The sequence below is a fragment of the Arthrobacter sp. P1_H7 genome, assembly GCF_056405215.1.
The window spans coordinates 1-48,481 of sequence record NZ_JBFUCO010000020.1 but is presented as its reverse complement, the minus strand read 5'-3'; the positions used below and the strand labels follow the sequence as shown (position 1 = coordinate 48,481).

The following is a 48,481-nucleotide window of genomic DNA, read 5'->3' as shown; positions in this document are numbered from 1 at the left end:
TCCGGCTGATCTTGTGGATCGTCGGGGCCCGGCCGGAAGTGGAACCAGCCGAGGAATTCCCCGGTCGTCTTCTCGAGCGCGGCCCAGAACCCGTAGCCGGGAAAGCGCTGATAGTAGTCGAGGAATGCCGGGAGGAAGTCGCCTTCTATTTCGCCCCGGGAGGTGGGGATTCCGCCGGTGATGTACCGCATCACGCGCGGATCGCTGTCCAGTTCCACGAGTAGTCCGGCATCGTCGGGAGTGAACTGCCGGAGTAGAAGTCGTTCGGTCTCCAGGAAGGTGCGCATGCAGACATTCTCGCACCGGGGGAAGACCCGTCACACCGATTTACGGGTGAATTGCCGTCGCTGGACGAGCGTCTGGAACTGCGGTTGCGGCTGCATCTTCGACACCAAGGAGTCCCTGGACTGAAGTGGCCGGCGTCGCCCTGCAATACCAGGCTTCAGGCACTGTTCCCGGGAGTGTAGTAATTGTGCACGTCGTGGAAGGTCAGCTTGGGAGGCCCCGCGAAACCGGCCTGCACGCTGAGGGGCATGATCTTTTCCTGAGCGAAGGCATCGAACTGCTCTCGGCTCTCCGAAGGCGATATGCCGGAGTGTACTTACATCGACGTGGCCTGCGGCATCATCAGCGTTCACGCTAGGCGTTGGCCGACGGCCAGGTGGAGACGCAAATGCAGGTCTCGCGTGGGCGGTCACGGGCTGCGCGGGGTCGCTGCGTCAGCATCTCGTTGGCACCGGCGTCCGGTTACTGCCTATCGCTCCAGGCCACGTGTATACGCCGTTGTGGGAGGAAGCGCCCGACGCGGCCATGGTGCCGGAATCGGTGGCCGGGGCTATGCTGTGGGCCCTGGCGCAACAGGCCGGGGTCGATGTCTCCGAGGTTGTGATCCGGGCGACCGGGCAGGTTTCTTGGTCGATCAGGAGGGGTTCTGCGTTGCGCCGCCTGGGCGGGGGAGCGGGTGCAGGGCACGGTGACGTCGCTGGGCTCTGGTGCGCTGCAACCATCCGTCCGTTTCACGGCTGTTGGGTGAAAGGATGTGGGAATGAGCGCTTTCGAGATCCGGCGACTGGTTGTCGGCGACCTTGCTGCGGCACAGTTCATGTTCACACTGATGGCGGAGGTCTTCGGCGAGGGCAGCGAGCCGCTCGGTGATGACTATGTCGACAGGCTCCTTGGTGAGGACTCTTTCTGGGCCCTGGGAGCGTTCGCCGGGCCCGATATAGTGGGTGGCCTCACGGCACACCGACTGCCGATGACCCGATGTATGGCGTCGGAGCTGTTCATTTACGATCTGGCCGTACATCCGGACCACCGGAGGCAAGGCGTCGGCACCCGGCTCGTGCGGGAGTTGCAACGCGCCGCGGCACAGATGGGCATTAATGAGGTCTTCGTAGCGGCCGACAACGAAGACGAGCACGCTCTCGACTTCTATCGTGCTGAGGGAGCAGCCGGCTCTCCGGTCACCATTTTCAGTTTCAGCACCCGTTAGGGCCGTATCCCTTTGAACCGGAGACGGTGTTGCCGAGGACTCCGGGGCGACCAAAGTGGGGTGTGTACATTGGCCACGCTTCGGGCTTCGGGCTTCGGATCGGGTCGTACTCGTGTCGGATCGGGCAGGATTCCGCTTCTTTCCGCGGAGGGCCAGTGTTTGCGCGGGAGGGAATGCAGTTCGAGTCCCACCTCGGGCACAGCATTCCCCCTCGTCAGAGGGGGGGTTCGCTTTAACGTGTGTACATTCTCTGTGGTCAGGTCCCTCTGACACTGGCCGCCACGCACGGCACCAATTGCAGCCGACCTGGCAGCAGGTCCTGTCCGCCGGCTTTAGCTGTTCACTGTCCGCGGACTCCCGCGTTCTCTGGCATGGGTGCGTCGGGCGTCACTGGAGCGCGGACTGCGGCGGTGATCAGGGTGGACATGACTTCGACGGCGTCATCGTCGGAGAGCCCGTTGTCATGGCAAAGTGATCGCCAAGTCCAGAAGGAAACCGCGTGGCTGAGCGTGGCGTTAAACCGGGAATTCCTGTTCGGCTCGGGGAACGGCTCGACAAGAATGCTCCGGAAGTGGGCGTTCGAGGATTCGAGGGCCGTGCGGCGTGCTTGGGGGAGCGCATGCCAGTCCGCATAAATTCGGGTGAGCATGGCCTCGCCGCCGCGGTAGAACCGGTACAGATCGGATAGGCCAACGGTCAGGCGTTCCAGTGGGTCGGTGTGCCGGGACCATTCCTCGGGGTCCGGCAGTTGCTGCTGCGAGAGCCAGTGTGAGGAGCAGGCGGAGAATAGTGCCTCCTCGTCAGGAAAGTGGCGGTAGACCGTCAGCCTGGTGACACCAGCCTTTTCGGCGATGCCCGCGATCGTGGTGCGGGCCGGCCCGATGGAACCGTGCAGGGTCACGGCCGCATCGACGATGCGCTGGTGAGTGCCGCTTATCTTTTCTGTCCGCTTGCTCATTTCGTAGCGGCGGCTCTTGGACGAACGGTGGTGTTCACTCAATGTATTGACTCGGTTCCTTCCTGGGCGGACAATTTCGGTAAACACCATTGTATATTGAAATTGGAGGGGTGGTCTGTTATGGACCTTGAAAGGGCTCCGCGGTTGACAGTTGTGCTGCCGGGCCACGGACGGGAGGGCAGTCTCGGAACAATCGGCGTTGTCTTCAAGCTTTTCGGCGAACACACCAATGAACAGCTCTCGATTGTGGAGCACCCGTTCCCTGTCGGGGCTCTGGTCCCCCCGCACACTCATACGAGGGAGGACGAGTACTCGATCGTCCTTGAAGGCGAGATAGGGTTCCGGTCCGGCGATCGTGAGGCGGTGCTCGGAGCCGGGGGCTACATCACGAAACCGCGGGGGGAGCTCCACACGATGTGGAATGCCGGCAAAGTGCCCGCCCGGATGATTGAGATCATCAGCCCGGCCGGGTTTGAGCATTTCTTCTGGGGACTGGCCGATCACTTTGAAGCCGGTCCGCCGGATCCCGAGGTCATTGGCAAAATGGCCGCCGAATACGGGCTTCAGTTCGGTGAGCCGCCCTGGCTGCCGGACATCATCGCCCGGTACGGGCTCACACCTCCGATGGGCTGACACGGGCCCAGGCGCAGAGGCCCGCCCTTCTGTTTCAAGGCGTCCGTGGTTTGCCATTGAGAGCTTCAGTTTAGGCCTGGGTAACCACAGCGGCTCAAGGAACTGGTTGACGACGACCGGGGATAGCCGTTTTGCTATCCCTCCCGTTTCTCCCGTTGGAACGCCCTCACTGCTTCGCTCACTGTCGGGTAGAAATGGTCGGGAGAGAATCGGGAGCCCATGCCGTACTGCAACAATCTGTCTTTGACCGGGTCCTTGAGCTCGGCGAATACCAGGTCCACACCGTGCCGGTCCAGCCATTCGTCAAGCTGCACCAACTCGTCCAGTGCAGTCGTGTCGATTCCCGTGACTGGTTCGGCCGCGAGCACCACGCGTTCAGTGCCGTCCCCCGCCTGGTCCAGTTCGTTGCGCACGAACGATCCCAGCAAGGCTCCGTTGCCGAAGAACAGCGGTGCATCGAAGCGCAGGATCAACAGGCCGGGGATGCGTTCCCCATCCGGATGACGGCTCACGTCGTGGTACCCGGGAATCCCTGGCACGTCCACCAGCTCAGCACGGTAGGGGTCCCAGGCCTGCCGTAGGAAGTCCAGGATCGCCAAACCGATGGCAACGGCGATGCCCGGGAGGACGCCCAGTATGGTGACCCCCAAGAATGTCGCGAGCATTACCAACGATTCACTGTGGCTCATGCCGATGAGCCGTCGCACACCGGCCGGGTCGGCTATGGCGGCGGCTGCGGCGATGACAATGGCGGCAAGGGTTGTGGCCGGCAGGAACTCGGTGACGCCGGGCGCCACGAGCATGAAGCCGAGCACCAGGACGGCGCCTGCCGCCCCCGTGAGCTGGGATTTCGCCCCGGACTCGACTGCCACCGGCGTACGGGACGTGCTGGCCGACACCGGGAAGCCGCCCAGTAGCCCGGTGGCAGCGTTCGCCGCACCCAAGGCTGCCATTTCATGGTTGCCGGATACCCTGCCGTCCTCTGCGGCCGCCAGGGATTGGGACAGAGTTCCGGTATCAACGAAGACGATGAGGGCGATCGCGGCGGCGGCGGGCAACAGTGTCAGGACATCGGCCCAGCCAATTCCGCCCAGCGCCGGTGCAGGGAGCCCCTGCGGGAGGGCACCTGTGACCTTCAAACGCTCTTGGAGACCCAGCAGGGCCACGGCGATGCAGGACACAACCACCGCAATGAGTACGCCCGGAACCCTCCATTTCAGCCGGCGGGGAACCCAGATGAGCGCCAGTGAGACCAAGCCGAGCAGCAGTGCCGTCAAATTGGTCTCGCCGGCAAGCACCTTCGGCGCTGCGGCGATGAGTTTTTCCCAGGCTGTACTGCCTTCTACGGAGATCCCCAGGAGGGTGGGAAGCTGGGACACGGCCACCAGCAAGGCGATGCCGTTGAGATAGCCGAGCCGGATGGGCTTCGACAGCAGTCCAGTGACGATGCCCAATCTCAGCACTGAGCCGAGCAGCAAGATGCCGCCAATCAGTATGGCCAGGAGTCCAGCCAGGGCCACGGATTTCTGCTCGTTATCCGCGGCCAAGGGAACCAAGGCTGCAACGATCATCGGGGCGAGCGAGGAATCCGGCCCCAGCACCAGCACACGCGATGGCCCGACTGCTGCGTAGACAAGCAGGGGCACTACCGTCGCGTACAGGCCGGTCACCGGTGGAAGGCCGGCGGCCTGGGCGTACGCCATGCCCGCGGGGACCAAGATTGCGAAGAGCGCGGCGCCGGCCACCAGGTCGTGGCGCAGCCACTCGATCCTGTAGCCACGCAAGGCTGGCGGGACCGCCCAGAATGGAATCTTTCCGGATCGGCGCATCTTCCGATCATGTCCCATCATGCCCCTGCTCGCCATCCATAATCGGGCGAACTCAGCCTTGCGCGGGACCAGGACTCGATGATCGGATCGTTGCACCCCAGCCATCGACGGTCTGCGTCGGCACGGCAAGGGCTCCCCACACTCCCGGTCGTTCCCTGGCAATTGTTGTCAGGAACGCCCCTGAGGCAAACTAATGATTTTGTCTCAGGAAGGGAACAACAGGCGCGCGACGACGCTCATCGCGTACCAGCCCACGACCCCAAGGGCGCCCAAAATAACAATGGAAACTACCCAAAACCGGACGGAGCGTTTCGACCTCGCGTTTTCATACACAACAACCACCCCACGTTCAATCGGGAAACGTCGGAACGCATCCTGCCAGGGGCACCTTGCAAAAAGCTTGAATCGACACGGGGCCGATGGTCACTCGCTAGTTGATTGATGCAGAGCTGACGGGACTGACGAAACGGAGCCTCCACGACAACATCTCTTAATGTGGGTTCACGGCATGATGTACCAGCAAATCCTCGCCAAACTCGGCAAAGTTCCCCGCGGGGAACGAGGAAGAGAGAGGTGCCTCTGACCGAGGCCGGGATCTATGCCGCTGCCCTTCGGCTCATTGACGCGGACGGGGTCGAGGCGCTCACTATGCGCAAACTCGCGACTGCGCTCGATGCGAACCCGATGTCGCTGTACCACCACGTGCTGAACAAGGACGCCGTGCTGCGCGGTGTGGCCAGAATGGTCGGCACCCAGTTCCGCACCGTGGCGCGGGAGGGCGCTCCCTGGCAGGAGCGCATCCGCCTGCTCGCCACGGATTTCCGGACCCTGGCGCACCGCCACCCCAAGCTCATGGGCTACTCGTTCAGCCACCAGGCGGACTTCATCCAGCCCGAAGACCCGTTCTTGGTTGCGCTCACCGCGATCCTGGACGCCGCAGGGGTGCCGCGCTCGGAGCTCCCGCAGTTCACCGCTCTCGGGGGCGTCGTCATCACAGGAGTCGTCACCGCCGAACTCAATGGCGCGCTCCGCCGGTGGTCGAGCCTCAAACTCCCCACTGTCGGCGAAGACGGGCTCACCGTTCCAGGCCGTGACGTCCGCGTCTTCCGCCTGACGCTGGACACAATCATCATGGGCCTGGAAAGCCGACTCGCCGCCGACGGTGACTTCCAGGGCGCCGACCATTGATTGTGCAGTCCTATAGCGTTGCAGCCTCAGAGCGCCCGTGGTCAGGTGGCTCCCGGGCCAGAGGAGGAAAGAAGAAGCGATGAACACTCCGTTGCACCTGCGCTGGGACGAATCAGGCCGGCAGGAGCTCCTCGCCAGGGCTGAAGCGTTGCTCCAGCGGCGCGGACGGTGCCTGCTTGGAATAGCCGGGGCGCCTGGTGCCGGAAAATCCACCATCTCTGAATGGCTGCTGGAGCATCTGCTCACCAACCATCCCCGGCAGGTCGCCCTGGTCCCTATGGACGGATATCACCTGGCGCAGTCGCTGCTCGAGTCCCGCGGGCTGGAGCACCGCAAGGGCGCTCCGGACACTTTCGACGGCGTCGGCTACGTCGCGTTGCTCCGCCAGCTGCGCTCGGAGACTTCGCGGGAGATCTTCGCGCCGGTCTTCCGCCGCGAAGTCAACGACGCGATCGCCGGGGCCATCGCCGTCCCGCCGGAAATACGCCTGGTCATCACCGAGGGCAACTACCTGCTCTTTGACGAGGCCCCATGGAACGAGGTCGCATCTCTCCTGGATGAAACCTGGTTCGTGGAACTCGACCAGGACGAACGCCTGCGCCGGCTCACCGCCCGGCACCTGAAGTTCGACAACGACGCCGCCATCGCCGAATGGCGTGCAACCGGCAATGACGAACGCAACGCCCGCCTGGTAGCAGCAGGAAACCAGCGGAGCACACTCGTCATCGACCACACACCCGCGACCCTCTCGGCACCCGGCCTCGAATAGCCGGAAACCGCGCCCCGGCTTCACGGCGGCCGGGTTTCCAGCATTCTCGTGGCCTGCAGCGGTTCCGCGCCACCCGGCCGCTCGTGGAACTGCAGGTGCAGGAGATCGACTCCCACCGCGGGCGCGACGCGCTCGAGCGAAGGGAATTGGACGTTGCCATCATCCGTCGGACCGTAACGGGCCGGCGCCTGAAGTCGGTGCCGCTACGGCGGGACCATTTTGTGGTCGCCATGCCCGAAGACCACAGGTTGGCGGGCGGTGAAGGGCCGGTCAGCCTCGCCGAGTTACGGGACGAGTCATGGGTGTGGCTGCGAAGGCCCGTCTCCCCGGACTACCATGACGAACTCGTGGCAGCCTGCCGGCAGGCAGGTTTCAGCCCCGAGGCCCAGCACTACGCCAACTCCATCAACTCCCAACTGGCCATGGTCAAATGCGGGCTGGGAGTAACACTCGCACCCGAGTCCTCTGTCAGACAGCAGCCCCAGGACCTCGTCTGGCGGGAGCTGCGCAGGCGCGTCGACCTGGTGGAGCTCTCCGTCGTGGTCCGCTCGGGAGACCACGAACCTCTCGTCGAACACTTCATCGCCTGCTCCGCCCCTGAAGGGGACCGCGACGGGGCCGAGACACCCATCAAAAAATTGGTGCCGCCGGCCTTCAGCAAGGATGGAATGCGTGGGTGTGATCCGACAAAAGGGACAATCGGTAGCCGGCTTCGGACTCTCGGAACTGAACGGCACAATGACGGCCCGGCGTGCCGCCGTTCCTGTTTATTCCAGTCACGCCGGTCACCATTGATCAGGCCAGTATCTGTATCGTCTTTTCCCGCAGCGCCAGTGCGGGCGGATGGTCTCGCAGTGGGGGACCCGGCTGGCCGGTGGCAGATTCAGCTGGAGGAGGCAGGCCGGCCGGGGCGGGCCAAGTCGGTCTGGATCTTGCGGATGATCGAGGCGACGATTCCGGACGTCAGAAGTCCTGGCCCCAGCGGACCGGCGGAATTCCCGCCCAGCGGTGGCAGGCGCCGGAGCGCGGACCGGGCTTCGGCGCTCATGTGCTCGAGTTGCCAGTGGACCTCGTCGTCGATCGTCTGGGGCCGATCGGGCGCCGCCAGTCCGGCCGCTTTCGCGGCATACGCGGCTGCTCCCAAAGCGTGCGCTCCCATGTGGGCGACGGCGGCGGCTTGCGCGGCAGACCGGGCGGCAGCCACCGCGGCAGGGCGATTGACCTCGCGTGCGGCACGGCCAGCCACAAACCGTCGGCGGATCTCTTCGGCGGCACTTAGCTCACCGCGAGCGAAAGCCCGGGCTCGGGCGATGGCGTCGAGGGGGCGATCATCTGCCGGCGCCTCTGCCTCAAATAAGGCCACGACCCGCTCGGCGCAGTCTGCGGCCCAAGCCGCGACGATACGGCGCTCGGCCTCCCTTAGCGTCTGCGGAGAAGCCATACCAGTACCGTACACACGGCTCACAGTCCGATCGGCTTACGGGCAGCGCGATGCACGCGAATCTCGATCTCGATACTTGGGCATGTCTGGACTCTCGGCCGGAACCCTGGACATGATTTGCGTGCGCCGGACCCTCCTCTAACGCAATGCGGCCTGTTCCGGCCCACGTGCGGGGACTTGGGTGGTTGCATGAACAGCCGAATATGGGCCTTTGGGCGACTGAATCCAGCAAGCGGGGAGGCTGCGCTGGAGGTCTCTACCGGGCGGGTCGCAACATGGTTTCCGATCGGATTGCGACAGAATCGGAATCGGGTTCATCGGGTGTTCAGCCTGTGGACCCACTGACGGTAGCGGAAACTCCCAGGCTGGCCATAGTCGACTTGAATCGATCGACCGCCACGACGAAAGCGGGTCATTGTGGGCATCTTCAGGAAGAAGTCTCCCGAATCGGAAACGCCTGATTCGCACCTCACGTTCTTCACGGTTTCAGGCGCCAACAATTTCCGAACGATCACGCGCGAAGTTTTCGCCGAGTTGGGACTCGAAGTCCATGTTCAGCCTGGTCACGCTGTCGATGACTCCGGGCGTGAATTCGGATTTTGGAATGTGGCCGCCGCTTGTGCTGACCAGCCGCAATCCGTGTGGCGGGACCTGATACGCGAACATCTTCAGCGCGTTCTGGTGGGCTTCGACGGACCCGATCCGTTCGACATCCTTGACCCTGCTGACGTAGCGAGGCAGACTTTCGCACGCCTTTATGATGAAGCGAGCATGCCAGGGATCGACGGCTACCCGCACAGGGAGTTCGCGCCGGGCATCGTCGAGATGATCGCGCTCGACCTCCCCGACACAGTTTCGGTTTTCAGTCACAACAACGCAAACAAGTTCGGCGGGTTCGAAGCCCTCAGAACCCAGGGGATTGCGAACCTTCGCGGGCTGGAAATCGAAGAACTCGAAACCCTCCCTGCACCGGGAGGGGGCTCGTTCACAGTTCTACTAGGTGAATCTGTTTACACCGCGAGCCGGGCTCTCCTTCTTCCCGACTTGGCCTCAGAACTTATGGGCAAGCGCGTCCGAGAAGAGTTCGGCTGGCTCATGAGCGTCCCGAATCGACACCAAGTCGTTTGGCACATCATCGAAGACGCCACCGTCATTCCAGCGGTTAACGGAATGGCCCGATTCGCCGCCATGGGATACAGCGATTCACCTACACCGGTGAGTCCGCACGTCTTTTGGTGGAACGGGACGAGCTACGAGCAACTTACCGAGGTATCCGACGATGGTGGCCTGGCGATACGAGTAAGTCCAGCATTCCAGGCCGTCCTGGAATCGATAACTGCGGACAGATAGAGACTTCCTCGAGGAGTCCGATACGGCACGCGAGAAAACGGTTGTGGCTCCGTCTCGCGATGGGAAGAATAATACTCTCCATGACCAGCAGTGAGATCGGTAAGAGGGAAGCCCAAAAGATGGCCATGCGCACTGGCGCACCTGTCGACGTCGCCCCTACTCTGCCGGAAGCCATGACCGGCAGGGCAAGCCCCGCGAAAGCGGCGGTCGGCGACAAGCCGGTCTTCGCATATATCGCCAGCCTGCCACAGCCGCAGCGCGGTATCGCCGAAATGGTCGACGCTTTGGCGGCAAAGACGCTGCCCGGCCTCCGGCGCTCAGTGAAGTGGGGCATGTCGTACTACGGTGTCGGCGATGGGTGGTGCTTCAGTTGCGGCGGTTTTGCTGGCCACGTCAAGCTCATGTTTGTTAATGGCGCGGCGCTCGAGCCTGTACCGCCGGTGACACCGGTGGGGATGGGTAAGTCGACGCGGGGTGTGGAGCTCGAATCCATGGACGACGTCGACGAACGCCAGATCGCGGCGTGGATGAAGCAGGTCGCGTCCGTGCCGGGTGTCGGGGGCAAGAAGCGTTGAACCGGGGGCTTACTCCGGGGCCGCGCAATGCGAACCGCGCACAGCCTCACCTTTTAGTCGCTTGGTAATGTCCCACGCACAAGTCCCTCCCACTGTTGCGCACCGTGACCGCTTTCGCGCGTCCTTTGAACAGTCTTGGCCCTGCGTCCTGCCAGCCAGATGGCCACGGCATTCGTGGCCACGATCAGGCCAACGCCAAGCCACTCGTGGAGGACGAGAACCTGGCCCAGTACCAAGATTCCGGAGAGCGCGGCGAGGATGGGGTTGATGCTCATAAAGACGCCGAAGAAGCCGGCCGGTACGCGCCGAAGTGCGAGGAGATCGGCGGCGTAGGGCACAACGGAGCAAAGAACGCCGGCAGTGACGGCGTATAGAACCGCCTGACCGGTAAATACACCGTGAGCAAAGAGGAAGGCCGCCACGGGCAGGTAGAAAACCAGTGAAACCAGCGACCCCGCGGCAGGGGCTTGCAGGCCGGGCAGCCGCTGCCCGGCAACCCTGTTCAGGAGGATGTATGCCGCCCAGCACGCGGCGGCGGCCATGGCGATGGCAACGCCGGCTAAGTCGCTGCTCGGCCCGGGCATGACGAGAATGAATACTCCCAACCCAGCGGTGAGCCCACACGCCAGATCCCACCTGCTCCTCGATGACAGCAGTGCAACCGCCAGGGGACCGAGGAATTCCAAGGTGACGGCAAGGCCGAGCCCGATCCTTTCGATTGCCAGGTAAAGGCAGATATTCATTAGCGCCGTGGCCGCTCCCAGCAGAAGTACGGGCCACCACTGTCGTCGGGTAAACCGATGAAGGGGAGGCCGGGCAACCGGAAGGAGCACCGCGGCAGCCACAAGCTGCCGCACTGCCACAACGCCCGCCGGCCCGATCAACGGAAAGGCGTGCGCGCCGATCCCGGCGCCGAACTGATTGCTGACCCCGCTTCCCGTCATGGTCAGCACACCACGAAGAACCGACGCCCCGTTCTGGTCGACGCCGGAGACGCCTGCCCGGTCTGCACCCTGCGCTGAATTAGCTTCCATAGGGCTAAGTTTCCGAGCAAAACCTTCGGCGAAAAAATGTGTTCAACGAGCGTTCTATACGATGAGCGTATGAATGTTGAACTGCGGTACCTCCGGGCACTGGTGGCCGTGATCGACGCCCAGACCTTCACCGACGCCGCCATCGCTCTCGGAACGTCCCAGGCCGCTGTGTCCCGGTCCGTCGCAACGCTGGAACGGACACTGGGTTTACGGATTCTGCAAAGAACTACCCGCAACATCACCCCCACGGCAGCAGGGGAACGGATCATCGAGCACGCGCGGCGGGTCCTGGACGAGGTCGCGCTCCTGGAACGGGAAGCCCGTGGCCACAGCAGAGAGCTCAGGGTGAGTTACGCATGGTCCGCGCTCGGCGGCCGGACCGCGGCCCTGCAACGCAAATGGGAAGAGACCCACCCCGACGTCCGCCTCGTATGGGTACAGACAAACGCCGCCGCGGGCGGGCTGGCGGACGGATCCGCCGACGTCGCTGTTGTCAGGCGCCCGCTCAGTGACCACCGCTTCGCTTCCATGCCGATCGGAACGGAAGCACGCTACGCGGCCATGGCAACAGCGGATCCTCTGGCCCGGAGGCGCTTCCTGCGCATGGCGGACTTCGCCGGCCACACGCTCGCGGTCGACCACCGCACCGGAACCACCACCCAAGAACTCTGGCCCGAAACCGCCAGGCCGACATCAGTCCGGCTCGTGCAGGGGGTCGACGAATGGCTCATGCTCATCTCCACAGGACAAGCCATCGGCATGTCCTCAGAGGCCACCGCTGCACAGAATCCACGACCCGGCATCGCGTACCGGCCCGTCCGCGATGCCCCGCCAATCTCCGTGTTCCTTGCCTTCCGGCGCGACGATCCCTCAGCCCTCGTCGCAGACTTTGCCCGCCAGGCCCAGGAGGTTTTCTTATCCTGAGGACCCGGCTCAAACGGTGCCGAGTCCGCAGTGATTCAGCGTGGACCAAAGGCCGAGACTTTGAATTGTTCCGCCAAAATAGGTGGCGGGCCCCAAATTCGTGCCAGTGGTGCCGCTCATCAAGCTGAGAACGATCGAGGTATTCGGCCGACCAACCGAGGACCTAGTGGCGCAACTTCGAGCGAAGGCACAGCTCCTTGGCTCCGGAACCGTCATAGTCCGTGACGTTCACGCCGGCTTCGCCCGGTTCACCCGCGGCTAGCCTTCTCTGCCGTACCGGTTCCTGACCGGAACGGAGATCGACTGGCGCCGCTGGGCAGCTCGCCGTCGGTGCGGAGGATGCCGTCATCGGGCCGGGCGACTCACTGTCTCAACTCCTGCGCGGCCCGTTCCGCAAGGACGGCGATGGCCAGGGAGAAGCGGCCAGGTAGCGGCGAAAGTGCCAGACGAAGCCAGATGGCGTCCGCGTATGCATCGAATCGGCCCGGACTGACGTGCAGTTCCTCGGCGGCGGCCAGCACCTGGGTATGAGCCGTCAGATAGCGTGCGGGCGTCATGCGGTTACGTCGTAGATGAAGCTCCAGATGGACATCCAGACCGGCCAGATCCCGCGCGGCCTCGGCCCGGGCCGTACTGTCGAAGTCCAGCAATCCGGGCGGGATGTCGCCGTCGGGAATGATGATTTGCTTGTCGTAAAGGTCTCCGTGGGCCCATACGATCGGATCCGGTGCCGTCCGGAGCAGGTTCGTGGCCACTCGTTCCGCGGCGGCGCGCAAGGCCTCGCGCTGAGACGACAGCTCCGGGACGTTTTCATTGTGCCGCAACCAGTCGTCCACCCGTCGCCACATCTTTGTGACTTCCCACTCTGGTGGGCGGAGCGGAAGGCTATCAAGGACGCTTTGTGCTGCGGGACCAAAGGTGCCGTTGAGTTCCGCGACCCAGGCGCGCGACCATTTCTCCCACGCCCTGGCGAACGCTTCATCGCAGGCGGCGCCCTGCTCCCGGCCCAGCTCGTTCAGAGTCGGTCCCGCGATGGCGCTGAAAACGAGGACGTCCTCCCGGGAGCTCTGACGGAGCATTCTGGGTGTTGTGAAGTTGCCGTCCAGGAGGACGTCCATTTGTGCGCAGCGCTCGGCCGGTACGACGGCGCCGCCAGGGCCGAAGATCTTTATGTAGCAGCCATCCGCCCGGACGACCGCCTGGCGGGAGGGCCAATATGAAATCAATTCCCCCTTCTGTGCTTCCTCCCGCAGGGCGGGCAGTCCCGGATCGTCCAACGGGAGAAGCTCGAACTGCCCCTGACGCAGGTGGGCCCCCCGGACGCCGGGCCGTCCCGGTGCCAGGACTTCCAGGACAAATTCTCCCGGCGTCTCGTCTGGCCACGCCCGCTGAACCATCCAGGAGGTGCCGGTGTCGTCGTCGGCAGTCGTCGGAACGGGGGAGGGCCAGTCCATGGAATCAATTCCAGGATCCGGCGGAGGCGCCATGCTCCGTCCATCCATGCCCCCTCCTCCCCATGCGCAGGCGCTTCCGGCACAAGCCGGTTCGTGCGTCCAGCATGAACTACAACAATGAGGCGTGGATGAAACGTTCATGAGGAAAATTTCATCAATGCTTTTTCCCGTCCACTCGGCGTCCCATAAGACAGTCCTTGGACTCTTGCGGTGATTGCGACACTTAGCGGATGGGTTCCGCTGTTATGTGGGTGATCGACGACGGCGGGCAGGGGCCTTCTGCCGCGGCGCGAAGGCGTCGGGGTCGCCGTCCTCCCCGAACCTGCCGTCATCGGGCAATCCGCAGGACTACCTGACCGGGCCGAGCGCAGCCACTTCGTTCGTGCCCTCGAAGGGGCGCTGTCCGACTGGAGCGAGGTCGAGCTGGCGGATTTTGCCCGCTCGCTCAAACGGTTCAACGAAAGTATTGAAAAGGCCGGCGCTCTTTCCTGGCCGCGAGCCGATCTGGCGCAGGACTAGGCCCAAAGCGTCCTGCCGGACAAGATGCTCATGTACTCCAAGACGGGTGCGCCTCCGCAGGACGTGGTTGGACACGCTGAAGGCATTCGACCATTTCTTGGGCGGCAGGATCACAGTGAGAATGATGCAACGAGGCGGGCGAGTGGCGGAGGCGCATGTCCTGCCGGCAGCGCGTTGACCAGCAGTGGCGCGTAGCGGACCTTGTTGCCGCTGCGTCCTCCGAAGAACCGGCGTAACTGCGCCGGTATTGGCCGCTCCCGTAGGGACGGCTGGCGCTGGAGGAGCCGGAACGACGCGAGCTCGCCTTGAGCAGCGATGACTTTGAGCACCGCATCGATTCCCAGGCAGCGGATGAGTTCGTCCTCCAGATCGGCGTGACAGACATGGAACCCAAGCTCGGCCAGCGAACCGGACCCGATCCCTGCCCGGCCGAGCGCGCGTGCGATGACATGAGATTCCCCTGCATCACACAGGCCCAACAGCCGGTGGCCCGCGCCATTCGGTCCGTAGCGGTCGAGGAAGTGGACGATGCTGGTCGCGCCGCCCATCGGTACGACCGACACCCGCAAGGCTGCCAGGTCGTAGCCAAGGCGAAGGGCCAGCGTCTCTACCGCCAGCCGGTCACTCTCACCCTCGACCAACACCGTCGTCGCCTGCATAAAACTAGTATGTCGAACGCCCAGCCGCGGCGGCTCGTGTCATCGAGCGGTGCCGCTCGGGTACCATTCCCCGGGACTGTCAGTTCTGCGTTCGCTGGCGGTACTGCCGCGGGGTTTCGCCGGCGTCGTTGAGGAAGTGACGGTTGAAGTTGGACAAATTGGAGAAACCCACTTCGTAGCAGATTTCGGAGATGGGTTTGTCGCTCAGCTCCAGCAGCCGGCGGGCGTGGGCCAGGCGAAGTTTGCGCACCAGATCACTGAAGTTCTGGCCGGTGGCGCGTTTGAAATACTTCGAAAATGTCGGTTCCGACATGCCCACCAGCGCCGCCGCTTCGGACATCTTGACACTGCCGGCGTGGTTGCTGAAAACGTACTCCAGGACGATATCGACGACGGCCGCAGCCTGGCCGTCAAGTTGCGGCCTGAACCATTCTTCAGCAAGGTAGCGCCGCTCCACTTCTGGCGCACGGGCCAGTGTCGCCAACAGCTCAAAGAGATGCTGAAGCCGCGCCAATCCGGTGGAGGTGCCCATTGCCTCGATGCACGCGGCTGCCGTCTCGGCTGAGCGGCCAAGGAATTCGATTCCCCGGGCGGACTGTTCCAACAATGGCCTGACCTCGGCCATCTCCGGGACAATGGATGCGGCCTGCTCGACCCACTTCCCGTCGAACTGGATGATGGCGTCCCGGTTCTCCAGTATTTCGCCGGCTTCAAGGTCGCTGACCCAGTCGTGGGGGAGCCCGGACCCGACGAGGGAGACGTGGCCGGCTTCGAACGTGCCAATGTGGTCTCCGACGATGAACTTTCCGGTGCCCTTCCGGATGAGGTGGATCTCATACTCTGGGTGGTAATTCCACCGTGCCACGGGGCTCGGGTAGTCGTGCTGGTGCCACCGAACCGAATGGTGCGGGTCCTCCGGGATGACCTCCCGGTTGGCCCGCATGCCCAGCAGCCTCTCAGCCAACCGTGCGGCGGCACTGTCAGGGAGGTCTGCTCCGTTGGCGGGATCCGCCGTGCTCATCGTGGTTCTCCCTGCGTTGGGGTTATGAAATCTGGACAGCGCTTTGGTTGCCTTCTCCCAGAGTAGCGCCCACCCTGGGAGCACTCAGGAAAATTAGTATCAGAATTCAGCAACCACGGCGCTAGTTGTGCCCTATCCCACAGGCCTAATCTTGAGGGACATCGACGAGGTATCCGGCTTCCAGCCCCTTCGTCCCGCTCTCGGCCCCGCACCCCCGACGCAGCAGTCGGAGCAGGGCAGCATCGCACCCCCTGAAGAACAAAGGAGTCCTAAATGCGCGCAAAAACACGCGCCGCCGCGTTGGCCGCAGGCGCCCTGTGCGTGGCACTCAGCACCTCGGCCTGCGCGGGCGCCGGCGGCGGCAACTCCGCAGGAGACCCGAACAGCATCAACGTCCTGATGGTCAACAACCCCCAGATGGAGGACCTGCAGCGGCTCACCGCGGAGAACTTCACCAAGGAAACCGGCATCAGGGTCAACTACACCGTCCTGCCGGAAAACGACGTCCGGGCCAAGATCAGCCAGGAGTTCTCGAGCCAGGCCGGCCAGTACGACATAGCGTCGCTGTCCAACTACGAGATCCCGTTCTATTCCGCCAACGGCTGGCTTGCGCCTCTGGACAACGTTGCCCAGGACGCAGCGTTCAACCAGGCGGACATCCTGCCGGCCTACACGGCGTCGCTGACCGGCAAGGACGGCAGGCTCTACGGCGAGCCTTTTTACGGCGAATCCTCCTTCCTGATGTACCGGAAAGACATTCTGGCCGCCAAGGGACTTTCGATGCCGGAGAATCCGACGTGGGACGAAGTCGCGGCAGTGGCGGCCAAGGTCGACGGCGCCGCCCCCGGTATGAAGGGCATCTGCCTGCGCGGCCAGCCCGGCTGGGGCCAGGTTTTCGCGCCGCTGACCACGGTGGTGAACACCTTCGGCGGAACATGGTTCGACAAGGACTGGAACGCGAAGGTCGACTCTCCGGAGTTCACCGCGGCTGTTGATTTCTACACCAAGCTGGTGCGCGACCATGGTGAAGCGGGGGCCGCCCAGGCAGGGTTCACTGAATGCCTGAACAACATGAGCCAGAGCAAGGTCGCCATGTGGTACGACGCCACCTCCGCGGCCGGCGCCCTGGAAGCCGAGGCCTCTCCTGTGAAGGGAAAGATCGGTTACGCGCAGGCTCCGGTGAAGGAAACCAAGTCCTCGGGCTGGCTGTGGACCTGGTCCTGGGCTATGCAGGCGGCCTCCAAGAAACAGGACGCTGCCGCCAAATTTATCGCCTGGGCCAGCTCGAAGAAGTATGAGGAACTGGTCGCCGCCAAGCTCGGCTGGTCCAAGGTCCCGTCCGGCAAGCGCATCTCCACTTACGAGAACACCGAGTTCCAGCAGGCCGCACCGTTCTTCAAGGCCGAACGCTTTGCCATTGAGAACGCCGATCCGACCAACCCCGGTGTCCAGCCGCGGCCGGCGGTCGGCATCCAGTTTGTCGGTATTCCCGAGTTCGCCGCCCTGGGCACCAGGGTGTCCCAGGGGGTGAGCTCCGCCATCGCCGGCCAGGGCTCGGTCGCCGACGCGGTGGCCAAGGGCCAGGAAGCCGCACAAAAAGTCGGCGACAAGTACAAGTAACCCCAACCCAACCGCAGGAGAACATTATGACTACCGCAACGGCGCGCGTCTCCCGGCACGGGAGCAGCACAGCCAAACCTTCCAAGAACACCAGGGCGCGGGAAGGCGCAGTGGCCTGGGCACGGCGGGCACCGCTGCTGCCGGCCCTGATCTTCCTCATCGTCGTCACCCAGCTTCCGTTCGTGGTGACCCTGATCATCTCGTTCATGAACTGGAACAGCCTGAGCCCGGACACGACCGGATTCGCCGGGTTCGAGAACTACATCCAGGTGGTCACCGACCCCTACATGCTCCAGGCAATCCTCACCACCATCGTCGAGACCGTCTCGGTGGTCCTGGTCAGCCTGGTCCTCGGACTCGGGTTGGCCCTGCTCCTGGACAAGAAGTTCATCGGCCGCGGACTGGCCCGGACCCTGCTGATCGCACCCTTCCTCATCGTTCCGGTCGCCGCGGCGCTCATCTGGAAGCACGCCATCCTCAACCCCGTCTACGGCCTGATCAACGGCTCCCTCACCTGGATCTGGTCGCTCTTCGGCTCCGACAACCCGCCGCAGCCGGACCTGCTGTCTTCGGCGCCCCTGATGGCCATCATCGTCTCGCTGGTCTGGCAGTGGACCCCGTTCATGATGCTCATCCTGCTCGCCGGCCTGCAGTCCCGTCCGATGGACACCGTCGAAGCTGCCCAGATGGACGGCGCCACTCCCTGGGCAATTTTCCGCCACCTGACCCTGCCGCACCTGCGCCAGTACCTGGAACTCGGCGGACTGCTCGGGGCCATCTACATCGTGCAGAACTTCGACGCCACCTTCGTCATCACCTCCGGCGGCCTGGGCACGGCCAACCTGCCCTACGCCATCTACGAGACGTTCTACTACGCCAACGAATACGGCCTGGCCTCAGCGGCCGGCGTCGTGGTGGTCATCGGCACCATCATCGTGGCGACCTTCGCACTCCGCACCGTATTCTCGCTCTTCAAGAAGGAGGCAGCACGATGAGCACCCTCACCCCCGCCGGGCCCAGGTCATCAGTCCCCACCGCGTCCACCCCGACCACGGGATCACGACGCCGGGGCAAGTCACGCATGGACCCCACCCGCAACAACACCGCCGCCGGCATCGCCGCCTGGCTGCTGGCCCTGCTGTTCGCGGTGCCGGTCCTGTGGATGATCCTGACTTCGTTCCACTCCGAAATCGACGCCGCCACGAACCCGCCGTCCATCGCCGCCGACCTTAACCTGGATGCCTACAAGGAGTTCTTCGGCGCAACTTCCGGCGTCAGCCCCTGGCCGTCGCTGATCAACTCCGCCACCGCCTCGATCTTCTCCACCGCCCTGGTCCTGCTGCTGGCCATCCCCGCCGCGTACGCCCTGTCGATCCGGCCGGTGAAAAAGTGGACCGACGTTCTGTTCTTCTTCCTCTCTACGAAGATGATGCCCGTGGTCGCCGCAGTCCTGCCGCTCTACCTGTTCGCCAAAACCGCTGGCGCGCTGGACAACATCTGGTTCCTGGTCCTGATGTACACCTCGATGAACCTGCCCATCGCCGTGTGGATGATGCGGTCGTTCCTTGCCGAAGTACCGGTCGAAATGCTCGAGGCTGCCCAGATCGACGGCGCCACCTTGCTGCTCACGCTCCGCAAGGTCATCGCACCCGTGGCGATGCCCGGCATCGCCGCGACCGCCCTGATCTGCTTCATCTTCAGCTGGAACGAACTCCTCCTGGCCCGGGTCCTCACCGGCGTCGTGGCCGGCACCGCACCGGTGTTCCTCACCGGCTTCGTTTCAGGCCAGGGCCTGTTCATTGCCAAGGTCTGCGCCGCCGCCGTCGTGATCTCCCTGCCAGTGCTGTTCGCCGGTTTCGCAGCCCAGGACAAACTCGTCCAAGGCCTCTCCCTGGGCGCCGTGAAATAGCGCCCTCTCCCTGGGCGCCGTGAAATAGCGCCGTGAAATAGCCCGCCACCGCCTCTTCAAACCGCAAAGGATTCCTCCGATGACCACATCAACCGCCCAGTCCCGCACCCCCGGGCATCCCGAAGTACCGGCCACCATGCGCGCCGCCGTCCTCAAACGCCAGGGCGCCATGGCCCTGGAGGCCCTGCCCGTCCCGCAGCTGGACGCGGACCAGGTCCTCGTCCAAGTCGCCGCCGTCGGCGTGTGCGGCAGTGACGTCCACTACTACGAACACGGCCGGATCGGCGACTACGTCGTGGACCACCCGCTGATCCTCGGCCACGAACTCTCCGGACGTATCGCCGCCGTCGGCAGCGACGTCGACCCCGCCCGCATCGGCCAGCGGGTCGCCGTCGAGCCCCAGCGGCCATGCCGCACATGCAAGCAGTGCAAAGCCGGACGCTACAATCTCTGCCCCGACATCGAGTTCTACGCCACGCCGCCGATCGACGGCGCCTTCACCGAATACGTGAGAATCCAGAGTGACTTTGCCTTCGACATCCCGGACAGCGTCAGCGACGAGGCGGCAGCCCTCATTGAACCGCTCTCCGTCGGCCTCTGGGCCTGCGAACGCGCCCAGATCAAGCCGGGCAGCCGGGTCCTGATCGCCGGCGCCGGCCCCATCGGCATCATCGCCGCCCAAGCCGCCCGCGCCTTTGGCGCCACCGAAATCTACATCAGCGACATTGCAGAAGACCGGCTGGCTTTCGCCCTCCAACACGGCGCCACCCATGCCTTGAACGCCTTGACGGACAGTGTCGAAGGGCTCGACGTCGATGCCTTCATCGACGCCTCCGGCGCCCCGCAGGCCGTCCGTTCCGGGATCAAAGCCGTTGGACCGGCGGGCCGGGTCATCCTGGTGGGGCTCGGGGCCGACGACGTCGAACTCCCCGTCTCCTACATCCAGAACCGGGAGATCTGGCTCTCCGGCGTGTTCCGCTACACCAACACCTGGCCCCTGGCCATCCAGCTCATCGCCGACGGAAAAGTGGACCTGGACATCCTGGTCACCGGCAAGTTCGCCCTCGCCGAATCGGAAGATGCGCTCCAGGCCGGCAAGCAGCCCGGCCAGCTCAAAGCCGTGGTCTACCCGGGCCGCTGAGAAGAAGACTGCGAGGAAGCAGCCATGCCAGCAAGTGAAACCATGGTGTTCGTCATCGGCGAATCACTCGTCGACATCATCAGCGACCCCCGCCGGCCGGAAAAGATCCAGGCCCATCCCGGAGGGAGCCCGCTCAACGTGGCGGTGGGGGCGGCCCGCCTGGACCTGCAGACGACCCTGGTGACCCACTACGCCGAGGACCGGTACGGCCTGATGATCGATCAGCACCTCCGGTCGAACAACGTCCGGGTGATTAACGGAGGGACCTCAGCGACATCGACGGCCCTCGCGGCCCTGGGCACTGACGGTGCCGCCCACTACACCTTCTCCATCGACTGGGACATCAACGGGGCGTCCCTGCCCGCCCTGGCCGCCGTTGAAGGCTCCACCCACGTCCACACCGGATCGATCGCCACCATGCTCAGACCGGGGAACAAGGCCACCCTGGCCTTGGTGAAGGCCGCACGGAAGCACGCGACGGTCAGCTACGACCCGAATTGCCGGCCCGCTATCAGTCCCGACGTGGCTGAGGCACGTAACCGGGCGGAACTGTTCGTGACGGCCAGCGACATCGTCAAAGCCAGCGACGAAGACTTGAGCTGGCTCTACCCGGACCGGACCCCGGAGCAAACCATGGCAGCATGGCTGGAACTCGGCCCCGCGATCGTAGCCCTGACACGCGGCGCCTCCGGCCCAGTCGTCCTGGCCCGCCAGGGCAGGGTGGAGATGGCCGCCGAACCCATCACCGTGGCGGACACCGTTGGGGCAGGCGTCACCTGCCCAGCAGGCCTGATCACGCAGCCGCCCGCTAGCATCACCGTTTCCGCACCCGGTGGGAATTTTCGGTGAGGGCCGGTGTTTGGTCTGAGTATGAAAGCAATCGTGTACCGTGCCACCGGCGATCCGTCTGTTCTCGAGCTCGTCGACCGCGAGATCCGCGACCCGGGGCCCGGGGAGGTGCGCGTGCGGATCATGGTCTCCGCGGTGAACCCCACCGACTGGAAATCGCGCCGCGGCGCCAAACCGGGCGAGGCCTTGCCCTTCGCGGAGGTCGTGCCGAACCAGGACGGCGCCGGAGTGCTGGACGCCGTCGGACCCGGCGTCGAGCATCTCCATGTCGGTGACAGGGTCTGGCTGGCCCTGGCCGCCTACCAGCGCGCCGACGGCGGGACAGCGCAGGAGTTCGCCGTCCTGCCGGCCGAACGGGTTTTTCCGCTGCCGGAGAACGCCGGGTTCGACCTCGGCGCAAGCCTGGGTGTTCCCGCAATCACCGCCCACCGGGCCCTGACCATCGCCGAGGACGGCCCGCGGCGGCTGCACCCGGGAGCCTTGGACGGCAAAGTGGTCCTCGTCGCTGGAGGGGCAGGCGCCGTGGGCCATGCGGCGATCCAGCTGGCCAAGTGGGCCGGCGCCGCTGTGATCACGACCGTGAGCGGACCGGCGAAGGCTGCGCTGGCCACGGCCGCCGGCGCCGATCACGTCATCAATTACCGGGAAACCAACGCGGCCGCGGAGATCCGCCGGATCGCTCCTAACGGCGTCGACCAGATCGTGGAGGTGGCACCCGCGCAGAACTCGGAACTGGACCTGGCGGTGATCCGCAACCGCGGCTCCGTCGCCGTCTACGCCAACAACGGCGGCGATCAGGTGAGCCTGGACGTGCGCCGGCATTTCAGCCTCAACGTCCGCTACCAGTTTGTGCTGCTCTACACCGTTGGCATGGCGGCTGTGCAAGCCGCCGCCGAGGACATCAATGCGGCCATCGCCGACGGCGCCCTTCCGGTGGGAGAGGCCGCGGGCCTGCCGCTGCATCGCTTTGACCTGGCTGACACGGCGGCGGCCCACGCGGCGGTGGAAGAGGGCATCGTCGGCAAGGTGCTGATCGATGTGTCAACGAACTAGCCGATAACTTCGGGCGCTGAGGGCCCGAATTGGGCTGGGCGTAGGGTGGAAGCTGGACGAAAGGAAGACTTCATGAAGAAAATCCTCATGGTACTGACCAGCGTTTCCGAGATCGGCGATACCGGAGAGAAGACCGGCTACAACGTGGCCGAGGCCGCACATCCCTGGAAGGTCTTCAAGGATTCCGGGCATTTCGTCGACTTCGCGTCCATCCAGGGCGGCCAGCCCCCGCGCGACGAGGTGGACTCGGAAGATCCCATCCAGGTCGCCTTCACGGAGGACGAGACCACGCGCGCCGGTCTCTATAACACTGCCCGCGTCGACGTCGTTGATCCCGACCAGTACGACGCCGTCTTCCTCGTGGGCGGCCACGGCACCATGTGGGACTTCCCGGACAGCAAAGGCTTGCAGGACCTGGTGGCCAGCGTCTACAACGCCGGCGGCCTGGTGGGCGCGGTTTGCCACGGACCGGCCGGCCTGCTGAACGTGGAATTGAAGAACGGGCTCCGCCTCGTCGAGGGCCGTAAGGTGGCCGCCTTCACCAATGACGAGGAGGTTGCCGCGGGGAAGGACAAGGTCATTCCGTTCTTTTTGGCCGACCGGCTTGAGGAACAGGGCGCCACCCACGTCTCCGCTGATGTCTTTGAGGAGAAGGTTGTGGTTGACGACCGGCTGGTGACCGGGCAGAACCCGGCCTCAGCCGCCGGCGTGGCCAAGGAGATGGAGAAGCTCTTCGCGGAGGTCATCCACCAGGAAAAGGCCGAGGAAAAGCACGAGACGGAGGCTCTGCGCGCCGAGAAGGACGCCGAGAAGAACGCCAAGAAGGCGGCAGGCACCGAGCACTAGCGCAGCCGTTGAGTGACAGCAAAACCCCTCGTCAGAGGGGTTTTGCTTTAACGTGTGGACAAATGACCGTGGTTGGTCCCGTTACGGCAGTCCGTAGACCCTTCGGGCGTTCTCCCGCGCAACAAGCTCCACAACGCGGCGGGCATCGGCGTCGGACCACTCGTCGTCGTCAATCCACTGGCCGAAGATGGCTGCAATCGCGTTGCGCCACAGCCGCGCGCCGAGGTAGTGGAGCTCAGCCGGGCCGATGGCATCGGACGAGTAAAGGATCTTAGTGAAGGGGGCGAGTTCGAACGAGCGCGCGATGAGGCTCCGGCTCCGGACGCCGACGTGGTTCACCGCCAGGCCGACGTCGAGGTAGACGTTGTCGAAGGCCTGGGCGAGATAGCCGGCCTCACGCTCGAACGGGTAGCAGTGCAGGAGCAGGACGGGGACCCTGCTGGCTTGAACCGACCGGAGAAAGTCGAGCAGAAGCAGGGGGTTCGCCCGGTCAAGGTCCAGCTCCCGGTCCCCGAACCCGACGTGGAGCTGGAGTGGAAGCCCGAGCGAGATGGCGCAGTGCAGGCCGAAACGGATGAGGGTGAGGTCATCAAGACGCACCGGCCCACCGGACTCGATCCGCTGCCGCCACCGCTTCGCGGACTCAGCCACCTTGCGGTCGGCCGGCCGGGAGAGGTCGTGATTGAAGCCGGCCCGGTAGGCCAGAACCGACTTGGCCCCCACGACAATCTGGGGGCGGTTGGCCAGCAGCGCGGTGAACGCCTCCACGTAGTCGCCCGGATCCTGGCCGGAACGGATCAGGGTTTCGGCGAGGGTTTCCAGGCGTACGATCTCGCGGACAGTGGCCCCGGCAGTTTCCGCCATCCCGGGTGGATCGAGCATGGCCCCGGTGTTGAATCCGGCGTCGATGAGCCAGTGACTGACTCCGGCTGCCCGGGTCATCCGTCTGCTGATTTCCACTTCGCCGAGTTCGCTGCGGCGCCGCCAGTAGAGCTCGGGCGAGACGTGCCGGGGCAGGTCGATGATCTCGGCGCACCAGCGGCGGAGGGCGAAGCCCAGCTGGGAGTCGTAGGCCGCCGACGGTACGGCGAGGGGCCCGCTGTTGGCCTCGTTCAGCGAATTCTGAAAGCGGGTTTCGTCGCCGTCGACCCCAAAAGCGCCGTGAACGTGATGGTCGATGAGCCGTATGTCTTCGACAAACCCGGCGAACGACCCGCCCATCAGATCGACCAGGCAAGGCGGAATAGGGCCGCGAGTTCCTTGGGGTCCCGGGCCCCGTGGGTCTCCTGCTCTTGGCGCCGCACCGCAACGGTGGCGTCGACCACCTCGTTGCCCAGCAGTCTTCGGGCGGACGCGGAGTTGTCCAGGGACGTGATGATTTCCGACGGCGAGTCCGAGACGGTGCCGATCCCTGCGGCCTGCCTTTCCGCCGCGGAGAGCCGGCTTGGGTCCCCGGTAACTTCAGCAGGCAGGCGGCTGCCGCTCGTGATGCCCTCGAGAGCCAGGGCCAGGATGGCGGCGGAGGCCAGGTACGCGTTGGCGGACCCGTCGATGACCTTGACTTCGACGTTGGCCCCGTGGGGATTGCCCACACCGCCGTCGACGAAACGGACGGATGCTTCGCGGTTTTCCAGGCCCCAACACAAAGCGGCACCCGACCACGCTCCGGGCGTGAGCCTGATCCCGGACAGGATAGAACCGGTGAGCAGTCCCTGCACATCGGGAAGCCCTTGGATGATGCCCCCGATCGCGGCCCCACCCTCCTCGGTGATGCCGTACGGACCAGGCCCGCCGCTGAAGAGGGGTGCTCCGCCACGGGAGAGGGAGAAGTGCTGGTGGGCGCCATTGCCAACCGAACCGGGGAAGGGTGCGGGAGAGAACGAGGCCTGCAGCTTGTGGGCACGGGCGACCCTGCCGACAATGATCTTTGCCAGCACCACGGTGTCCGCTGCCGCGAGCGGGTCTGCCGGGGCAAGGGAGAGCTCAAACTGGTTGCGGCCGTATTCCGCGTGGAGCTGTTCAACCTGAGCACCCGAATCCGCCATGGCGGCCAGCAGCTCGGTGAGGAATTGCTCGCGGTCAAGCAAGCCGGTCAGCCCGTACGGAGCCCAGGGGGCGTCGTCGAGCGCCGTACCGTCGGCGGCGACGAGCACGAACTCCAGCTCGTGGCCCACGAGTGCCCGATAGCCGGCGGTTGCGGCCCGCTCCTGGACTCGGGCAAGCGTGCCGCGCGCGCAGGCCGGATCCCGGCTCCCATCCTGGCGGAACATGTCTGCAGGAGCCCACGCCAGGCCTCCGCCGAGACTGCGCAACCCCGTGGGATCGATCCTCAGGCGCAGGTCGCCGACGGCGCTGATGCTGTCGGTGAAGGCGATGGCGCCGTCAATGCAGAAGACATGCCAGACCGGAGCGGCACCCATGCCGGCCCGGTGGAAGGCGCCGAGCCGGGCCACCGGGACACTCTTGGCAAGGGTGATTCCGGCCGCGTTCACCATCGTTCCGATGACCAGACGAACGCCGGCCTGTTGGAGCCGGTCCGCTGCCGCATCCAGGTCGGCCGCGTCGAAAGCGGGGAAGCCCGAGCCATCGCTCATAGGGATATTCTGCACCTTTGACCGTTGGTCTTGGTCTTAGCTTGGATTGCGTCCCGTGCCGTCAGGACCCAGGGCGCCCGGGCCACTCTTTGCCTGCCCAGGGGTCGAAGTCTGCGATGAGGTCCTCCTGTGGCGGACGCTCCTTTTCCGGGACATGCTGCAGGTTCACCCGCACCCGGTACCAGAGCGAACTCGAACCCCGCATTCCGTCGACGAGTATGTCAGCGGGGTGCAGGCTCGGCAGGAGGTCCGCATGCCGGGTCTTCCATTCCTCGAGCGCCGCCAGCGCCTCGGACTTGGTCTTGGTCCGTGCCACCTCGATGAGCGGCATCACCGACTGCCGGCGGCCCAGGCCGTCGCCGCCGCGCGGGGGCTTCTCGGCGGGGCCGAGCTCGGCAGCCAGGGTGATGAGTCTGTCGAGCGCCCCAACCGCGTCGTCGATCCCGGCGTGGGGGTCGCCCATCGCTGCGTAGCGCTCAAGCACCGTGGGCACCGTGAATTGTTCCGGCCGGGTGGAGGTAACCTCGTCCCAAGTGAGCGGATTCGAGACCCGGGCGTCGGGCAGGGGCCGGATCGAGTACGCCGATGCCACGGTGCGGTCCTTGGCGTTCTGATTGAAGTCGACGAACACACTCTCGCCGCGCTCCTCCTTCCACCACCGCGCGGTGGCGAGGCCCGGAGCGCGGTTCTCGACCTCGCGGGCGAGGGTCTCGGCGGCGAGCCGCACGTCGCTGTATGACCACTGGGGCGCGATGCGCACGAGGATGTGGAGTCCCCGCGAACCGCTCGTTTTCGGCCACCCCACCAGTCCCACGTCGTCGAGCACCTCCCGCGCGACATAGGCGACGTCAACGATCTGCGCCCACTCGACCCCCGGCATCGGGTCGAGGTCGACCCGGAGCTCGTCGGGGTGTTCAAGGTCCTCGGCACGCACGGGGTGCGGGTTGAGGTCCAGGCATCCAAGATTCACGACCCACGCCAAGCCCGCAGCATCCCTGATGACGGCCTCTTCGGCTGATGTGCCGGACGCGTAGTGCAGCGTCGCAGTATCGATGAAGTCGGGGTGGTTTTCGGGCACGCGCTTCTGAAAGAACGGCTCAGCGCCGATCCCCTTCGGGAAGCGCTTGAGCACCATGGGCCGTCCGCCTGCGCCCCGCAACGCACCGTCGGCGACGGTGAGGTAGTAGCGGACCAGGTCGAGCTTGGTCAGCCCGGGTTCGGGGAACACCACCTTGTCCGGACTCGAGATGCGGACCTCGTTGCCGCCAATGGTGAGGATCTCGGCGGGGGCCTTAGACGAGTTCATTCCGCCACGCTAGTTCCGGCCGGCCGCGCTTGGGAATAGCATTCCGACATGGACGCCAAGTTATTCGCCTATCTCAGCTACAGTGACGCACCCGCAGCCCTGGACTGGCTCCAGGCAGTGGGCTTTGACCTCTTTCACCGGCAGGACGGCCCTGCAGGGACAGTGCTGCACGCCGAGATTTGCATGGGGGAGGCCGTGCTAATGGTGGCAAGTAGCGACGCCGAGTACCGGCGGCCGCCACTTGTCGGTCGATCGACCGGCCAGGGACTGTATCTGCTGGTTGACGACGTCGACGCATTTCATCAGAAGGCCCTCGCCGCGGGTGGAACCTCAGTGATCGCGCCCGAAGACACCCAATGGGGCACCCGGCGCTGCCGGGTGCTCGATCCCCAAGGACAGGAATGGAGCGCCGGCACCTACGAGCCCGGAAAGGACTCGTGACTCATTCTTGCTCCGGCCACCAGTCAGGTGTGGGCTGCGGGAGCGGTGGTGTTTCGAACGACGAGGCGCGGGGCCAGCACTTCGGTACGTGGCGGCAGGGAGGGGTCGGCGATGCGGGCGAGGAGAAACTCCGCGGCGCGGATGCCTACGTCCCGGCTGACGGGGTCGACGGTGGTTAGGGAGACGTGCCGGATCCCGGCGAGATAGGTGTTGTCGTATCCGACCAGTGAGAGTTGTGCCGGGACGCTGATGCCATGCTCGACGGCGGCCGAGAGCGCCCCGACGGCGAGGATGTCGTTGGCGGCGAAGACCGCTGAGGGGGGTAGGCCGCTGTCGATAAGGCGGCTCATTGCCTCAAAGCCTGAATGTTCACTCAAGTCCGTGGCCATCACCCGGATGCAGTCCTGCAAGCCGTGGCGGGTCATCGTGTCCCTGTAGGCGTCGGCCCGCACGGCAGCGGACCCGGTGGGAGCGGTGAGGAACGCAATGTCGCTGTGGCCGAGTCCAATCAGGTGTTCGACGGCCATCCGGGCGCCGGCGGCGTCGTCGTTGGTGACGCGGTCCGCCGCCGGGAGGTCGAAGGCGCGCGTGCCGGCGACGACGGCTGGCGTGTGCAGTGTGGCGCGTGTGAGGTCTTCATCGGGGTTGAAGTCTCCTGCGATGACGAGGCCGTCGACGCGCAGTTCCATGAAGGCGGACACCGGGCTTTCCCCCGCGCGGGCCAGATAGCGGGGATCGCCGAGGACCATCCGAAGGTTCTGCTCCCGGAAGATGTTCTGCATGCCGTCGAGGAGCTCCACGAACCAGGGATTGGCGAGGTCGTCCAGCAGGACTCCCACTGTTTGCGTTCGTCCGCTGGCGAGCGAGCGGGCCGCATTGCTGGGCCTGTAGTCGAGTGCGGCTATCGCGGTGGCGACGGCTTCTCTTTTTTGTTCACTCACCTTTGGTGAACCTCGCAGCACCAGGGAAACGAGTGCGCGAGATACGCCGGCCTCGCGCGCCACATCCTCAATGGTGGCGCGCTTGGCCGCCCCATGCTGGTTCAGGTCGCTCTTGGACAAATGGCCTCCTGCCGGCAAGCGTATCGCGGGAAACACAGCAGTTCCGGCCGCCGCCCCCATGGGCACGCGCACCGGTTCCGCTGCTGCCTGACGCCGGCCGCATGCCTGTCCCGTGGGGAGGTATCGGCGGCTACGGCTGCAGACGTTCGATTCTCAGAGGGATACCGCCTTCTCGCCAGGTGCCGCGGGAGACGCGATGATTGGGATGCCTCCGGTGCGGAAGTGCACCTCCAGTTCTTCCAAGGATTGCCCCTTCGTCTCCGGCACGAATTTCGCCACGAAGATCAGGGAAACAATGTTCACCAGCACGAACACGGTGAACGTCCCCGTTGAGCCCAGGGCGACGACGAGGATCGGGAACAGGAAGGAGATTGCCGCGTTCACGGTCCAGAGCGCGAACACCGCAATGCCCATCGCGAAGCCGCGGATGGCCAGCGGGAAGATCTCGGAGAGCAATAGCCACACGGAGGTGCCGATGAAGCACTGCACGAAGGCCACGAACAGCATCATCGCCGCCAGAATGGTGTAACTGACGAGGTCCGACTGGGGAAGCGTGAAGACGACGGCGAGGAGTGCCTGCGAAGCCACGACCCCGGAGAAGCCAATGACCAGCATGCGGCGGCGCCCGACGAAGCCCAGCAGCCAGATGCCCAGGACGGTCATCAGCACCGACGTCACACCCACGGCGATGGTAGCGACGAGCGAGGCGCTCACACCGAGGCCGCTGCGCTCGAGGATCGTGGGGGCGTAATAGTTGACGGTATTGATGCCCGTCGCCTGCTGGGCCACGGCGAGCCCGATGCCGACCCAGAGAAGCCGGCGCATCCAGGGATTGTTCTTCAGATCGCGCCAGGCACTGGAGCGCTCATTCCGGGCAGTGTTCGCGGACTCGACGATTTCCTTGTACTCGAAGTCGGCTTCCTCCGGGCTGCGGCTGAAGTTGAGGATGCGCCGGCTCTCGTCGAGCCTGTCGCGGATCGCGAACCAGCGCGGTGATTCGGGCAGGGCGAGCATGCCGATCAGCAGTGCGATGGCGGGGATGGACGCAACCCCAAGCATGATGCGCCAGACCTCGGAGTCGTGAATGACGGCGTCGAGGAGTGCGTTGATGGCAAAAGCAAGCATCTGGCCGGTGACGATCATCAGTTCGTTGATGGTGACCATGCGCCCGCGCAGATGTGCGGGCGCCATTTCTGCCAGGTAGAGGGGGCACGTTACGGCGGCGGCGCCGACGCCAAGACCGAGGATGACGCGGGCCACGACCATGAACCCAACCGTCGGTGCGATGGCGCAGCCTATCGCGCCGACGAGAAAGAGCAGCGCGCAGACGAGCAGCGTGCCGCGCCGCCCGAGCTTGTCGGCGAGCTTGCCGCCGCTCAGCGCGCCCACCGCGGCGCCGGGAAAGAGCAGTGCGCTGACGACGGTGGCCTCTTCGACCGGGCTCATGCTCAGGGAGTCCTGCATGTAGAGCAACGCACCGGAGATCACACCGGTGTCGTAGCCGAACAGGAGTCCGCCGAGTGTGGAGATGACAGTGAGACGGGCGAGATACCCGCGGTGTTTCGAGCCCGATACGGGCGAGCTTGCTGTGTGCAACGACATTGTTGACTTCCTCGATTCGGCCGACCTGAAGGCGGACTTTGAATTGGGAGCGTTCCCGGGAGTGTGCTGGATCACGCACCTTCAACGTTAGAGCGCTCTAACGGCGTCGTCAATAGTTTGTATTGACATACGCTCAAAGTATTCACGGCGCCCTGGATGCCCCCGGCCAGGGGCCAGCCCATGCTTTCTTCAGGGGCTTTTCCCGGTTGAACCGGTTTGTTATTATGTCAGGACAAATCTAGGAAAGGGGCAGTGACTCTCATGCGAATCGATGTCAACACCATGGCGGCCCGCACATGACCGGGAACTCATCACTCCCGGTTTCCCGGGTCCCGGATTCCCGAGCCGCACCGCCGCTCCGCTGGGGGATTATGGGTCCCGGCTGGATTGCGGAGCGCTTTACGGAATCCGTCCAGGCGCACACCTCGCAGGTGATCGCCGCAATCGGATCCCGCTCGCTGGACCGTTCCGAAGCCTTTGCCGGACGGCACGGCATCCCCGCTGCCTTCGGCAGCTACGAGGAGCTGGCGGCCGCCGACGTCGACATCGTCTACGTGGCCACGCCGCACAACTTCCACTACGAGGCCGCCCTCATGGCGCTCGACGCCGGCAAACACGTTCTGGTCGAAAAGCCGATCGGCATCAACCGCGCGCAGGCGGCCGGCATCGCCAGCCGGGCCGCAGACGCCGGCCTGTTCGCCGCCGAAGCCATGTGGACATTTTTCCTGCCCAAGTTCGACGTCATCCGACAAGTGCTCGACTCCGGAATGCTCGGGGACCTCACTACGGTCTTCGCCGAATACGGTGAGCACTTTGACCCCAGCCACCGGATCTTCGACGCGGCGCTGGCGGGCGGGCCACTGCTGGACCTGGGCACCTATCCGCTCTCACTCATCACGTCCGTCCTGGGCGAACCGGACCGACTCCTGGCGCTCGGTGAACCGCATGTATCAGGAGTCAATGCCCAGCTTTCGGCCGTCATGTCCTTTGCCGGCGGACGCCAGGCCATGATGAACACGCAACTGCACAACTTCACGCCGACGTCGGCCACCATTGTGGGCACCGAGGCTTCACTGACAATTGACGGGCCCTTCAACATGCCAGGCAACTTCAGTGTCCGCTTCCCGGACGGCACCCGGCTGGTCTATGAGGAGCCGGCCGGAGCGCACTTTGAGGGCCTGCACTACGAGGCTGCCGCCGTCGCGCGTGCCATTGCGGCAGGGCAGCTGGAGGTTCCACAGCGGCCGCTCGCCGAATCCATCGGGACCATGGCCGTCGCCGACGCCATCAGGAACCAGCTCGGAATCGTGTTCCCCGGCGAATCCATTGGAAGCCTTTGATCCAGGCCCTCCGAATCAGCGCTCGGACGCCTTCGCGGCTTTGATGGCGGCCTTGGCTGCCTGCTTGCTGGCGCGCACTCTTTTCAGCGACTCAGGGTCCACGATGTCGGCGACCGAAAGAAATGCGCTCTCCTGGCCATAGGGGTCAGCAGCCTCACGCCAGCCTTGCGCCTGCAGGCCGCACTGCTTGCCGAGCAATGCAAGGAAGATCTTTGCCTTTTGCTCACCGAAGCCGGGCAAGCCCTTCAACCTTCGCAGCACTTCCTGGCCGTCCGGGTCGTCCTGGTTCCAGATGGCAGTTGCGTCCCCATTCCAATCGCGCTCTACGGTCGCGGCGAGGTCCTGGACGCGGCTGGCCATGGAGCTAGGGAAGCGGTGGATGGATGGACGCTCCTTGAAGATCTCCACGAAGCCTGCCGGGTCATATTCGGCGATTGCGGCGGGGGCCATCGACCCGATGCGCGTCCGGATCTTTTCGGGGCCGGCAAACGCAGACTCCATGGTCACCTGCTGGTCAAGCAGCATGCCAACGAGGAGTGCAAACGCGTCATTGCTGAGCAGTTGGTCGGCGGCGGGGTCGCCCGTGATGTGCAGTTCCATGCGCCCATCCTCCCACCAGCTCCGTGCCGCGTCATGGCACCGGCCCGAATCTGCTCTGCCAGGTCCAGCAGCATTGCTGACGGTGTCGCCGGTATCCTTGAAAGATGAGTGGCACAGCGCATGCAACCGTCACATTTGATGGCCGCTTCGCCCGGGAGTTCCAGGAGATGGCCATTCCTTGGCGCGCGGAGGAGGCCCCCGAGCCGCACCTTCTGGTTCTCAACGAGCACCTCGCCACCGAGCTGGGTTTCGATCCGGCCTTTCTCCGGAGTCCTGAGGGTCTGCGCCTTCTGACCGGGAACGCCGTCCCTGCCCAGGCCAGTCCGGTGGCGCAGGCCTACGCGGGCCACCAGTTTGGCTGGTACGCGCCCCGTCTCGGCGACGGGCGCGCACTCCTGCTGGGCGAGATCGGGCACGCCGACGGGCAGCTCCGCGACATCCACCTCAAGGGATCAGGACGCACGCCGTTTGCGCGAAACGGGGACGGCCAGGCGGTGGTTGGTCCTATGCTGCGCGAATTCATCGTGAGCAAGTCGATGCACGCGCTGCACATCCCCACGACCCGTTCCCTCGCCGTCGTCGGGACGGGGCGTTCGGTGCAGCGCGAGACGCTCCTGCCCGGCGCCATTCTGACCCGGGTTGCCAGCAGCCACCTGCGGGTGGGCAGCTTCCAGTATGCCCGGTCCACGGGCGACATCGGCCTCCTTCGCCGGCTTGCCGATTACGCCCTGACCCGTCACCACCGTGCCGCCGCGGAGGCCGCCAACCGTTATCTCGCACTCTTCCAAGGCGTCATCTCCGCCCAGGCTTCACTGGTGGCCAAGTGGATGCTCGTAGGGTTCGTTCACGGGGTCATGAACACCGACAACATGACGATCTCGGGTGAAACGATCGACTACGGGCCGTGTGCCTTCATGGAAGGCTTCGATCCGGCCGCCGTCTACAGTTCGATTGACGAGAGCGGGCGCTACGCCTACCGCAATCAGCCGGTGGTGGCGGAGTGGAACCTTGCCCGGCTCGCGGAGTCGCTTTTGCCCCTGCTCCACGATGACGAGGAGCAGGCGGTGGAGCTCGCGGTGGAGGCCCTCGGCGAGTTCCGCCGGCAGTACAGTGAAGCCTGGTCGGCAGGCATGAAGGCCAAGCTGGGGTTCCGTGACGGACTCGACGACGACGTGACCTCGCCTCTCGTGGACGAACTTGTGGCTTTGATGCAGGAGTCACGGACGGACTACACATCGTTTTTCCGGCACCTCGGCAAAGCCGCCCGCGGCCAGGCTGACGATGCGCGGAACCAGGTTCCGGACACGGCAGGTTTCGATGCCTGGCTAGGGCGCTGGCGTGCCTTGGCGCCGGATGCTGATGCCATGGACCGGGTCAACCCCGTCTACATCCCGCGGAACCACCTGGTGGAGGAGGCCCTGACGGCCGCTACCGGCGGAAACCTGGATCCGCTGGCACGGTTGTTGGACGCAGTCGCCGCACCTTTCGACGAGCGGTCCGGGCTCGAGCGCTACGCCGCGGCCGCCCCCGAAAGCTTTGGCCCGTACCGGACCTTCTGCGGAACCTGAGGGGAGCTCATTATGGATACCGAATTTGCCGAGGTCATCGATCATGACGTCACCACCATCACCTGCGTTTGCGGAAATACCGTAAGCAACGAGGGATTGATCCAGGCCAACTCACAGGGCATGCCCGTTCACATCGGCGGAAACGTTCCCGTGCCCGCGGGGCTGGCTGCGTGGCCTGAGGACGAGGATCTCTACACCCTGTGTTCCTCATGCGGCCGCGTTTACCATGACGCGGTCATCGAAGAGACTGGGACCGCGCCCGTTGCTTTCCGGATCGATATCACTGCCGGACCGGTTGCCGAGGCAATCCGGGTCCACTGGGACCTCAACACGTAGCCGCCTTGGCGGGAACCCCCGCTACCGCGGCCTTACCGCCCCGGTCAAGGCCGTGTACAGAGCAGCGGGGAGCCGGCGTGTGCATTGCTGGACAGCCGTCTCCCCGCTACCCCTCGTGGCTCGTCGGAATGTCCTGGGAGGTTGCCCATTCGCCCACATCCCGGCGTTCAATGGCCGCGGCCATCAGCTCCGGGAACAGGTCGGGGGTGCACGCGAAGGCCGGGACGCCAATTCCGGCAAGGGCCATGGCATGGTCTGAGTCGAACGACGGATGACCGCTGTCGCTCAACGCCAGGAGCGCGATCATGGTCGTCCCCGACCCGACGATCGAGGCCGCCCGTCGCAGCATCTCGTCCGCGATGCCGCCTTCGTAGAGGTCGCTGATAAGCACCAGAATCGTCTCGGTGGGCCGGGTGATCTGGTCCTGGGAGTATGCCAAGGCACGATTGATGTCCGTGCCGCCGCCGAGTTGCACACCAAACAGCACATCAACCGGATCATCCAGCTCGTCCGTCAGGTCGACAACCTCCGTGTCGAAAACCACCAGGCGGGTTCGGACCGACCGCAGCGAGCTGAGCACCGCCCCGAACACGCTGGAGTAGACCACGGACTCGGCCATCGACCCGGACTGGTCGATGCACAGGATGATTTCACGCTGGACCTCGGTGCTGCGCCGGGCGTGCCCGACCAGATGCTCGGGCACGATCGTCCGGTATGCGGGCTGGTAGTGCCTAAGATTGGCGGCGATCGTCCTGTTCCAGTCAATGTCCCGGTGCCGGGGCCGTCGTGTCCGCGCCGCCCGGTTCAATGCTCCGGAGATCGCCTGTACCGTCTTGGACCGCAGACGGTCCTCGAGCTCATTCGTCACCTGACGGATGACTGTCCTGGCGGTCTCACGTGAATGCTCGGGGATGACGCGCCCGAGGCCGACGAGCGTGCTCACCAGGCCGACGTCGGGCTGTACGGTTCGCAGCATCTCCGGCTCGAGGAGCAATTGCCGAAGGCCGAGCCTGTCCATAGCGTCGGCCTGCATCACCTGGACCACCGTGGACGGGAAATAGCCTCGGATGTCGCCGAGCCAGCGGGCCACCCGCGGGCTGGACGCGCCCAGACCCCCACGGCCATTTTTTTCGACCCCGTACAAGTCCTCCAGGGCCCGGTCGCGCCGCGCGTCAGCGGAGGAGAGGACGACGCTGTGTCCGTCCGCTGTGGTGACGCCGTCGGCCTCATGCCCGCCGAGCACAAGGCGCCAGCGGCCCAGCCGGCTGCGGCCGTCGGGATCTGCGTCGGTCACGCGATCGCCCCCCATCCGAGATACCGGGCCATCGTCCGGACCGCGGGTCCCGCGGCGGCCAGGTCCAGGACGGCCTGGCTGTCGCTGTCCTCCTTGTCGCCGATGCGGCTGACCTGTTCGCCGATCTCCCGCCGCTCTGGCCGGCTGAATGCTGAGAATGTCCTGCGCAGGAGCGGCAGGACGTCGCCGAAGATGTCGTCGTCTACACCGGCAACCCAGTCGTCCACGATCTGCAAGAGCCGCCGGTCATGAATCAGCAGAGTTGCGTCGCCGGAGATGAGGCCGTCCAGCCAGGCTGCGGCTTGCCGCGAGGGAGTGGCGAGCGAGAGCCGGCGGCTCAGCCTCGCCGCGACATCGTTCCCGTTTACCAGGCCTGCGTCCAGAAGGAGCCGGGCGGCCCGCCCTGCCACCGAGCCGTGGATCCCGTCTGAGCCTGCCACGGCGGCAAGCGCCCGGTGCCAGTCGTCCAACGGCAGCTCGGGCAGCAAGATGAGGCCTTGTTGCGCCGAGTCGACGGCGCGTCTCATGGCGTCGGCGGCCTCGTCGTCCAGTCCGGCGCAGGCAGTGGGCAGCCCCACACAGGCGCGCACAACCGTCGTGTCAAGAATCTTCCGTACGCCCGTGACGTCCACGCCGCGCACGTTGCCGTACCGGCAGGTCCGGGCAAGAGGGGCGATGGTTTCCAGCAGCGGCGCGACGTCCTGTTGCAGGGCGGTGCGCTCGGCGAGTACCGACACCACGCCGCCGATGCCGTCCGGGAGGTCGGCGAGCAGGCAGCTTGCGAGCAGCTCGCTGAGCGCCGTCAGGTTGCCGGCGTGCTGGGCGCGTTCGGACACGCAGGTCGCGGCAGCCGAGGCGACCGTGGTGCCGTAGCGGCTGGCTTCCACCACGGCCACCGTCAGTTCCGGCTCCCAGCGCAGTGTCCACACCTCCTTGAACGTGCCCGTCGTCCGGCCGGATTCGCTCTGTGTGCCCCAGCGCACTCCAAGCAGCGCCAGCCGGTGCAGCAGAACCGAGCGGGCCAGCTGGTTTGGCTTGCGCAGGTCAAGGGTTAGGACCTCTTCCATGGCGCTCGGTTTCCACCGGAGCCTGCGTTGAGTGGCCGCCAGATCGGCGGCAAGGGGGACAGTGGGCGCAGACTCCGGGACGTTCCCCAGTTCGCGCCCAACGGTGAGTTCGCGGTGCACCAGGGCCAGGGGCAGAGGTGAACCGTCGCATAGAACTGCCTGCGCCGCGTCGTCCAGTTCGGTCAGTCCCGGGCTGGGCCGTCCACGGACGGCGGCAAGGGCATTCGCCATCCGGCTGGCGTCCACCACAGAGGCCGTCGATGCGTCCAGGTTTTGCCGGCGCAGTGCGCGGGCTACCCGGACAAGCCAGGTAGTGGACACGTCCGTCCCGGGGTCCTGCGCCATCCAGTGTGTGAAGAGGTGCTGGTACCAGCCCGGCGCGGAGACACCGGCCCCGTATCCGCTGCCCGAGCTGAGCCGGTCCGAGGTCCATGGCACCCAAGTAACGGCGACCTTGGCCTTGGGCAGTCCGGCCAGCACCTTGTTGTCAGCGGACACCGGGGGAAAGCCAGCGGGCACCAGCGCCGGGGCATGGTAGGCACCGCACACCACGGCGATCCGCGCATGCCCCTCGCGAATGGCGGCCCGCAGCAGGCGCCGCATCGCCGCTTCCCGGCGGTTGTTCTCCATAACGTCGGGATGGCTGCCGGGCCTGTCGTCGGCCGCACGGATCTCCGTAATGGCCTCGGTCAATGCCGCGAACCGCTCGAGGGGGTCCGTGTTCGGTTGTTCGATGGCGTCCTCCCACCACCGCTCGGGATCGGTGTAGCCGGCGGCCCCGGCCAGCATCCCAATCGCATCGGGGCGGTAGGGCCGCTGTATCGCCCCGGGCGGTTCGACGCCTGCCACGGGGGGATCGCCGTCGTCCTTGGGTGATGTTGGCCCGGCCGGCGCAGGAGCCATGTGGAGCGCGAAGGTGTGTGCCGCGGGCAGGTCGATCGCCCGCACCTGGGTGCCGGTGGACAGCGCCCAGCCAAACGCTATCCATTCCGGTGAGAAGCTCGCCATCGGGTAAAAGGAAGCCAGCCGGGGCTCATCGGCGGCGTAGATCAGCCCGGCGATAGGCGGCGTCATCTGCGGATCGGACAGCAGCGGGATCACCTGGTCGAGTTCCGGGGGACCCTCAACCAGCACCAGATCCGGCCGGAGGGATGCCAGTGCTTCGGCAACTGAATGCGCTGAACCGGGACCATGATGCCGAATCCCCAGGACGTGGACGTCTGTCATCGGTCAGTTCGACGATTCGAGGTCGCGGCAGGCCCGGTAGAGGTCCTTCCACTCCGGCCTGTTCCGCACGACGGTTTCCAAGTACTCCTGCCAGATCACACGGTCCTGGACGGGATCTTTGACCACTGCGCCCACCAGGCTGGCCGCCACATCCTGGGCCCGGACGGTGCCGTCACCGAAGTGGGCGGCGAGGGACAGCCCGTTCGTCATCACCGAGATGGCCTCTGCAGTCGACAGGGTCGCGGAGGGCGATTTGATGGTTGTGCGCTGGTCCTGGGTTACCCCGGAGCGCAGTTCCCGCAAGACGGTGACCACCCGACGGACTTCGGAGAGCGCGACCAGATCAGCCGGAAGCTCCAGGGCAGTGCCCAGGCTGCGGACGCGGGTGGTGACGATCTCGATCTCCTGCTCGATGCTGTCCGGGAGCGGCAGCACCACGGTGTTAAAGCGGCGGCGCAATGCCGACGAGAGATCGTTGACGCCCTTGTCCCGGTTGTTGGCTGTCGCGATGATGTTGAAGCCCTTGCGGGCCTGGACCTCTGCATTGAGTTCGGGGATCGGCAGGGTCTTCTCGCTGAGGATCGTGATCAGGGAGTCCTGCACATCGGACGGGATCCTGGTCAGTTCCTCCACCCGTACAAGGCTCCCGGCCTCCATCGCGCGCATCACAGGTCCCGGGACCAGGGCCGCCCGGGACGGGCCGTCCGCGAGCAGTCGGGCATAGTTCCAGCCGTACCGCAGTGCCTCTTCCGGCGTGCCCGCGGTGCCCTGCACCACGAGGGTGGAGGCTCCCGAAATGGCCGCGGCCAAGTGTTCTCCCAGCCAGGTTTTCGCGGTGCCCGGCAGGCCAAGCAGCAGCAGGGCACGGTCTGTGGCAAGGGATGCGACGGCGATTTCGACCAGCCGCGCGGAACCCAGGTATTTTGGAGTGATCTGTACGCCGTTCGGCAGGGTGCCGCCGAGGATATAGGTGGTCACCGCCCACGGGGACAGCTGCCAGCTGGGCGGCCGGGGCCGGTCGTCAACAGCCGTCAACGCGCTGAGCTCCTCGGCGTAGGCGTTTTCGGCATGGGCGCGGAGCACGTCAGGGGCGGTCGGGGCGTCGTTCATTGAAAAGCCTCCGTCAGGGATTGTCGGAATGATTGGTATTGAACGGCATCACGAAGCACGCGGCGCCGGGCGGCGTCTTCGTCCGAATGCTCAAGCAGCCGTCGGGCCCGTTCGGCGGCCTCGGGCGGCAGCGCCGCAGGCAGGGTGTCGGCCAGCATCGTTGCCAGCTGGCCGCCGTTCTTGGCGGTGATCTGCTCAAGCACAGCATCAGCCAGGGGACGCCCCCATGGTCGTGGCATGTCACGCAGCAGTGGGACGAGTGCCCAGGGCTTTGCGGTTCCGCCGCGTAGGTGCCGCACGAGCGTGTCCTCGCGCTCGGCGGCCGGCAGGCAATTCAGCAGCCGCAGGTCCGTTCGGACGTCGAGCAGCGCACGCACCCAGTCAAGATCGGACCGCAGCACAGCGGTGGTGAGAATCGTCTCCAGGGCGCGGTTTTCGCCCTTGAGCAGGGCCACGGTCGCCGCCGGCATGCGGCCGGCCGTCGTCGTCCAAACATCGAGGGGGGCACCCCTGATGATGGTGTCGAGCCGGCCCAGCCGGTCGGGCTCACCACTGCGTGGGTCCGGTGCGATCCCGTCCCGCAGTGCTGCCGCGTCCGGCTCAGGCGGGAGATCGATTTCGAATTGTTTGCGCAGCAATCCTTTGAAGCGCAGCAGCGGCCGCAGCCTGGCTGCCATGCGGCCCGCGCGGGCGCTGTCAGGAAGCCGGTCCAGTAGACCGGCGGCTACCTCCCGCACGCTCTTGGCACTGTCGTCCAGGGCCCGCTCCAGCAACTCCTCGTCGTCATTCCGAAGGTTTGTGGCCAGGGTGGCCAGATGGGCGGCGCGCTCCCGGGCGCTGAGCGAATCCCAGTGCGTGACCAGCAGCTCACGGGCAGCGGCCGGATTACCGCGGCGCAGCCGTTCCAGTTCCGTCGTGGCGTCAGCGCTCATCAATTCCGCCCAGTCGGCAGTTATCGGCAGATGCGGACCGGAGGCCCCGGCCGTTAGGTCCTGAAGCCAGCGGCCCCGGGTTCCGATCGCAGGATGCAAATGCTCGGCCACGCTCGGTTTGGCCTCCGCCAACATCAGCAGCCCGGGCAGCAGCCGGTGCGGAACACGCCGTCCGGAAGCTTCGGCGAGCAGCAGCCAATCGACCACCAGCAGGTTTCGGAGTTCCGGCCCGACCGGCGGCTGGGTGAGCAGCAGGTCCAACAGCCGGCCGGCCTCGCCCGGGACTTCGGGCGAATCGTCCGGTGGCGCCGGATGAGGCAGATCTGGAGCGTCCATAGTGGTGGAAGGCCGGGCAGCGCGGGTGACCGCATCGGCCATGGCCGCCTGGTCCAGCAGTGACTCCTCACTGGACAGGCCATCCGGTGGGCAGACCCCCAATTCCACGGGCGGAGAAGGAGGCAGGTGGCGCGCGGTGCCAACGACGGCCGCCGTCCGGAGCTCGGACAGCCAGATCATGGCGTTACCACCGCGCCATCGACGACGGCGGACAGTGGCCGGAACCGGCCCTCCTCCAGTTCGCCGAACAGGTCCACGGGGTGGCCACCGGTCAAGGCCAGCAGGGACTGCAGGGGCGCGTCCACAAGGGGGAGTGCGTTGCCGGATCCGTCCCGGAGCCAGCCGTGACTGCCGGGGCAGACGCGCACCCCGCTCAACAGCACGGGGTGACGCTCACACCACGGGGAGAGTGCTACCGCAGCCGATTCAATTTCCAATGCTTGAGCGATGTTCCCACCATCGCCGAGGCTGGCCGCCACTGGCTGCGGGGCAATGGGCCCGGTGAACATTGCCCGCCGGTGTCCGGAGCCGGGGTACCGGGCAACGGTGACGTCAAGCACCGCGCCCGCGAGCTGAGGGGTCGGCAGTGAGCCACTGTGGACGGCAAAATCGAGTACGACGATGGTCGTTCCGTCGGGTGCGCGAAGCCAGGTTCGCTGCTGCTGGAGTCGGCCGTCGTCGCTGCGGTGAGAGCCGAGCACCAGCCACGGACCGTGCAGCGCCTCGGTGCCCTGAACTTCGGCGGTGGGCACTGCCCAGCCGACGGCCTCCCGGAGATCGGCGCGTTCGTCAGGAGTCATGGTGTCCAGCTTGCGCCACGCCCTGGTCAGCGCCCACCAGCGGCCGGCCCGCAAAAGCAGGTGATCGCCCCAATCGGTCCGGGAGTGCACATCTGAGCCCATCGCCCGCACCTGGGCAGCCAGACCCGGAAGCTGGGCATCGACAAGGCGGCCCGCCACACCGTCCCACCATGAATACGGCTGGGTGTGGGCCGCAGCCAAGCCGGTCCGAACCAGGTCCGTCAGCCACCGGGCAAAGTCGTCAATCCCCGCATCCATCAATGCCAGCCGGTCGGCCAGTCGCTTGGCCTGTGCCGCCGGATCCACCGCCGGCTCGGACTGGCGCCGCTCGCGCACGGTGGTCCGCTCCGCCCGCTGGGACGCCCACTCCTGCGCGAAGCCGGCTATCTCCGCGGTGGCGTCGGCCGCGTCGCCCCGCGTCCACATAAGGAGCAGCGCCAACGCGTGCTTGCAGGGGAACTTCCGGCTCGGGCAGGAGCACCGATAGGCAGGGGCGGCAATATCTATGCTCACCTGGTAGGGAGTCCGTCCGCTGCCCTGGCATTTGCCCCAGACCAGGACGTCGTTGCTTCCCGTGTCGGACCAAGGGCCGGGACGTGCCAGCTTGCGGGCGGCCTCCAAGGAAGATGAGTCGGGCGCGGCGTTGATCACCCGCTCCTCGCTCCAACGCCCCATGAAGCACATTGTGCCCGATGTCACAGATACCGCAAGGGAGGCGGAGCGGCGTGGCGGCGGCGCACGACGCCGCCAAATGAGCAGTAAGCCCTACACGGTGTCCGGCCGCTGGTCTCCCTTGTGGCTCCGCAGATTCTCCTGCACCTTGCCGAACAAATCCTTGATGGTCGTCTCCGTATTGGTGAGCATGTCCGGCTGTACGTAGACCTGTTGGGCGGGAGGCAGGCTGTAATGGGACGCCAGGCCAGCCGTACCGTCCACCCCTGCCAGCGCGATGGTCACACCGCCCTCCTTGCGCGCAATGGCACCAATGCGGCCGAAGACCACGGTAAATTCGTCCGGCTGGAAGCTCACGGTCAGTCCGACATGTGTCCGATTAAGGTCACTTGCCGCGACGGCCTTCTCGTTGCCGGTTCCTGCATAGTTCATGTCGATCTCCCGGATAGCTGGTGGCGTTGTAAGCGAGCAGTCTACGTCTGTGACCGGAGGCCGGGTAGGGACCCGCCGGCTGCCCGATACCGGGACCGGTCCCGGCGTGGGGGAGAATGCGTTCATGACCAAAGACGATCTTCGGCCTGTCTACTTCCTTTCGGACAGCACCGGCATCACCGCGGAAACGCTCGGCAACACCTTGCTGACGCAGTTCCCCGCGAACCACTTTGACCGCATCACGGTCCCCTTCATCACCACGGTCGAACAGGCCCGGACGGTGGTCGGCACTATCGACAAACTGGCCGCCACGGGCCTGCAGCCGATCGTCTTTTCCACCGCGGTAAGCAGCGATATCCGCCAGGTCCTGGCGACGTGCCAGGGAATCATCGTGGATCTCATCGGGACCCATGTCGGACAGCTGGAGCAGGCCCTCGGTTCCCCGGCCAGCGGCGAACCCGGCAGGGCCCACGGCCTGGGCAATGCGGAGCGGTATCAATCCCGGATGGCCGCCGTCGAATACGCGATGGAGCACGACGACGGCCAAAGCCTGCGGGCGCTGGAAAAGGCCCAGGTCATCCTGGTGGCGCCGTCCCGCTGCGGAAAGACGCCCACCACCATGTACTTGGCGCTGCAGCACGGCATCTTCGCCGCGAACTTCCCGCTGGTGGACGAAGACTTTGAACGCGAAGGGCTCCCCAAGCCGCTGAGGCCTTTCGTTGAGAAGTGTTTCGGGCTCTCTTCCAACCCGCTGCGCCTGAGCCAGATCCGCACCGAACGGCGCCGCGGCTCACCCTACGCGTCGTTGCGGCAGTGCGGCTTCGAGCTGCGCAGCGCCGAGCAGTTGTACGTCTCCCATAGGATTCCCTACCTGAATTCGGCCACGGTGTCCGTGGAGGAGATGGCGGCCACCATCCTGCAGCGGATGAACCTCAAGCATTAGGGAAAAGTTTCACAAACTGAGTGTGGCGCACGTCATGTGGCAAGTGTGCCGGAGACCTGTCACTGTGGACAGGACTTGCGCCCATCAACCGGCCATCGCCGCGAGCGGGGCGCCGCACTTGCATGCCATCATCTGCAAAGGAGCAGTAACTATGACGACAGACATCCTGTGGTTCTCAGAACTCGGACTCAAGGACCTGGACCGGGTGGGCGGAAAGAACGCCTCCCTCGGTGAGATGGTGCAGAACCTTACCTCCGCCGGCGTCCAGGTACCCGACGGCTTCGCCACCACCGCGGATGCCTACCGCAACTTCCTGGCGGAGTCGGGCCTGGACCAGAAGATCGCCGACCGGCTGGTCGGCCTGGACACCGATGACGTCACCGCCCTCGCGGCCGCCGGGCAGGAAATCCGGGCCCTCATGCGCGAGACGCCTTTCCTGCCGGACTTCGAAGCGCAGATCCGCGCCTCGTACCAGCAGTTGGTGGACAAGCACGGCGGCTCTGAGGACCTGTCCTGGGCCGTCCGGTCCAGCGCCACCGCGGAAGACCTCCCCGATGCCTCCTTCGCCGGGCAGCAGGAAACCTTCCTGAACGTCCGCGGCATCGAGAACATCCTGCTCGCCATCAAGGACGTGTTCGCGTCCCTCTACAACGACCGGGCGATCGCCTACCGGGTGCACCACAAGTTCGAGCACGCGGAGGTGGCGCTCTCGGCCGGCATCCAGCGCATGGTGCGCTCCGACGTCGGCGCCTCCGGCGTCATGTTCACCATGGACACGGAGTCAGGGTTCCAGGACGCCGTGTTCGTCACGTCTTCCTACGGCCTCGGCGAGGCCGTTGTCCAGGGCGCCGTCAACCCCGACGAGTTCTACGTCTACAAGCCGGCGCTGCAGGCCGGGCGGCCCGCCATCCTCAAGCGCGGACTGGGCGAGAAAGCCCTGCAGATGACCTACACGAGCAGCCGCGAAATCGGCCGCACCATCGACTTCGTGCCGGTCGAGGCGTCCTTGCGGAACCAGTTCAGCCTCACTGACGACGACGTCGAGCAGCTCGCCCGGCACGCCGTCGCCATCGAGAACCATTACGGCCGCCCCATGGACATCGAATGGGGCAAGGACGGGATCGACGGCGGCCTGTACATCCTGCAGGCGCGCCCGGAGACCGTGCAGTCCCGCCGGGCCTCCGGCAGCCTGAGCCGTTTCCGGCTTAATGGGACCGGCCGGGTGCTGGTCGAGGGCCGCGCAATCGGCCAGCGCATCGGCGCCGGCAGCGTCCGCATCCTCACCGCGATCGACCAGATGGCGGCCTTCAAGACCGGCGACGTCCTGGTCGCCGACATGACCGACCCGGACTGGGAGCCGATCATGAAGCGTGCCTCCGCGATCGTGACCAACCGCGGCGGGCGCACGTGCCACGCGGCCATCATTGCCCGGGAGCTGGGGATTCCCGCCGTCGTCGGCACCGGGGACGCCACCGATGCCCTCTCCGACGGCCTCGACGTGACCGTGTCCTGCGCCGACGGTGAGACCGGCGTGATCTACGAAGGGCTCCTGGACTTCAGCGTCGAGGAAACCGAGATCACCCAGCTGCCCGAGGCTCCCGTCAAGGTCATGATGAATGTCGGCACCCCGGAACAGGCCTTCACGTTCGCGCAACTGCCCAACCACGGAGTAGGCCTGGCCCGGCTCGAATTCATCATCAACCGCCAGATCGGCATCCACCCCAAGGCACTGCTGAACCTGGACGAGCAGCCGGCGGATGTCGCCGCGGAAATCCGTGAGCGGATCGCCGCGTACGAGAGCCCGCGGGATTACTACATCAAGCGCCTGGCCGAGGGCGTGTCCACCATCGCGGCGGCCTTCGCGCCGGAACCCGTGATTGTGCGCATGTCCGACTTCAAGTCCAACGAGTACGCCAACCTGATCGGCGGCCCCGCCTACGAGCCGCACGAAGAGAACCCGATGATCGGCTTCCGCGGCGCCTCACGGTACCTGGAGCCGTCCTTCCGGGACTGCTTCGACCTTGAGTGCGAGGCCCTGTCCTTCGTCCGCAACGAGATGGGGCTGACCAACGTCAAGCTGATGATCCCGTTCGTGCGGACCCTGGACGAGGCCCGCGGCGTCATTGAACTGCTGGCGGAGAACGGCCTCACCCGCGGCGAGAACGGCCTCGAGGTGATCATGATGTGTGAGATCCCGTCCAACGCACTGCTCGCCGACGAGTTCCTGGACTACTTCGACGGGTTCTCCATCGGCTCCAACGACATGACCCAGCTGGCCCTGGGCCTGGACCGGGACTCCGCGATTGTCTCGGGCGGCTTCGATGAACGCGATCCGGCCGTCAAAAAGCTCCTGAGCATGGCCATCGCGGCCTGCAAGGCGCGCGGCAAGTATGTCGGCATCTGCGGCCAGGGTCCCAGCGACCACACGGACTTCGCCGAGTGGCTGGTCGGGGAAGGCATCGATTCAGTCTCCTTGAACCCCGACACCGTCGTGGACACCTGGCTCCGGCTCGCCGGCCCGGCAGGCGGCGCCGTCGCCGCTGCAACAGTCGGCGCCGGGGCGAACTGACAGCACGGCGCCCAGAGTAGGTCAGGCAGGACACCCGACAGGGCAGCACGGACTGTGAATTCCAGTCCGTGCTGCCGCTGTCGGCTGGCGGTTCAAGCGACGGTAGGCGTGCCGCCGTTAGGCGCCTAGTTTTCCAATAGCGCTGCTTTCAAGGTTCTCCAACAAGTGCCGCGGATTGTCGTAGACCTCGGCGGCACCGGCTTCGCGCAGTTCGGCTTCGCTGATTCCGCCGCAGGTCAGGGCAATGGCGGGGACTCCGATTGCCGCGGCGGCCAACACGTCCCAGACGGCGTCGCCAACAAACACGACGTCCGCCGGGCTGAGTCCAAGCTTGTCCAGGCAGGCCAGGAGAATGTCGGGAGCGGGCTTGCTCTCCTCGGCGTCGTTGGAACTGGTCCACGCATCGATGGACGTGCCGGCGTCCAGGAGGCGCCGTGTGACGTCCAGGTCGCGCTCCTGCGCTGATGATGCCAAGCCCACGGCCAGCCCGGCGCCGGAGCATGCGGCCAGGAGGTCCCGGGCTGAGTCGAAGGGCCGCAGGGAAGGCCAAAACGTGGAGAACACGGCGCCGTGCGCGGATTTGAGGTCTTCCTGCATGTCCTTGGTGCACCCGGGAACCAAGTGTTCGATGAGCTTGTCGCCGCCCATGCCGACGCAGCGGTGGATGGCGGAGATCTGGATGTCCAGCCCCTCCCGCCGGAACGCCTGCCACCAGGCAAGGGCGTGGAAATAGCTGGAGTCAATCAAGGTCCCATCGACGTCGAAAAGGACGCCGCGCTTCTTTCCGGGTTTTGAACCTGGCATCATTGCTACCCCACCTTCAGTTGAGGGCGGCCGCATGCGCCCGACCAGGCAAGGGCTCGGCCCATAACGGATTTTTCCGGCCCGGGGTCCGAAGGACCCGTCAAAGACTGCTCAGCGTCCACGCTCACGACGCCGCCACCACTCTCCAGGGAGTCCACGTTTTCCAGATGTCCGGCCACTTCAACCTCCTCGTCTCTGATGGAAGCATGCTTAGTAAGACTACTTATTCCAACACCGTCCGGAGACAGTATCCAGTAAGAAGCAGAGTGTGCTCTACGCCGGCTGCCTCGGTGGGGGACCGGTTTTCGGGCACTCGTGAGGGAAGTACTTCGGTAGCGGTTCAAGCCCAGGGTGGCTATACACGGATAGTGCGGTGAACGCATGTAACTATGAGACATGGTCGACGAAGAACTCAGTGCAGCGTTGAGGGCCTACTCCGAGGCTTGGTTTCAGTTCCGCTACGACCCGGCGCGCCAGAGCGGTGAGTCTGTGCCGTCAGTGAAGGAGCGATTCCTAGCGGCGGTCGGCTCCGATCGAGGTCCGGAGTTGTGGGCCGCTATCTGTGCATTGCAGGCTGAAGCTGACCGTGTGCCTGACCCGGGCGGACCGATCAGAAACTATATCGACGCGCTTCATGCTTGGGCGGACACCCATCCCGAGGTCGACCCCAGCGAAATGGGCGCAATCACCTCCCCCTTGATCGGGGATCACCGGTAAGCCGTTCGGGCCTACTTTCCGGGGCCACGTCGGATCGTGGACCACGTCGGCTAACTAGTGGACGATTCTCATCTCGTGCGAGGTCTGATTGAGTCGCCGTCCGCCGTCGGGAACGACCGTCACAATGTCCTCGATCCGTACGCCGAACCTGCCCGGCAGGTAGATTCCGGGTTCGATCGAGAAGCACATGCCGGGGTGGAGGATCTGGGTTTCGCCCTCGACCATGTACGGCGGCTCGTGAGTCGTCAGTCCGATTCCGTGCCCGACGCGGTGAATGAAGTAGTCGCCGTAGCCGGCTTCACTGATCACCGCCCGGGACACGCGATCGATCTCCTGGCACTCGACGCCTGGCCGCACGGCCTCGAACCCGGCCTGCTGTGCGAGTCTGACGATGTTGTGAATCTCGCGTTCCTCGGCGGTGGGTTCGCCGACGTGCACGGTCCGCGTCGTGTCTGATCCGTAGCCGTGTTTGAGGCCGCCGAAGTCGAGCACCACCATGTCTCCGTCCTCGATGATCCGCGGGCCGATCTCGTGGTGAGGGTTGGCTCCATTCGGACCCGAACCGACGACGGTGAAGTCCACCTGCGAATGACCGAACTGGCGAAGTAGGTCGGCGAGATCAGCGCCGACGTCGGTCTCGCTGCGCCCAGCGAACCGCACGGTGACGATCTCCTCGTACGCCTGGTCTGCGGCCGCGCCGGCCGCCGCCAGCCGCTCGATCTCGTCGTCATCCTTGATCGCCCGAAGCATCGGCAGGGCGGTCGTCATCGAGACGTAGGACGACTTGGGCAGTCGATCCTGCAGGCCGAGGAGGTGCATGGCCCAGGCCGAGTCAGAGACGGCATAACGTCCGGTGCCGGCCATCAGCGTCGCAGATTCCGTGTAGGGGTCGCTCCCGTCGGTCCAGTCGGTGATCCGCAGAATCGAGGCGCCGGCGGCCGCTTCCGCGTCGGGCCTCTCGAGCCTCGGAACGATCATGGCGGGCTCCGCGTCGACGGGGATCACGAGCATGGTGATGCGTTCAATGATGGCTACGGGTGCGTATCCGGTGAGGTACAGCAGATCCGGTCCGGGAGTGACCAGGATGCCGTCGAGCCCGGCATCCTGGGCGGCGTGGGCTGCCCGCCGCAACCGCTCGGCGAAGTCATCGGCGGTGAACGGAGCCGGCTCGGAAAGGCTGCGATGATCACTCATGGCTCGCATTCTCGTGCGCGGGGCATCACTGGTCAACCCGTCGCCCGGACAGCCGCTCCAGTAACTCTGGAATCACCCGTCGCGGGTGAGGCGGTGGTCGTCGTCGAGGACTGAGAACTGCGTCGGTGTCTACTAAGAAAACGAAGGTGACGTTCCTGCGGAAATTGGGGTGAGGTTGGGCTCGAATCCGAGCGAGACCATTCGGCGTTGGAGCCGTCTTCTGGCACGTTCGGGGTTCGTTTTGTCGAAATGATCGACGCCGAGTTCGTCGT

Annotated in this window: 44 protein-coding genes and 1 pseudogene; 22 read left to right on the top strand and 23 right to left on the bottom strand. The window is 65.4% G+C overall.

Annotated elements, in window-relative coordinates:
• A partial coding sequence (locus AC1DXI_RS18405) for a GNAT family N-acetyltransferase (RefSeq protein WP_476939812.1) occupies positions 1–287 on the bottom strand: 287 nt, incomplete at its 3' end.
• A gap of 758 nt (positions 288–1,045) precedes the next feature.
• On the opposite strand from AC1DXI_RS18405, the gene AC1DXI_RS18400 reads away from it, so the two are divergent.
• Positions 1,046–1,492 (top strand): GNAT family N-acetyltransferase, encoded by a 447-nt coding sequence (locus tag AC1DXI_RS18400; protein ID WP_476939811.1) that lies wholly within the window; start codon positions 1,046–1,048, stop codon positions 1,490–1,492.
• A 340-nt stretch (positions 1,493–1,832) separates the two neighbouring features.
• Here the strand turns inward: AC1DXI_RS18400 and AC1DXI_RS18395 are convergent, their stop codons facing one another.
• Entirely contained in the window at positions 1,833–2,492 is a 660-nt protein-coding gene (locus AC1DXI_RS18395) for a TetR/AcrR family transcriptional regulator (RefSeq protein WP_476939810.1), read from the bottom strand.
• Between the two features lie 111 nt (positions 2,493–2,603).
• On the opposite strand from AC1DXI_RS18395, the gene AC1DXI_RS18390 reads away from it, so the two are divergent.
• Positions 2,604–3,083 carry a cupin domain-containing protein gene (locus AC1DXI_RS18390; protein WP_476939814.1) on the top strand — a complete coding sequence of 160 codons (480 nt, stop codon included), beginning with the start codon at positions 2,604–2,606 and terminating at the stop codon, positions 3,081–3,083.
• A gap of 134 nt (positions 3,084–3,217) precedes the next feature.
• Here AC1DXI_RS18390 and AC1DXI_RS18385 read toward each other — a convergent pair whose 3' ends face one another.
• Positions 3,218–4,912, bottom strand: a complete 1,695-nt coding sequence (locus AC1DXI_RS18385) for a SulP family inorganic anion transporter (RefSeq protein ID WP_476939809.1) — start codon at positions 4,910–4,912, stop codon at positions 3,218–3,220.
• Positions 4,913–5,485: 573 nt separating this feature from the next.
• On the opposite strand from AC1DXI_RS18385, the gene AC1DXI_RS18380 reads away from it, so the two are divergent.
• From AC1DXI_RS18380 to AC1DXI_RS18370, 3 genes and pseudogenes are all read left to right on the top strand, one after another.
• Entirely contained in the window at positions 5,486–6,100 is a 615-nt protein-coding gene (locus AC1DXI_RS18380; protein WP_476939808.1) for a TetR/AcrR family transcriptional regulator, read from the top strand.
• A gap of 79 nt (positions 6,101–6,179) precedes the next feature.
• Positions 6,180–6,869 (top strand): nucleoside/nucleotide kinase family protein, encoded by a 690-nt coding sequence (locus tag AC1DXI_RS18375; RefSeq protein ID WP_476939807.1) that lies wholly within the window; start codon positions 6,180–6,182, stop codon positions 6,867–6,869.
• Positions 6,866–7,447, top strand: a pseudogene (locus AC1DXI_RS18370) (LysR family substrate-binding domain-containing protein); the annotation flags it as partial. The gene AC1DXI_RS18375 and the pseudogene AC1DXI_RS18370, both read left to right, overlap by 4 nt.
• Before the next feature lie 305 nt (positions 7,448–7,752).
• On the opposite strand, the gene AC1DXI_RS18365 reads toward AC1DXI_RS18370, so the two are convergent.
• Positions 7,753–8,310: a putative immunity protein gene (locus AC1DXI_RS18365; RefSeq protein ID WP_476939806.1), complete on the bottom strand. Its 558-nt coding sequence runs from the start codon at positions 8,308–8,310 to the stop codon at positions 7,753–7,755.
• A gap of 417 nt (positions 8,311–8,727) precedes the next feature.
• Here AC1DXI_RS18365 and AC1DXI_RS18360 point away from each other — a divergent pair, with 417 nt between their 5' ends.
• Positions 8,728–9,660, top strand: a complete 933-nt coding sequence (locus AC1DXI_RS18360) for a hypothetical protein (RefSeq protein ID WP_476939805.1) — start codon at positions 8,728–8,730, stop codon at positions 9,658–9,660.
• Between the two features lie 80 nt (positions 9,661–9,740).
• On the top strand, positions 9,741–10,235 hold the full coding sequence (locus AC1DXI_RS18355; RefSeq protein ID WP_476939804.1) for a DUF1801 domain-containing protein: 495 nt from the start codon (positions 9,741–9,743) through the stop codon (positions 10,233–10,235).
• A 53-nt stretch (positions 10,236–10,288) separates the two neighbouring features.
• On the opposite strand, the gene AC1DXI_RS18350 is transcribed toward AC1DXI_RS18355, so the two are convergent.
• On the bottom strand, positions 10,289–11,179 hold the full coding sequence (locus AC1DXI_RS18350) for an EamA family transporter (RefSeq protein WP_476939813.1): 891 nt from the start codon (positions 11,177–11,179) through the stop codon (positions 10,289–10,291).
• Between the two features lie 159 nt (positions 11,180–11,338).
• On the opposite strand from AC1DXI_RS18350, the gene AC1DXI_RS18345 reads away from it, so the two are divergent.
• The gene (locus AC1DXI_RS18345) at positions 11,339–12,193 is read left to right on the top strand and encodes a LysR family transcriptional regulator (RefSeq protein ID WP_476939803.1); all 855 of its coding nucleotides are present in this window, start codon (positions 11,339–11,341) and stop codon (positions 12,191–12,193) included.
• Positions 12,194–12,555: 362 nt separating this feature from the next.
• Here the strand turns inward: AC1DXI_RS18345 and AC1DXI_RS18340 are convergent, their stop codons facing one another.
• The 4 genes from AC1DXI_RS18340 to AC1DXI_RS18325 form a co-directional block, all read right to left on the bottom strand.
• Entirely contained in the window at positions 12,556–13,647 is a 1,092-nt protein-coding gene (locus AC1DXI_RS18340) for a phosphotransferase (RefSeq protein WP_476939802.1), read from the bottom strand.
• Between the two features lie 348 nt (positions 13,648–13,995).
• On the bottom strand, positions 13,996–14,280 hold the full coding sequence (locus AC1DXI_RS18335; RefSeq protein ID WP_476939801.1) for a hypothetical protein: 285 nt from the start codon (positions 14,278–14,280) through the stop codon (positions 13,996–13,998).
• On the bottom strand, positions 14,277–14,825 hold the full coding sequence (locus tag AC1DXI_RS18330; RefSeq protein WP_476939800.1) for a TOPRIM nucleotidyl transferase/hydrolase domain-containing protein: 549 nt from the start codon (positions 14,823–14,825) through the stop codon (positions 14,277–14,279). Before AC1DXI_RS18330 ends, AC1DXI_RS18335 begins: the two co-directional genes overlap by 4 nt.
• Before the next feature lie 79 nt (positions 14,826–14,904).
• Positions 14,905–15,846 carry an AraC family transcriptional regulator gene (locus AC1DXI_RS18325; RefSeq protein ID WP_476939799.1) on the bottom strand — a complete coding sequence of 314 codons (942 nt, stop codon included), beginning with the start codon at positions 15,844–15,846 and terminating at the stop codon, positions 14,905–14,907.
• Positions 15,847–16,119: 273 nt separating this feature from the next.
• Here AC1DXI_RS18325 and AC1DXI_RS18320 point away from each other — a divergent pair, with 273 nt between their 5' ends.
• The 7 genes from AC1DXI_RS18320 to AC1DXI_RS18290 all read left to right on the top strand — a co-directional run bounded on the left by AC1DXI_RS18320 (position 16,120) and on the right by AC1DXI_RS18290 (position 23,264).
• A complete protein-coding gene (locus AC1DXI_RS18320) occupies positions 16,120–17,466 on the top strand; it encodes an ABC transporter substrate-binding protein (RefSeq protein WP_476939798.1) in 1,347 nt (448 codons plus the stop codon).
• 26 nt (positions 17,467–17,492) lie between these two features.
• Positions 17,493–18,461: a carbohydrate ABC transporter permease gene (locus AC1DXI_RS18315; protein ID WP_476939797.1), complete on the top strand. Its 969-nt coding sequence runs from the start codon at positions 17,493–17,495 to the stop codon at positions 18,459–18,461.
• Positions 18,458–19,375: a carbohydrate ABC transporter permease gene (locus AC1DXI_RS18310; protein WP_476939796.1), complete on the top strand. Its 918-nt coding sequence runs from the start codon at positions 18,458–18,460 to the stop codon at positions 19,373–19,375. Before AC1DXI_RS18315 ends, AC1DXI_RS18310 begins: the two co-directional genes overlap by 4 nt.
• A gap of 79 nt (positions 19,376–19,454) precedes the next feature.
• Complete coding sequence (locus AC1DXI_RS18305) at positions 19,455–20,516, top strand: NAD(P)-dependent alcohol dehydrogenase (protein WP_476939795.1); 1,062 nt, start codon at positions 19,455–19,457, stop codon at positions 20,514–20,516.
• Positions 20,517–20,540: 24 nt separating this feature from the next.
• On the top strand, positions 20,541–21,365 hold the full coding sequence (locus AC1DXI_RS18300; RefSeq protein ID WP_476939794.1) for a PfkB family carbohydrate kinase: 825 nt from the start codon (positions 20,541–20,543) through the stop codon (positions 21,363–21,365).
• 21 nt (positions 21,366–21,386) lie between these two features.
• Positions 21,387–22,418, top strand: coding sequence for an NADPH:quinone reductase (locus AC1DXI_RS18295; RefSeq protein ID WP_476939793.1), 1,032 nt, complete (start codon positions 21,387–21,389; stop codon positions 22,416–22,418).
• Between the two features lie 72 nt (positions 22,419–22,490).
• On the top strand, positions 22,491–23,264 hold the full coding sequence (locus tag AC1DXI_RS18290) for a type 1 glutamine amidotransferase domain-containing protein (protein ID WP_476939792.1): 774 nt from the start codon (positions 22,491–22,493) through the stop codon (positions 23,262–23,264).
• Between the two features lie 81 nt (positions 23,265–23,345).
• Here AC1DXI_RS18290 and AC1DXI_RS18285 read toward each other — a convergent pair whose 3' ends face one another.
• The 3 genes from AC1DXI_RS18285 to ligD all read right to left on the bottom strand — a co-directional run bounded on the left by AC1DXI_RS18285 (position 23,346) and on the right by ligD (position 27,164).
• A complete protein-coding gene (locus AC1DXI_RS18285) occupies positions 23,346–24,485 on the bottom strand; it encodes an amidohydrolase family protein (RefSeq protein WP_476939791.1) in 1,140 nt (379 codons plus the stop codon).
• Positions 24,485–25,858 (bottom strand): type I glutamate--ammonia ligase, encoded by a 1,374-nt coding sequence (locus AC1DXI_RS18280; protein ID WP_476939790.1) that lies wholly within the window; start codon positions 25,856–25,858, stop codon positions 24,485–24,487. The genes AC1DXI_RS18285 and AC1DXI_RS18280 overlap by 1 nt, the downstream gene beginning before the upstream one ends.
• 61 nt (positions 25,859–25,919) lie before the next feature.
• Positions 25,920–27,164, bottom strand: coding sequence for a non-homologous end-joining DNA ligase (gene ligD, locus AC1DXI_RS18275; protein WP_476939789.1), 1,245 nt, complete (start codon positions 27,162–27,164; stop codon positions 25,920–25,922).
• 48 nt (positions 27,165–27,212) lie between these two features.
• Between ligD and AC1DXI_RS18270 the strand changes: the two genes are divergently transcribed.
• On the top strand, positions 27,213–27,605 hold the full coding sequence (locus AC1DXI_RS18270; protein WP_476939788.1) for a VOC family protein: 393 nt from the start codon (positions 27,213–27,215) through the stop codon (positions 27,603–27,605).
• A 23-nt stretch (positions 27,606–27,628) separates the two neighbouring features.
• On the opposite strand, the gene AC1DXI_RS18265 is transcribed toward AC1DXI_RS18270, so the two are convergent.
• Together AC1DXI_RS18265 and AC1DXI_RS18260 are read right to left on the bottom strand one after the other, a co-directional pair.
• A complete protein-coding gene (locus AC1DXI_RS18265; RefSeq protein ID WP_476939787.1) occupies positions 27,629–28,666 on the bottom strand; it encodes a LacI family DNA-binding transcriptional regulator in 1,038 nt (345 codons plus the stop codon).
• 153 nt (positions 28,667–28,819) lie between these two features.
• On the bottom strand, positions 28,820–30,268 hold the full coding sequence (locus tag AC1DXI_RS18260; protein WP_476939786.1) for a sugar porter family MFS transporter: 1,449 nt from the start codon (positions 30,266–30,268) through the stop codon (positions 28,820–28,822).
• A 296-nt stretch (positions 30,269–30,564) separates the two neighbouring features.
• On the opposite strand from AC1DXI_RS18260, the gene AC1DXI_RS18255 reads away from it, so the two are divergent.
• Positions 30,565–31,608, top strand: a complete 1,044-nt coding sequence (locus tag AC1DXI_RS18255; protein WP_476939785.1) for a Gfo/Idh/MocA family protein — start codon at positions 30,565–30,567, stop codon at positions 31,606–31,608.
• A 15-nt stretch (positions 31,609–31,623) separates the two neighbouring features.
• Here the strand turns inward: AC1DXI_RS18255 and AC1DXI_RS18250 are convergent, their stop codons facing one another.
• Positions 31,624–32,208, bottom strand: coding sequence for an HhH-GPD-type base excision DNA repair protein (locus AC1DXI_RS18250; RefSeq protein WP_476939784.1), 585 nt, complete (start codon positions 32,206–32,208; stop codon positions 31,624–31,626).
• A 104-nt stretch (positions 32,209–32,312) separates the two neighbouring features.
• Between AC1DXI_RS18250 and AC1DXI_RS18245 the strand changes: the two genes are divergently transcribed.
• Both AC1DXI_RS18245 and AC1DXI_RS18240 read left to right on the top strand, forming a co-directional pair.
• The gene (locus AC1DXI_RS18245; protein ID WP_476939783.1) at positions 32,313–33,776 is read left to right on the top strand and encodes a protein adenylyltransferase SelO; all 1,464 of its coding nucleotides are present in this window, start codon (positions 32,313–32,315) and stop codon (positions 33,774–33,776) included.
• Between the two features lie 12 nt (positions 33,777–33,788).
• A complete protein-coding gene (locus AC1DXI_RS18240) occupies positions 33,789–34,112 on the top strand; it encodes a hypothetical protein (RefSeq protein ID WP_026536761.1) in 324 nt (107 codons plus the stop codon).
• 106 nt (positions 34,113–34,218) lie between these two features.
• Here the strand turns inward: AC1DXI_RS18240 and AC1DXI_RS18235 are convergent, their stop codons facing one another.
• The 6 genes from AC1DXI_RS18235 to AC1DXI_RS18210 form a co-directional block, all read right to left on the bottom strand.
• The gene (locus tag AC1DXI_RS18235; protein WP_476939782.1) at positions 34,219–35,406 is read right to left on the bottom strand and encodes a VWA domain-containing protein; all 1,188 of its coding nucleotides are present in this window, start codon (positions 35,404–35,406) and stop codon (positions 34,219–34,221) included.
• Positions 35,403–37,700 (bottom strand): DUF5682 family protein, encoded by a 2,298-nt coding sequence (locus AC1DXI_RS18230; RefSeq protein ID WP_476939781.1) that lies wholly within the window; start codon positions 37,698–37,700, stop codon positions 35,403–35,405. Before AC1DXI_RS18230 ends, AC1DXI_RS18235 begins: the two co-directional genes overlap by 4 nt.
• Before the next feature lie 3 nt (positions 37,701–37,703).
• A complete protein-coding gene (locus AC1DXI_RS18225; RefSeq protein ID WP_476939780.1) occupies positions 37,704–38,810 on the bottom strand; it encodes an ATP-binding protein in 1,107 nt (368 codons plus the stop codon).
• Positions 38,807–40,258 (bottom strand): DUF5691 domain-containing protein, encoded by a 1,452-nt coding sequence (locus AC1DXI_RS18220; protein ID WP_476939779.1) that lies wholly within the window; start codon positions 40,256–40,258, stop codon positions 38,807–38,809. Before AC1DXI_RS18220 ends, AC1DXI_RS18225 begins: the two co-directional genes overlap by 4 nt.
• A complete protein-coding gene (locus AC1DXI_RS18215) occupies positions 40,255–41,553 on the bottom strand; it encodes an SWIM zinc finger family protein (protein ID WP_476939778.1) in 1,299 nt (432 codons plus the stop codon). The genes AC1DXI_RS18220 and AC1DXI_RS18215 overlap by 4 nt, the downstream gene beginning before the upstream one ends.
• Before the next feature lie 90 nt (positions 41,554–41,643).
• Positions 41,644–41,982 carry a hypothetical protein gene (locus tag AC1DXI_RS18210; RefSeq protein ID WP_026536760.1) on the bottom strand — a complete coding sequence of 113 codons (339 nt, stop codon included), beginning with the start codon at positions 41,980–41,982 and terminating at the stop codon, positions 41,644–41,646.
• Positions 41,983–42,106: 124 nt separating this feature from the next.
• On the opposite strand from AC1DXI_RS18210, the gene AC1DXI_RS18205 reads away from it, so the two are divergent.
• On the top strand, positions 42,107–42,925 hold the full coding sequence (locus AC1DXI_RS18205; protein ID WP_018772686.1) for a pyruvate, water dikinase regulatory protein: 819 nt from the start codon (positions 42,107–42,109) through the stop codon (positions 42,923–42,925).
• A 151-nt stretch (positions 42,926–43,076) separates the two neighbouring features.
• Positions 43,077–45,494, top strand: a complete 2,418-nt coding sequence (gene ppsA / locus AC1DXI_RS18200) for a phosphoenolpyruvate synthase (RefSeq protein WP_476939777.1) — start codon at positions 43,077–43,079, stop codon at positions 45,492–45,494.
• Positions 45,495–45,611: 117 nt separating this feature from the next.
• On the opposite strand, the gene AC1DXI_RS18195 is transcribed toward ppsA, so the two are convergent.
• Positions 45,612–46,301, bottom strand: a complete 690-nt coding sequence (locus tag AC1DXI_RS18195) for an HAD family hydrolase (protein WP_476939776.1) — start codon at positions 46,299–46,301, stop codon at positions 45,612–45,614.
• Positions 46,302–46,694: 393 nt separating this feature from the next.
• Here AC1DXI_RS18195 and AC1DXI_RS18190 point away from each other — a divergent pair, with 393 nt between their 5' ends.
• Entirely contained in the window at positions 46,695–47,015 is a 321-nt protein-coding gene (locus tag AC1DXI_RS18190; RefSeq protein ID WP_476939775.1) for a hypothetical protein, read from the top strand.
• Positions 47,016–47,069: 54 nt separating this feature from the next.
• On the opposite strand, the gene AC1DXI_RS18185 is transcribed toward AC1DXI_RS18190, so the two are convergent.
• Positions 47,070–48,209: an aminopeptidase P family protein gene (locus AC1DXI_RS18185; protein WP_476939774.1), complete on the bottom strand. Its 1,140-nt coding sequence runs from the start codon at positions 48,207–48,209 to the stop codon at positions 47,070–47,072.
• Positions 48,210–48,481: the final 272 nt, after the last annotated feature.

What these genes read in the sequence shown, in the direction of transcription:
- AC1DXI_RS18400 (WP_476939811.1), top strand. Translation starts at nt 1,046, where the DNA reads ATGAGCGCTTTCGAGATCCGGCGACTGGTTGTCGGCGACCTTGCTGCG.
- AC1DXI_RS18385 (WP_476939809.1), bottom strand. Translation starts at nt 4,912, where the DNA reads ATGCGCCGATCCGGAAAGATTCCATTCTGGGCGGTCCCGCCAGCCTTG.
- AC1DXI_RS18375 (WP_476939807.1), top strand. Translation starts at nt 6,180, where the DNA reads ATGAACACTCCGTTGCACCTGCGCTGGGACGAATCAGGCCGGCAGGAG.
- AC1DXI_RS18365 (WP_476939806.1), bottom strand. Translation starts at nt 8,310, where the DNA reads ATGGCTTCTCCGCAGACGCTAAGGGAGGCCGAGCGCCGTATCGTCGCG.
- AC1DXI_RS18355 (WP_476939804.1), top strand. Translation starts at nt 9,741, where the DNA reads ATGACCAGCAGTGAGATCGGTAAGAGGGAAGCCCAAAAGATGGCCATG.
- AC1DXI_RS18350 (WP_476939813.1), bottom strand. Translation starts at nt 11,179, where the DNA reads ATGACGGGAAGCGGGGTCAGCAATCAGTTCGGCGCCGGGATCGGCGCG.
- AC1DXI_RS18345 (WP_476939803.1), top strand. Translation starts at nt 11,339, where the DNA reads ATGAATGTTGAACTGCGGTACCTCCGGGCACTGGTGGCCGTGATCGAC.
- AC1DXI_RS18340 (WP_476939802.1), bottom strand. Translation starts at nt 13,647, where the DNA reads ATGGACTGGCCCTCCCCCGTTCCGACGACTGCCGACGACGACACCGGC.
- AC1DXI_RS18330 (WP_476939800.1), bottom strand. Translation starts at nt 14,825, where the DNA reads ATGCAGGCGACGACGGTGTTGGTCGAGGGTGAGAGTGACCGGCTGGCG.
- AC1DXI_RS18325 (WP_476939799.1), bottom strand. Translation starts at nt 15,846, where the DNA reads ATGAGCACGGCGGATCCCGCCAACGGAGCAGACCTCCCTGACAGTGCC.
- AC1DXI_RS18320 (WP_476939798.1), top strand. Translation starts at nt 16,120, where the DNA reads ATGCGCGCAAAAACACGCGCCGCCGCGTTGGCCGCAGGCGCCCTGTGC.
- AC1DXI_RS18315 (WP_476939797.1), top strand. Translation starts at nt 17,493, where the DNA reads ATGACTACCGCAACGGCGCGCGTCTCCCGGCACGGGAGCAGCACAGCC.
- AC1DXI_RS18310 (WP_476939796.1), top strand. Translation starts at nt 18,458, where the DNA reads ATGAGCACCCTCACCCCCGCCGGGCCCAGGTCATCAGTCCCCACCGCG.
- AC1DXI_RS18305 (WP_476939795.1), top strand. Translation starts at nt 19,455, where the DNA reads ATGACCACATCAACCGCCCAGTCCCGCACCCCCGGGCATCCCGAAGTA.
- AC1DXI_RS18300 (WP_476939794.1), top strand. Translation starts at nt 20,541, where the DNA reads ATGCCAGCAAGTGAAACCATGGTGTTCGTCATCGGCGAATCACTCGTC.
- AC1DXI_RS18295 (WP_476939793.1), top strand. Translation starts at nt 21,387, where the DNA reads ATGAAAGCAATCGTGTACCGTGCCACCGGCGATCCGTCTGTTCTCGAG.
- AC1DXI_RS18290 (WP_476939792.1), top strand. Translation starts at nt 22,491, where the DNA reads ATGAAGAAAATCCTCATGGTACTGACCAGCGTTTCCGAGATCGGCGAT.
- AC1DXI_RS18285 (WP_476939791.1), bottom strand. Translation starts at nt 24,485, where the DNA reads ATGGGCGGGTCGTTCGCCGGGTTTGTCGAAGACATACGGCTCATCGAC.
- AC1DXI_RS18280 (WP_476939790.1), bottom strand. Translation starts at nt 25,858, where the DNA reads ATGAGCGATGGCTCGGGCTTCCCCGCTTTCGACGCGGCCGACCTGGAT.
- ligD (WP_476939789.1), bottom strand. Translation starts at nt 27,164, where the DNA reads ATGAACTCGTCTAAGGCCCCCGCCGAGATCCTCACCATTGGCGGCAAC.
- AC1DXI_RS18270 (WP_476939788.1), top strand. Translation starts at nt 27,213, where the DNA reads ATGGACGCCAAGTTATTCGCCTATCTCAGCTACAGTGACGCACCCGCA.
- AC1DXI_RS18260 (WP_476939786.1), bottom strand. Translation starts at nt 30,268, where the DNA reads ATGTCGTTGCACACAGCAAGCTCGCCCGTATCGGGCTCGAAACACCGC.
- AC1DXI_RS18255 (WP_476939785.1), top strand. Translation starts at nt 30,565, where the DNA reads ATGACCGGGAACTCATCACTCCCGGTTTCCCGGGTCCCGGATTCCCGA.
- AC1DXI_RS18250 (WP_476939784.1), bottom strand. Translation starts at nt 32,208, where the DNA reads ATGGAACTGCACATCACGGGCGACCCCGCCGCCGACCAACTGCTCAGC.
- AC1DXI_RS18245 (WP_476939783.1), top strand. Translation starts at nt 32,313, where the DNA reads ATGAGTGGCACAGCGCATGCAACCGTCACATTTGATGGCCGCTTCGCC.
- AC1DXI_RS18240 (WP_026536761.1), top strand. Translation starts at nt 33,789, where the DNA reads ATGGATACCGAATTTGCCGAGGTCATCGATCATGACGTCACCACCATC.
- AC1DXI_RS18230 (WP_476939781.1), bottom strand. Translation starts at nt 37,700, where the DNA reads ATGACAGACGTCCACGTCCTGGGGATTCGGCATCATGGTCCCGGTTCA.
- AC1DXI_RS18225 (WP_476939780.1), bottom strand. Translation starts at nt 38,810, where the DNA reads ATGAACGACGCCCCGACCGCCCCTGACGTGCTCCGCGCCCATGCCGAA.
- AC1DXI_RS18220 (WP_476939779.1), bottom strand. Translation starts at nt 40,258, where the DNA reads ATGATCTGGCTGTCCGAGCTCCGGACGGCGGCCGTCGTTGGCACCGCG.
- AC1DXI_RS18215 (WP_476939778.1), bottom strand. Translation starts at nt 41,553, where the DNA reads ATGGGGCGTTGGAGCGAGGAGCGGGTGATCAACGCCGCGCCCGACTCA.
- AC1DXI_RS18210 (WP_026536760.1), bottom strand. Translation starts at nt 41,982, where the DNA reads ATGAACTATGCAGGAACCGGCAACGAGAAGGCCGTCGCGGCAAGTGAC.
- AC1DXI_RS18205 (WP_018772686.1), top strand. Translation starts at nt 42,107, where the DNA reads ATGACCAAAGACGATCTTCGGCCTGTCTACTTCCTTTCGGACAGCACC.
- ppsA (WP_476939777.1), top strand. Translation starts at nt 43,077, where the DNA reads ATGACGACAGACATCCTGTGGTTCTCAGAACTCGGACTCAAGGACCTG.
- AC1DXI_RS18195 (WP_476939776.1), bottom strand. Translation starts at nt 46,301, where the DNA reads ATGATGCCAGGTTCAAAACCCGGAAAGAAGCGCGGCGTCCTTTTCGAC.
- AC1DXI_RS18190 (WP_476939775.1), top strand. Translation starts at nt 46,695, where the DNA reads ATGGTCGACGAAGAACTCAGTGCAGCGTTGAGGGCCTACTCCGAGGCT.
- AC1DXI_RS18185 (WP_476939774.1), bottom strand. Translation starts at nt 48,209, where the DNA reads ATGAGTGATCATCGCAGCCTTTCCGAGCCGGCTCCGTTCACCGCCGAT.